Source organism: Sphingobacterium hotanense, from assembly GCF_008274825.1.
Lineage (GTDB): Bacteria > Bacteroidota > Bacteroidia > Sphingobacteriales > Sphingobacteriaceae > Sphingobacterium > Sphingobacterium hotanense.
Genome location: NZ_CP030848.1, coordinates 57,672 through 115,342, shown reverse-complemented (window position 1 = coordinate 115,342; position 57,671 = coordinate 57,672). Strand labels below are relative to the sequence as shown.

The 57,671-nt window shown below is 42.3% G+C and carries 50 protein-coding genes and 1 tRNA gene (2 of these 51 cut by a window edge); 27 read left to right on the top strand and 24 right to left on the bottom strand.

Going from position 1 to position 57,671, the window contains the following annotated elements:
* From DSM08_RS00565 to DSM08_RS00500, 14 genes are all read left to right on the top strand, one after another.
* A protein-coding gene (locus DSM08_RS00565) for a SusC/RagA family TonB-linked outer membrane protein (RefSeq protein ID WP_187773924.1) crosses the window boundary here: on the top strand, positions 1-2,261 show its 3' portion. The gene continues 967 nt to the left of window position 1, outside the view; 2,261 of the gene's 3,228 nt are visible here — the last part of the coding sequence; the start codon falls outside the window, past its left edge; it ends in the stop codon at positions 2,259-2,261.
* A gap of 28 nt (positions 2,262-2,289) precedes the next feature.
* Entirely contained in the window at positions 2,290-3,924 is a 1,635-nt protein-coding gene (locus tag DSM08_RS00560) for a RagB/SusD family nutrient uptake outer membrane protein (protein WP_149524305.1), read from the top strand.
* A gap of 20 nt (positions 3,925-3,944) precedes the next feature.
* Positions 3,945-5,471 carry a hypothetical protein gene (locus DSM08_RS00555; RefSeq protein ID WP_149524304.1) on the top strand — a complete coding sequence of 509 codons (1,527 nt, stop codon included), beginning with the start codon at positions 3,945-3,947 and terminating at the stop codon, positions 5,469-5,471.
* Between the two features lie 178 nt (positions 5,472-5,649).
* Complete coding sequence (locus tag DSM08_RS00550; protein WP_149524303.1) at positions 5,650-7,110, top strand: neutral/alkaline non-lysosomal ceramidase N-terminal domain-containing protein; 1,461 nt, start codon at positions 5,650-5,652, stop codon at positions 7,108-7,110.
* Between the two features lie 35 nt (positions 7,111-7,145).
* The gene (locus DSM08_RS00545; protein WP_149524302.1) at positions 7,146-8,591 is read left to right on the top strand and encodes a neutral/alkaline non-lysosomal ceramidase N-terminal domain-containing protein; all 1,446 of its coding nucleotides are present in this window, start codon (positions 7,146-7,148) and stop codon (positions 8,589-8,591) included.
* Between the two features lie 42 nt (positions 8,592-8,633).
* A complete protein-coding gene (locus DSM08_RS00540) occupies positions 8,634-11,567 on the top strand; it encodes a PVC-type heme-binding CxxCH protein (protein ID WP_149524301.1) in 2,934 nt (977 codons plus the stop codon).
* A 162-nt stretch (positions 11,568-11,729) separates the two neighbouring features.
* On the top strand, positions 11,730-12,557 hold the full coding sequence (locus DSM08_RS00535; protein WP_149524300.1) for a 3-keto-disaccharide hydrolase: 828 nt from the start codon (positions 11,730-11,732) through the stop codon (positions 12,555-12,557).
* Positions 12,558-12,575: 18 nt separating this feature from the next.
* Positions 12,576-13,175 (top strand): 3-keto-disaccharide hydrolase, encoded by a 600-nt coding sequence (locus DSM08_RS00530; protein WP_149524299.1) that lies wholly within the window; start codon positions 12,576-12,578, stop codon positions 13,173-13,175.
* 12 nt (positions 13,176-13,187) lie between these two features.
* A complete protein-coding gene (locus DSM08_RS00525) occupies positions 13,188-14,270 on the top strand; it encodes a Gfo/Idh/MocA family protein (RefSeq protein ID WP_149524298.1) in 1,083 nt (360 codons plus the stop codon).
* A gap of 53 nt (positions 14,271-14,323) precedes the next feature.
* Positions 14,324-15,253: a sugar phosphate isomerase family gene (locus DSM08_RS00520; protein ID WP_149524297.1), complete on the top strand. Its 930-nt coding sequence runs from the start codon at positions 14,324-14,326 to the stop codon at positions 15,251-15,253.
* A gap of 7 nt (positions 15,254-15,260) precedes the next feature.
* Positions 15,261-16,025, top strand: a complete 765-nt coding sequence (locus DSM08_RS00515) for a PIG-L deacetylase family protein (protein ID WP_149524296.1) — start codon at positions 15,261-15,263, stop codon at positions 16,023-16,025.
* Positions 16,026-16,058: 33 nt separating this feature from the next.
* The gene (locus DSM08_RS00510; protein ID WP_149524295.1) at positions 16,059-16,898 is read left to right on the top strand and encodes a class I fructose-bisphosphate aldolase; all 840 of its coding nucleotides are present in this window, start codon (positions 16,059-16,061) and stop codon (positions 16,896-16,898) included.
* Positions 16,895-18,046 carry a Gfo/Idh/MocA family protein gene (locus DSM08_RS00505; RefSeq protein ID WP_149524294.1) on the top strand — a complete coding sequence of 384 codons (1,152 nt, stop codon included), beginning with the start codon at positions 16,895-16,897 and terminating at the stop codon, positions 18,044-18,046. The genes DSM08_RS00510 and DSM08_RS00505 overlap by 4 nt, the downstream gene beginning before the upstream one ends.
* A gap of 24 nt (positions 18,047-18,070) precedes the next feature.
* On the top strand, positions 18,071-19,102 hold the full coding sequence (locus DSM08_RS00500; protein ID WP_149524293.1) for a carbohydrate kinase family protein: 1,032 nt from the start codon (positions 18,071-18,073) through the stop codon (positions 19,100-19,102).
* A gap of 48 nt (positions 19,103-19,150) precedes the next feature.
* Here the strand turns inward: DSM08_RS00500 and DSM08_RS00495 are convergent, their stop codons facing one another.
* From DSM08_RS00495 to DSM08_RS00470, 6 genes are all read right to left on the bottom strand, one after another.
* Entirely contained in the window at positions 19,151-21,733 is a 2,583-nt protein-coding gene (locus DSM08_RS00495) for a BamA/TamA family outer membrane protein (RefSeq protein ID WP_149524292.1), read from the bottom strand.
* Between the two features lie 16 nt (positions 21,734-21,749).
* Positions 21,750-24,071, bottom strand: coding sequence for a hypothetical protein (locus tag DSM08_RS00490; protein ID WP_149524291.1), 2,322 nt, complete (start codon positions 24,069-24,071; stop codon positions 21,750-21,752).
* A gap of 20 nt (positions 24,072-24,091) precedes the next feature.
* Positions 24,092-25,171, bottom strand: coding sequence for a metallophosphoesterase (locus DSM08_RS00485; protein WP_149524290.1), 1,080 nt, complete (start codon positions 25,169-25,171; stop codon positions 24,092-24,094).
* Positions 25,171-26,034 carry an SdiA-regulated domain-containing protein gene (locus tag DSM08_RS00480; protein WP_149524289.1) on the bottom strand — a complete coding sequence of 288 codons (864 nt, stop codon included), beginning with the start codon at positions 26,032-26,034 and terminating at the stop codon, positions 25,171-25,173. Before DSM08_RS00480 ends, DSM08_RS00485 begins: the two co-directional genes overlap by 1 nt.
* Position 26,035: 1 nt before the next feature.
* Positions 26,036-27,196 carry a Pycsar system effector family protein gene (locus DSM08_RS00475; RefSeq protein ID WP_149524288.1) on the bottom strand — a complete coding sequence of 387 codons (1,161 nt, stop codon included), beginning with the start codon at positions 27,194-27,196 and terminating at the stop codon, positions 26,036-26,038.
* Between the two features lie 148 nt (positions 27,197-27,344).
* Positions 27,345-28,079, bottom strand: a complete 735-nt coding sequence (locus tag DSM08_RS00470) for an SGNH/GDSL hydrolase family protein (RefSeq protein WP_149524287.1) — start codon at positions 28,077-28,079, stop codon at positions 27,345-27,347.
* Positions 28,080-28,261: 182 nt separating this feature from the next.
* Between DSM08_RS00470 and DSM08_RS00465 the strand changes: the two genes are divergently transcribed.
* The 6 genes from DSM08_RS00465 to DSM08_RS00440 all read left to right on the top strand — a co-directional run bounded on the left by DSM08_RS00465 (position 28,262) and on the right by DSM08_RS00440 (position 39,205).
* Positions 28,262-29,005 carry a beta propeller repeat protein gene (locus DSM08_RS00465; protein WP_187773923.1) on the top strand — a complete coding sequence of 248 codons (744 nt, stop codon included), beginning with the start codon at positions 28,262-28,264 and terminating at the stop codon, positions 29,003-29,005.
* 56 nt (positions 29,006-29,061) lie between these two features.
* Entirely contained in the window at positions 29,062-30,078 is a 1,017-nt protein-coding gene (locus DSM08_RS00460; protein WP_149524285.1) for an acyltransferase, read from the top strand.
* 1,700 nt (positions 30,079-31,778) lie between these two features.
* Positions 31,779-34,979: a SusC/RagA family TonB-linked outer membrane protein gene (locus tag DSM08_RS00455; protein WP_149524284.1), complete on the top strand. Its 3,201-nt coding sequence runs from the start codon at positions 31,779-31,781 to the stop codon at positions 34,977-34,979.
* Between the two features lie 11 nt (positions 34,980-34,990).
* Entirely contained in the window at positions 34,991-36,895 is a 1,905-nt protein-coding gene (locus tag DSM08_RS00450; protein WP_149524283.1) for a RagB/SusD family nutrient uptake outer membrane protein, read from the top strand.
* Positions 36,896-36,918: 23 nt separating this feature from the next.
* Complete coding sequence (locus DSM08_RS00445) at positions 36,919-38,097, top strand: DUF5000 domain-containing lipoprotein (protein WP_149524282.1); 1,179 nt, start codon at positions 36,919-36,921, stop codon at positions 38,095-38,097.
* Between the two features lie 19 nt (positions 38,098-38,116).
* Complete coding sequence (locus DSM08_RS00440) at positions 38,117-39,205, top strand: DUF4998 domain-containing protein (protein WP_149524281.1); 1,089 nt, start codon at positions 38,117-38,119, stop codon at positions 39,203-39,205.
* A gap of 621 nt (positions 39,206-39,826) precedes the next feature.
* On the opposite strand, the gene DSM08_RS00435 is transcribed toward DSM08_RS00440, so the two are convergent.
* The 5 genes from DSM08_RS00435 to DSM08_RS00410 form a co-directional block, all read right to left on the bottom strand.
* Positions 39,827-40,108 (bottom strand): hypothetical protein, encoded by a 282-nt coding sequence (locus DSM08_RS00435; protein WP_149524280.1) that lies wholly within the window; start codon positions 40,106-40,108, stop codon positions 39,827-39,829.
* A complete protein-coding gene (locus DSM08_RS00430) occupies positions 40,066-40,524 on the bottom strand; it encodes a hypothetical protein (RefSeq protein ID WP_149524279.1) in 459 nt (152 codons plus the stop codon). The genes DSM08_RS00435 and DSM08_RS00430 overlap by 43 nt, the downstream gene beginning before the upstream one ends.
* Positions 40,508-40,975: a hypothetical protein gene (locus tag DSM08_RS00425; RefSeq protein ID WP_149524278.1), complete on the bottom strand. Its 468-nt coding sequence runs from the start codon at positions 40,973-40,975 to the stop codon at positions 40,508-40,510. Before DSM08_RS00425 ends, DSM08_RS00430 begins: the two co-directional genes overlap by 17 nt.
* 350 nt (positions 40,976-41,325) lie before the next feature.
* Complete coding sequence (locus DSM08_RS00420; RefSeq protein WP_149524277.1) at positions 41,326-42,885, bottom strand: Fic family protein; 1,560 nt, start codon at positions 42,883-42,885, stop codon at positions 41,326-41,328.
* Between the two features lie 675 nt (positions 42,886-43,560).
* Positions 43,561-43,752, bottom strand: coding sequence for a hypothetical protein (locus tag DSM08_RS00410; protein ID WP_149524275.1), 192 nt, complete (start codon positions 43,750-43,752; stop codon positions 43,561-43,563).
* Between the two features lie 32 nt (positions 43,753-43,784).
* Between DSM08_RS00410 and DSM08_RS00405 the strand changes: the two genes are divergently transcribed.
* The 5 genes from DSM08_RS00405 (at position 43,785) to DSM08_RS00385 (ending at position 48,104) form a co-directional block, all read left to right on the top strand.
* Positions 43,785-44,585 (top strand): type IV toxin-antitoxin system AbiEi family antitoxin domain-containing protein, encoded by an 801-nt coding sequence (locus tag DSM08_RS00405; protein WP_149524274.1) that lies wholly within the window; start codon positions 43,785-43,787, stop codon positions 44,583-44,585.
* Positions 44,586-44,933 carry a nucleotidyl transferase AbiEii/AbiGii toxin family protein gene (locus tag DSM08_RS00400; RefSeq protein WP_149524273.1) on the top strand — a complete coding sequence of 116 codons (348 nt, stop codon included), beginning with the start codon at positions 44,586-44,588 and terminating at the stop codon, positions 44,931-44,933. It abuts the gene before it with no gap.
* 206 nt (positions 44,934-45,139) lie between these two features.
* Positions 45,140-46,669: an IS21 family transposase gene (gene istA, locus DSM08_RS00395; protein WP_246172268.1), complete on the top strand. Its 1,530-nt coding sequence runs from the start codon at positions 45,140-45,142 to the stop codon at positions 46,667-46,669.
* A 26-nt stretch (positions 46,670-46,695) separates the two neighbouring features.
* Positions 46,696-47,412 (top strand): IS21-like element helper ATPase IstB, encoded by a 717-nt coding sequence (istB, locus tag DSM08_RS00390; RefSeq protein WP_149524271.1) that lies wholly within the window; start codon positions 46,696-46,698, stop codon positions 47,410-47,412.
* 104 nt (positions 47,413-47,516) lie between these two features.
* Positions 47,517-48,104: a nucleotidyl transferase AbiEii/AbiGii toxin family protein gene (locus DSM08_RS00385; protein WP_149524270.1), complete on the top strand. Its 588-nt coding sequence runs from the start codon at positions 47,517-47,519 to the stop codon at positions 48,102-48,104.
* 350 nt (positions 48,105-48,454) lie between these two features.
* Here DSM08_RS00385 and DSM08_RS00380 read toward each other — a convergent pair whose 3' ends face one another.
* From DSM08_RS00380 to DSM08_RS00335, 10 genes are all read right to left on the bottom strand, one after another.
* Entirely contained in the window at positions 48,455-49,183 is a 729-nt protein-coding gene (locus DSM08_RS00380; protein ID WP_149524269.1) for a YggS family pyridoxal phosphate-dependent enzyme, read from the bottom strand.
* A gap of 18 nt (positions 49,184-49,201) precedes the next feature.
* Positions 49,202-49,687, bottom strand: coding sequence for a GNAT family N-acetyltransferase (locus DSM08_RS00375; RefSeq protein WP_149524268.1), 486 nt, complete (start codon positions 49,685-49,687; stop codon positions 49,202-49,204).
* Between the two features lie 38 nt (positions 49,688-49,725).
* Positions 49,726-50,463, bottom strand: coding sequence for an AAA family ATPase (locus DSM08_RS00370; RefSeq protein WP_149524267.1), 738 nt, complete (start codon positions 50,461-50,463; stop codon positions 49,726-49,728).
* Positions 50,460-50,978, bottom strand: coding sequence for a GNAT family N-acetyltransferase (locus tag DSM08_RS00365; RefSeq protein ID WP_246172374.1), 519 nt, complete (start codon positions 50,976-50,978; stop codon positions 50,460-50,462). The genes DSM08_RS00370 and DSM08_RS00365 overlap by 4 nt, the downstream gene beginning before the upstream one ends.
* Before the next feature lie 55 nt (positions 50,979-51,033).
* A tRNA-Cys gene (locus DSM08_RS00360) sits at positions 51,034-51,104 on the bottom strand.
* A gap of 42 nt (positions 51,105-51,146) precedes the next feature.
* Entirely contained in the window at positions 51,147-51,593 is a 447-nt protein-coding gene (locus tag DSM08_RS00355) for a GNAT family N-acetyltransferase (protein ID WP_149524265.1), read from the bottom strand.
* A gap of 134 nt (positions 51,594-51,727) precedes the next feature.
* A complete protein-coding gene (locus tag DSM08_RS00350) occupies positions 51,728-52,060 on the bottom strand; it encodes a 2Fe-2S iron-sulfur cluster-binding protein (protein WP_187773922.1) in 333 nt (110 codons plus the stop codon).
* A gap of 88 nt (positions 52,061-52,148) precedes the next feature.
* Entirely contained in the window at positions 52,149-52,379 is a 231-nt protein-coding gene (locus DSM08_RS00345; RefSeq protein ID WP_149524263.1) for a thioredoxin family protein, read from the bottom strand.
* Between the two features lie 24 nt (positions 52,380-52,403).
* Entirely contained in the window at positions 52,404-53,303 is a 900-nt protein-coding gene (locus DSM08_RS00340) for a dihydrodipicolinate synthase family protein (RefSeq protein WP_149524262.1), read from the bottom strand.
* Positions 53,304-53,324: 21 nt separating this feature from the next.
* Positions 53,325-53,825, bottom strand: coding sequence for a cupin domain-containing protein (locus tag DSM08_RS00335; RefSeq protein WP_149524261.1), 501 nt, complete (start codon positions 53,823-53,825; stop codon positions 53,325-53,327).
* Between the two features lie 100 nt (positions 53,826-53,925).
* Between DSM08_RS00335 and pdxR the strand changes: the two genes are divergently transcribed.
* A complete protein-coding gene (gene pdxR, locus DSM08_RS00330) occupies positions 53,926-55,347 on the top strand; it encodes a MocR-like pyridoxine biosynthesis transcription factor PdxR (RefSeq protein WP_149524260.1) in 1,422 nt (473 codons plus the stop codon).
* 191 nt (positions 55,348-55,538) lie between these two features.
* Here pdxR and mobA read toward each other — a convergent pair whose 3' ends face one another.
* Entirely contained in the window at positions 55,539-55,967 is a 429-nt protein-coding gene (gene mobA, locus DSM08_RS00325; RefSeq protein WP_187773921.1) for a conjugal transfer protein MobA, read from the bottom strand.
* Between the two features lie 499 nt (positions 55,968-56,466).
* Between mobA and DSM08_RS00320 the strand changes: the two genes are divergently transcribed.
* A complete protein-coding gene (locus DSM08_RS00320; protein ID WP_149524259.1) occupies positions 56,467-56,913 on the top strand; it encodes a DUF3408 domain-containing protein in 447 nt (148 codons plus the stop codon).
* Positions 56,914-57,240: 327 nt separating this feature from the next.
* On the opposite strand, the gene DSM08_RS00315 is transcribed toward DSM08_RS00320, so the two are convergent.
* Positions 57,241-57,585, bottom strand: a complete 345-nt coding sequence (locus tag DSM08_RS00315) for a YciI family protein (RefSeq protein WP_149524258.1) — start codon at positions 57,583-57,585, stop codon at positions 57,241-57,243.
* A gap of 72 nt (positions 57,586-57,657) precedes the next feature.
* On the bottom strand, positions 57,658-57,671 hold the 3' end of the coding sequence (locus DSM08_RS00310) for a sigma-70 family RNA polymerase sigma factor (RefSeq protein WP_187773920.1). Its footprint extends 805 nt past the window's final position; 14 of the gene's 819 nt are visible here — the last part of the coding sequence; its start codon lies off the right edge, out of view — the gene reads right to left on this strand; it ends in the stop codon at positions 57,658-57,660.

Genomic DNA, 57,671 nt, shown 5'->3' with positions numbered 1-57,671 from the left:
CACATTATAATGATCCGTCAAAACCCAATTCTTTTGTACACCCTAGCTCGACGGACGAATGGCGAGGAGTCGCTAATACCAACTGGGAAGATGTGCTGATGAATAAAAGCTATCCCATGCAGCAGCATACGGCTAGTATCACTGGCGGTTCAGAAAAGTTTGACTACTACTCATCCTTCTCTTTCATCAAGCAGAACGGCTTAGCGAACAAAGATTTGTTTGATGAGTATTATAAACGCTACAACTTCATGACCAACTTAAATTACCATATCAAAGAGTGGATTACCGTTGGAACAAAGGTAAGCATCAACAACGGCAACAAACATTTTCCGCCCAACGATCCGCAATTCCGGAATTCCTTTCCTGAAGATGGTACCATCTACCAAACCAACGTCTACTCCACTCAGCCTGTAAAGGATCCCAATGGCAACTGGGCGCATGAAGGCTCTATTTTTAACCCGGCGCAAATGTTAAGCGAAGGCGGCTATCAAACCCGTCATATAAACGATATGTGGATGACCGGCCTGGTCAAAGTAACCCCTATAAAAGAGGTGACCATCAATGTGGACTACTCGTTCAATAATAAGGCTACTAAAGAGTTGTCCTATCTAGCAAAACAGCCATTCTATAACGTTGCTGGTGAGGTAATGGGTTATTACGGCGGAAGTAATCCAAATCGAGTAACCCGTTCGAATTACGACGATCGCTATTATGTGTTCAATGCATACGCAGATTATACCAAAACTTTTGCCGAGAAACACTATTTCAAGGCGATGCTCGGATTTAACCAAGAGCATGCACAATATAACTCAGTAAGTGCCGAACGTCGAAATCTGATCATTAACGAAGTTCCGTACATCAATTTAGCATCCGGGGACCGATTTGCCTACGATGGGATCAACGAGTATGCTATCCGCGGAGCATTTTCCCGTATAAATTACAGCTATGCTGATCGCTATTTGGTAGAATTTAACGGCCGATACGATGGTACCTCCAAGTTTGCTCAAAGCGACAGGTTTGCATTTTTCCCTTCCGTATCCCTCGGATGGCGTGTGGATAATGAGCCTTTCTTTGAGCCCTTGAAGAAGAGTATAAATCAACTAAAATTCCGCGCCTCCTATGGTAACTTAGGAAATCAGAATATCGACCTGTATTATCCTTATATAGCGACAATGACCGCTGCCGAGGTAAACTACCTAATCAACGGCGATCGCCCGATGTCGGTAATCGCTCCAGGATTAGTGAGTTCGAGCTTGACCTGGGAAACTGTAACGCAGAAAAACTTCGGTGTAGATTTCGGATTTTTAGAGAACAGATTGAACGGTTCCTTCGACTTCTATACACGCGACACGAAAAACATGCTGACCAAGTCGCAAACACTTCCGGCCGTATTAGCCGTAACAGAACCGCAAGCGAATGCAGCGGATCTAAGAACCACAGGCTTTGACCTCACCCTAAACTGGAATGATCAGGTAGGCGATTTTAGATATGGAATTACAGGAATTTTATCAGACTATCTTGCCAAGATTACCCGCTTCAGTAACCCTTCAGGCCTCATCTCGGACTATTACGAGGGAGCCGACATGGGAAACATCTGGGGACTAACGACCGGAGGTCTTTTCCAAACTGACCAAGAGGCTCTTGCGCTAGACCAAAGCAATATCAATGGTAGAAAAAGACAGGCCGGCGATTTATGGATGGTTGATATCAACGGCGATGGTAAGATAACACGCGGAGCACAAACTTTGAGCGACCCAGGCGACATGAGTATCATCGGAAACAATACTCCTCGCTATAGCTTCGGTTTCAGAACGAATCTAGCCTGGAAGGGATTCGACATGGACATCTTTTTTCAAGGCGTTGGAAAACGTGATTTAGTCATCTCAAACCTCTACTATCTTACACAATACTCCAACGAGTGGGTAGGTATTCCAAAGGTTGCCATGGATTACTGGTCACCGCAAAACCCCAATGCCTTCTTCCCTAGGCCAATTATTGCAGGAGCCGCTGATATTACGACAGTACAAACGCGCTACCTACAAAATGCCGCTTACCTACGCTTGAAGCAATTAACCTTAGGCTATACACTTCCGCAAGAGTTGACACAACGGATCAGCTCGGATAGAATTCGTGTATTCTTTACGGGAAGCAATTTATGGACATTAACCAAAATGATTAAGATTTCTGACCCTGAACTTGCCGGACCTAGCGCTTATCCAATGTTCCGATCGTTTTCGTTCGGTGCAAACTTCAGTTTTTAATCAGCATTCATTACCTAAAGAAACTACAATGAACAAGATATACAAAATAGGTTTGTTGGCTATACTATTAGCAACTTCCTGCAATGACGATTACCTAGAAAAATATCCTTTAGACGAAATCAGCGACGCGACATTTTGGAAAACAGCATCCGATGTGGAGATGTATGCAAACCAGTTCTATGCTACTCTTTTCGATGCACGGCTTGCTTGGTTCAATGTTGATAATGCAAGTGACAACCAAATACCGAGCAGTAGAAATATTTATACTTGGAATGAATACAACGTTCCGGCAACCGACGGGGGCTGGGGAAAGTCTGACTGGCTACAAATACGTCGTTGTAACTATGCCCTTGATCGCATTGCCACGATGACTATCACCGACCCGGCACTGAAGAGAGCGGAGGGAGAAATACGATTTTTTAAATCCTTCCACTACTTAGAGAAGCTGAAGAAATTTGGCGAAGTGCCATGGCTGAATACGAGCCTAACACCGGAGTCACCCGAACTAACGGCACCTAGAGACAGTAGAGAGACCGTGACTAACAATATCCTGGCAGACCTTGACTTCGCCATCGCGAACCTGCCTGAAAGTTCCACTGCCGACCGATTAACGAAGTATGCAGCGCTGGCTTTAAAAACCGAGGTCTGTCTTTTCGAAGGCACTTTCCGCAAATATCATCAAGTAGGGACAGGACACGAAGAACTCCTAAGACTAGCAGCGAGTTCTGCTGAGCAGATTATCAATTCAAACCAATTCTCAGTTTACAAAACGGGGAAAGTGGAAGAAGACTTCTTCGATCTATTCGTTCAATACGAGCTTAAAGGCAATTCGGAAGGCATTTTAGTACAGCGCTTCATTACCGACAAACGGATGCACAACAACGTTCGTCAGCTCGGGGAGCCGCAAACTGGATACAGCAAGGATTTTGTCGAGTCCTATCTATGCGAAGACGGTTTACCAATTGCATTAAGTCCGCTTTATAAAGGCGATGCCAACTTCGCTGATGAGTTTGTTAACCGAGACCCAAGAATGCGACAATCTATTTATCGCGAAGATCGCCCGTATCGCATTTTTGACAATGGGACTGTGAATTATAAGGAAATGCCAGAATTCCTGAACGCCAATTGTCCGACAAGCTATTTTATCATCAAGGGATACAGCCCTTTCGAAAAAGATCGTCTGCCGAGCACTTCTATAATTGATGATTTCATTTATCGTTACGGAAAAGTGCTATTGGATTATGCGGAGGCAAAAGCTGAATTAGGCGAATGCACGCAGGATGTCTTAGACGGAACAATCAACCTGTTACGCGATCGAGTGGGGATGCCCCATCTGACCGTTGCTGTCGGATTTACTGATCCGAACTGGCCGAATTGGGAAGTACCAATCTCACCGCTTCTAAATGAAATACGCAGAGAACGGAGAATAGAAACATCCGCAGAAGGAGACCGTTGGGACGATTTGGTTCGTTGGAAAGCAGGCAAGCTATTAGAAAACCCGAAGACAATACTTGGCGCTAGAGACCCTGCCAATGGAAATTTACGTGTTATCTATCCAGGCTTTGCTGCAAGAAAATGGGATAATAAACTTTATCTCTATCCAATACCGACACAAGAAATTACACTCAATCCGAATTTGACACAGAATCCAGGTTGGCAATAAGGGAGATAAATCAAAAAATTATGAAATATATAATAACATCTATATTCGCTGTTTTTCTAATCGCTCATGTACATGCTAAACCGCATAATGGGATTGCTCCTACTTTTCGAGCAGGCTTTTCGGAAAAGGATATCACGCCTGATATTGGCATGGAGCAGCCGGGCAACTATGGCAAAAGCCATCATAAGAAGTTTCACGACCAGTGTAAAGTCCGCGCCGTCGTATTTGATGATGGAAAGAAGAAAGTGGCGCTCGTAGGGGTCGATCTTCTCTTCATAACACGCCGTGTTGTGGAAATTAGTCGCGCAGAAATAGAGTCGGCTTGCGGTATTTCCGGAAAGGACATCATGATAGGAGCCTCACATTCCCATTCCTCGGGTCCCATCGCCATGTCCGAACCGGGCGATTTTGATGATGCAGACCCTTTGATTAAGCATCTTGCCACGAATATGTCCATCGTTTCGGATCCCGGATTTATACAGTATCTGCAACATCAAATTGTCGCAGCAGTCGTGGATGCAAATGCTAATCTTCAAGATGCTAAGCTTGCGGTTGGCGTTGGCAAAGAAGATAAAGTTGCCTTTAACCGCCGAATGCGAATGAAAAACGGTTTGACCTATACGCATCCGGGCGTAGGAAATCCGGATATCATTGATTATGCAGGTCCAATCGATCCGGATGTAGGAACTATTGGTGTTTGGGATTTAAAAGACAACTTATTAGGCATGGTCGTCAATTTCGCCTGTCATGCGACCACAAATCCTGATGGGATATCCGCCAATTGGATTGGAGCCATGGAAAGAACATTGCGGGGAGTGACGGGTAATGCCGCATTGCCGGTCGTGTTCATGCAGGGAGCCTGCGGTGATATTACGCAGGTAGACAATATGGCAAAGCATGCAAACCCCTCTGCGGAAGAATGGTGGGAATTAGTGGGCGGTCGCGTTGGTGCCGAAGCATACAAAACCATGTTATTAGCGAAACGTGGCGCAGGTTCGGATATTCCTTTAGACTCCAGACAGAAAGTATGGACCGTAAACCGTAGAATTCCTGCCAAGGAAAAGGTCAAAAAATCTTTGGAATTAGTGAAACAAGGGCCGGAAAAATCGGGAAGTGTAGAATGGACGTTCGCAAAGGAAATCCTTCTATTAGACGCCATGATTAAGAAAAGGCCGAAAGCAGAAGTAGAAGTACAGGCAATCCAAGTAGGACCGGTCGCATTCGTTTCGAACCCTGCAGAATACTTCGTCCAATTTGGTTTGGATATCAAGAAAGCTAGTCATTTTCCTTTCACATTCATCGTGGAACTGGCAAATGGATGTGTTGGCTATGTTCCGACGGAGGAAGCAATGGGGTCCAGCGGTGGAGGCTACGAAACACGATTAACGTCTTATTCTAACTTGGAAGTGTCCGCAGGTCGACAGATCGCTAATACAGGAATTGAACTGGCAAATCAAATGACTCCGGGCAAAGTACCCAGCCCCCCACCTCCAGCAGTATTTAAACAGGCCTGGGGATATGGCAATGTACCTCCTGAACATCAATAAAAAACAAAAATTTAAGAAGATAAAAGATGTAAACTATTTGTTCTTGTCTACACAAGTCGTATATTTACAAGAAGAGTCTGTTGAGAACGATTAAGCCTAAGATGACTCCGCATTAAAACTTCATACCTGAACAAATTTCACATCATATCTGTAAGGCTTTTACCCTAACCTTATAATTATGGAAAGAAAAATCAAAATACAGATTGTAGGACAATTCTTACTTTCAATGCTCTTCATCTTATCCGCGACGCTGAGTTTTGGGCAACAACGCACTTTTATGGCTGGTGCTGCTAAAACCGTCATCACGCCTTACTTAGGCGGTGGTATTGTTGGCAATTTTGGCACTCCTCCGGAGGCCAAGAATATCCACGATGAACTCCATGCGCGAAGTTTAGTGCTAGACGATGGCGACAGCAAGCTCGCTTTTATTATCTGTGATAATATCGGATTGGCGCGTAAAGTTTGCGATGCAGCTAAAAAAGAAATCAACGCGCGTACAGGAATCCCCACAGCGAATATCCTGATCGCCGGCACGCATACCCACTCCGCAACCAGTGCGGAAGGGGAAGGACCAAAACGCCGTGGATGGAATCCTCAGGAAGGTCTGGATCGATATCAGGACTTTCTAGCACTAAAAATAGCGGACGCTGTCGATATGGCGATCTACAGAATGGAGCCTGCACAGATAGGTTGGGGTTCAGTAAATATTCCCGAACATGTGTTCAATAGAAGATGGCATATGAAAGATCTTGTCGTAAATCCTTTTGGAGAAAAAGAACCGGTAAGATTTAACCCAGGTATTGGCAATCCCGACATTGTGAAACCGGCAGGACCAACAGATCCTGAAGTATCCTTTCTATCGGTACAGGCAGTTGATGGCCGTGCTATCGCACTTCTGGCAAATTACTCCTTGCATTACATCGGAGGAGTGCCTAAACACGATATCTCTGCGGACTACTTTGCCGTCTTCGCCAACCGGATGCAAGAGCTGCTCACAAAAAATAACCCAGACGCACCATTTGTTGGAATAATGACCAACGGAACTTCTGGAGACATCAACAACGTCAATGTACAAGGTGCCCCACCAAAAGATGCTCCTTATCAGAAAATGAAATTTGTAGCAAACGACGTTGCGCAAAAAGTATACAGCTCATTACAAAACGTAAAATACCAACCTTGGCTGAAACTACAAGCAAAACAAGCGGAACAGACACTCATGGTTCGTAAACCAACGGACAAACAACTTGCACTAGCAAAGCGAGTAATTGCTATGCCTGAAGACGCCAAACCTATCAATCATCCACTGGAAAGAACCTATGCGCAGCGCATTACTCAATTGCAGAACGAATGGCCTACGGAGATATCTGTGTTATTACAAACGTTCCGCATCGGCGATCTTCAAATCGCAGCCATCCCTTTCGAAACCTTCGCCGAGTCTGGCCTAGCGCTAAAATCGCAATATCCAAAAAATAAGACCTTCACCATATCCTTTGCCAATGGCTCTTACGGCTACTTGCCTACTCCAGAGCAGCATAAACTTGGTGGATATGAGACTTGGTTAGGAACGAACCGTGTCGAGATAAATGCCTCTAGAAAAGTCTTCAGCACGATTACCAACTTATTTTCTCAGATGAATTAAACAAGAACAGCATACTAATCAAAACCGAAAACGCTATGAAATCTTCAGTCTGTACCTTCCTATTATCCTTGCTCTTTCTCACTGGCAGCGCCCTTGCGCAGAGCAATTCCGCCAACAAAGTATTTCAGGCGGGCGCAGCAAAAAGCACCATCACTCCCAAAATAGGCTCTTCTATCAATGGGAATATGCAGGACGTGACGGTGAGGCATGTGCATGATGATATCCACGCCAGAGCATTGGTCTTGGATGACGGGCAGACGAAGTTGGGTTTTGTGGTTTTGGATCTATGTATGGTATCCAGAGAAACGCTGGACAAAGCAAAACAGCGCGCTTCCGAGTTTACCGGGATCCCGGTACAAAATATGATGATGTCGGCGACACATACACACTCTGCAGGCACGGCCTGCGGAGTCTTTCAAAGTGACCCCGATCCAGCCTATGTAGACTTTATCGTCGAAAGAACTGCAGACGCACTTATTCGTGCTCATGAAAATCGTGCGCCTGCAGTTATCTCTTGGGGTGTGGGAAAAGAGGAATCGGAAGTCTTTAATCGCCGTTGGTATATGAAGCCTGGAACTGCGATGCCAAATCCATTTGGCGGTCAAGATCAGGTTAAGATGAACCCGGGCGTTGAAAATCCTAACATGGACAAACCTGCTGGACCAATCGACCCGGAGGTCCCTAGCATATTCTTAAAAACTGTGGATGGTAAACCAATTGCGGTACTTGCAAACTACTCCTTACATTATGTCGGTGGAACTGGACCAGGGGAGATATCCGCAGACTATTACGGAGCCTTCGCCGATAGAATCGGAGACCTTGTGCTTAACGAAAAAACATTAAACGACCCACCATTTGTTGGCATCATGAGCAATGGAACTAGTGGCGATATCAACAATATCAATTGGCCCGGAAAGAAAACAGAAGCTCTTCCTCATTATGAAAAGATACGCTCTGTAGCTGATAAAGTTGCTAGCGCATCCTACTCAGCCATTAAAAATGCCCCTCAACAAAACTCAATAAAACTAGCTGCCAAACAAGAAGAGATTCGATTGGGTGTAAGAAAACCAACAGCACAGGACATTAAACGCGCTGAAGGCATTGTTGCAAAAGCCGCCGGTCCCACAATGCAGTCTCTGGAAGAAATTTACGCACGTGAAACCTTATTGCTAAGAGATTATCCTGACCAGGTCGATTTAATTCTGCAAGTGTTCAAAATTGGTGATTTAGCAATTACTGCGATTCCTGCGGAAGTATTCGTCGAGATTGGTTTGGAATTAAAAGCGAAAAGCCCATTTAAGCCGACTTTTAACATCGAGCTGGCAAACGGCTACAACGGTTATCTCCCTACCGCTAAACATCACAAATTAGGAGGATATGAAACCTGGCGTGCGCGTTCGAGCTATTTAGAAGAAACAGCAGCAGATAAAATTCTTGCAGTCTTATTACGCCTATTAAATGATCATAAATCGGGAAAATAATCCCACTAAAAACCTAAAAGTCTATACTCAATTATAAAACCAATGAGACACCCTATTCTAGCCGCATCCCTACTCGTATTGCTCGTCGGCTGTAAACAGAAACATGAGAATGAACGAATCCAACAGGCTTTAGATGCCTTTCAGCTGGAGGAGGGACTTCGTATCGAGCCAGTGGCTTATGAGCCTATGGTCATCGATCCGGTAGCTTTCGCTTTCGACGAAGATCGAAGGATGTATGTTGTCGAGGATCGTGGATATCCAGACCGGGCAGAAGAAGGAGAGCCAACAACACTTGGTAGAATCGTATTACTGGAAGACACCGACGGCGATGGCACTTATGATAAAAGAAACGAATTCGCAACAGGACTCACCTATCCCAATGGAATTCTCCCTTGGAAAGGTGGTGTATTTATCACCTGTGCACCACATATTTACTATTACAAAGATTCCGATGGCGACGGGGTTGCTGATATAAAGAAAACTGTGCTAACCGGATTCAACGACACAAAAACCTCGCAGATACGCATGAGCCATCCGACCTTAGGCTTGGACGGCTGGGTCTATGTTACAGGAGGTCTAAACGGAGGTAATATTACTTCTCCAGAGCATCCTGATCGCCCGGCAGTAACTTACACCGCAGCCGACGGTCGTTTCAATCCAGAGACTTTTGAGTTCCAAGTTACCGGGGGAAAAAGCCAATTCGGCCTAACGATGGATCCCTATGGCCACCGCTTCGGTACATCGAATCGTCACCCGGTCATGCAGATCGTCATGGAGCCATGGAACCTTTCGCGCAATCCACATCTGACATTCAATGAAATGGTACAGAATGTATCGCCAGTGGAAGCCAATGCGGTGGTCTATCCCATCAGTAATGCTGTGACTACCGCGGAGTACATTCCAGACCTCATGGGAAAATCCCACACCGGTACTTTTACGGCGGCAAGCGGTTTGGTGGTATACAATGGAACTGCATTAAGACCAGAACATAAAGGCAATATCTTTATCTGCGAATCGGCACAGAACTTAGTTCAAAGACAGATTGTCAAAGAAAACGGCGCTAGTTTCACATCCGCTATAGCAAATGAGAGAAAAGAATTTTTAGCATCTACTGACGAATGGTTCCGCCCAGTCTATGCGCAGCATGGTCCGGAAGGAGCCCTGTATATTGTCGACATGCATCGGAAGGTTATTGATCATCCGGCCTATGTCCCTGAAGAGATGCGTGGGCAACTGGATTTTGAAGCCGGAAAAACGGATGGCAGAATCTATAGAGTTGTGCGCGAGGACTTCGACCAAGAGGATGAGGATAAAACCGGAAAAGTGGCCACTGGATCTACAAACAAAGACTTGGTAGATGCCCTGAGCTCAAATGATGAATGGAAAAGAGCGACCGCTTTTCGCTTACTTTTAGAATCCAAGCCTGCTGATATCGCTGACTTACTAAAAGAAACCATTGCTAAGAGTTCCAATAACGAGGGGAAAGCCCGAGCACTTTGGTTAGCTCATAATTTGGGAATGCTTAGCTTGGAAAGTCTCCATCAAGCATTAGCGAGCGAGGAAGCTTCCATTCGTGAGCAGGCGGTACAAATCCTTGCCAGCAATACAAAATACGATCAGGCAAAATCAGCGTTGAACCAGCTCGCTGAAGATCCATCGGCACGCGTAAGATATTATTCGGCGATCGCTTTAGGCAATATCAACACAAACGAAGCCGTTCAAGCTTTAGCTAAAATTGCAGCTAAAGATGGTGCAGACAAGTGGAGCCGAGCAGCGGTATTAAGTGGGCTGTCGGGTCGTTCTAAAGATTTTATCAGCGCTTTTGCTGGCATGAAATCGGCCGAACCGAAAGCTTACGCCGCTGTGATGCAAGACCTAGGAAGACTGCTAGGCCATGGTGGAACGATTGCTGAGGCTTCCGATTTCTTCCATCGCTTGGTGACTCCGGATGCTGTAGACGAGTGGAAAATATCAGCCATGCTAGGGCTATCAGAAGCATTGCATGGTAGAAAGCAAGAACTTAAACCAAATAATAAAGGGCTATTATACGCCATCAACAGCACTTCAAACGAGAGCTTGGATAGCTTTGTTGGTAAAATTAAGGAGATAGCCTTAAAAGATACGGCGGATAAGCAAAGCCGCGCTATCTCACTATTAGGCTACACGAGTTATGAACAATCTAATGATGCACTGCGTCAGCTATTGAGCGCTCATTATTCACCGCAGGTGCAGATTCAAGCCATAAATTCCATTGCGAAACTGCAAGATCCAAAAGGTGCCGAATTGTTAACAGACAAAGCGAAATGGAAGGCATACTCCCCGAAAGTAAAACCTACTGTGATCTCTGCGCTTATTTCCAATACTAAATTTCTGCCGGTCCTGTTTAAAGCTATTGAAAGCGGTCAGATTGCAGCAGCTGAAATATCCTCGATCGATAGAACTCGCCTTATGAAAAGTAAGGACAAAGCTATCGCTGATCGAGCAACGGTTTTATTCAAAGAGCTTGAAGGCGGTGATCGTATGGCGGTATATGAAGAATATAAAAACGTGCTGAAAAATGCGAAACCTGTGGCTTCCGCAGGAGCGGCCATTTTTCAGGCCCAGTGTGCTGTCTGCCATACCTATGGTGGCAAAGGGGGGCAAGTAGGTCCCGACCTTTCCGGCATCAAGAATCAGCCGGCAGATGCGCTGCTCTTACATATTCTGGTACCGAACTATGAGGTCTATCCGCAATACCAATCGGTGATCGTTAAAACGAAAGATGGCAGTACCAAGTCAGGTTGGGTGGTATCCGAAACAGACAATGGGCTTACCCTTCGGACAGCAACAGGCGCTGATGAAGCTGTGCTACGCAGTAATATTGAGACTTTGACCAATTCAGGACTGTCATTAATGCCGGATGGAATGGAAAAAGCAATGTCCAAGGAAGACATGGCAAATCTTATCGAATACCTTAAAAAAGGAGATTCGAACTAATTTTTCAATTTAACTTGTATATACAACTAGAATTTATATATTTGTGTAATCAACCTAAAAATCAAAAGTAAAATAACCTTTTTTTTACATCTTGGAGCGTCAAACGTTCCAAGATGTAATACTTAAACTGAAAATACTAATTATACATAAGGAGGCTAAATTATGAGAAAATTATTCGGAATAGCATGTCTATTCATCATGCTCAGTTCAACGGCATTAGCCCACACAGATCCCAAGAAAGAAACCGACGGCGAAAAGCCTAAACCGAAAACCATTCAATTGTTCAACAAGAAGAATCTTGACGGTTGGTATATCTTTATTCAAGATCGGGGCAGAAACCAAGATCCAAAGGGTGTATTCACCATCAATGATGGAATTCTACGCATCTCCGGCGAAGAATGGGGATGTATTACCACCGATGAGGAATACGAAAATTATAAACTCATTATGGAGTTCAAATGGGGCGAAATGACATTTGGTTCCCGTAAAAATGCAGCACGCGATAATGGATTACTTTTTCATTCCGTGGGTGAAGATGGCGGCTATTCAGGTATCTGGATGCGCTCTATCGAATGTAATATCATCGAAGGCGGCGTCGGCGACTTTATTGTCGTGGGGGATGGCACAGATGCTTTCTCCATCACCAGTCCGGTTGCCAAAGAACGTCACGGCACGACTCCTGTTTACCAGAAAGGCGGTGAACTCGTGACAGTCAATAAAGGGCGTATCAATTGGTGGGGAAGAGACCCGAACTGGAAAGACGTTTTAGGCTTCCGTGGCGCGAAGGATGTAGACAAACCTGTAGGTGAGTGGAACAAATTAGAATGTGTGGTTAAAGGCGATAAAATCGACATCTACGTTAATGGCAAACTCGTAAACCAAGCCATCAACGTTCGACCTTCAAAAGGAAAGATTCAAGTGCAGTCGGAAGGCGCAGAAATGTTTGTTCGCCGACTGGATATGATCCCATTGAAAGCTGGTAAAATATAAACCTAAAAAAGCAATTATATGAAAACGATACTTTCCGTGCTCAGCCTAGCGTTGCTACTTGTGAGCAACCAAGCGATGGCACAGTGCGAGCAACTTTTTAATGGCAAAGACCTTAGCGGTTGGACTATTCATGGAACCGAGAAATGGTATGTGGAAAATAAAGAACTTGTTTGCGAAAGCGGACCAGACAAAGGCTACGGTTATTTATCGACCAATAGCCCATACAAAGACTTTGAACTATCGGTTCAATTCAAATTAGAAGCCAATGGAAACTCGGGGGTATTCATCCGCTCCGACATCGAAGGTGTCAAGATCAAAGGTTGGCAAGTGGAAGTAGCCCCGCCGGGACTACATACCGGCGGTATCTATGAATCCTATGGTCGAGGCTGGTTAATCAAGCCTACGGAAGAAGCGCAAAAAGCATTAAGCCCCGACGGCTGGAATACCATGAAAATCTTGGCCAAGGGAAATAAGATTACTACTTGGCTGAACGACAAGCAAATGGTACAATTAGATGATGAGAAGATCGGTCAAGCGAAGGGTTTTATTGCACTTCAGATCCACGACGGAGGAGGTATTAAAGTAAGATGGAGAGACATCTGTATTAAAGAACTATAAAAAGATCAAGCTATGGAAAAGGAAAACAATAAAGTGCGTGTGCTGGTCGTAGGATGTGGCAACATGGGCGCCTCACATGCTTGGGCATACCATAAAATGGATGGCTTTGAAATATGCGGCATTGTATCCCGAGGGAAAAGCAAAGAAGTGCTGAACGAGAAAATGGGCAATATTTATCCACTATTTGACGATTTTGAAACTGCTTTAGCGGCAACCAAACCCGATGCGGTCTGTATATCGACTTATCCAGACACGCATGAAGAATATGCAGTGAAATCTATGGAGGCCGGAGCACATGTCTTTGTCGAAAAACCAATTGCAAGTTCGGTTAAAGGGGCAGAGCATGTACAGGAAGTAGCATTAAAGACCGGAAAGAAACTCGTCGTCGGTTATATTCTAAGACACCATCCTTCCTGGATCAAATTTGTAGAGATGTCGTCTGACCTCGGCAAGCCATTGGTAATGCGCATGAACCTGAACCAACAGAGCGATACAGCGATGTGGACCTTGCACCGAAACCTCATGGCAAGCTTAAGTCCGATTGTAGACTGTGGTGTGCATTATATTGATGTGATGTGTCAAATGACCCGTTCTAAACCTACGCAAGTATATGCAATTGGGGCTAGACTGACGGATGAAATACCGGCAGACAACTATAACTACGGCAACCTCCAAATTCGTTTCGAAGATGGTTCGGTAGGTTGGTACGAGGCGGGTTGGGGACCAATGGTATCCGAAACAGCCTTCTTTGTGAAAGATGTGGTAGGTCCGAAAGGTTCTGTATCCATCGTTGCAAAAGAAGCCGGCGGAACGGGCAAGTCAGGATCCATCGAAGCACATACGAAGACGGAATCCATATTACGCCATCATTCGGCACTCGATGAGAACGAAAAATTCGCCCTAGAAGACGAATGGCTCGACTTGACCGATGAGCCGGATCATCAAGGCTTATGCGATCGCGAGCAGGCTTATTTCTTAAAAGCGATAAAAGAAGACATCGACCTGAGCGATCACATGGAAGATGCTGTAAATAGCTTAAGAATCGCTTTTGCCGCGGATGAGTCGGTGAAGACAGGGCAAGTGGTTCGCTTATAATAATAAGAGTTCGAGTTCAATCAAACATAATTTCCTAAATCAATAGAAGAGAAATGAGAAAAAACAGCATGTTGGCCGAAGGCTGGTGGGATTATACGACCATCGATGAACAGATTATGCGCGATGCTGCACAATTGACGGCAGAAGATATTTTACAGCTTTCCAGACCAGGATTCCAAGTGATTTTCCACGATACATTAGAGTCTTTTTACCTGGCGGAGGCACTGCAATACATTGAGGCCTGGCAACAAGCCACAGCCTCCTCTCCTGCTGGAATTTGCGGACCCATTGGGCCGACCGAACAGCTACCTTTAGTTGCTCAACTGGTAAACAGCTTGAATATCTCCCTAAAGAACTGTCATTTCTGGGGAATGGATGAGTGGTATGAAAACGGCACGGAAGTTCCAGCTACGCATCCCTTATCCTTCGTGAAAGCAAATAACGATATGCTGTTCAACCATATCAAGCCGGAACTGCGCATGCCAGATGAAAATATTCATTATCCTTTGGCGTCGAGTTTGGCGGAATACACCAAAAGCTTTGATGAATTTCGCTGCGTGACGATGCAAGGTGGACAGGGCGATGCCAAACATTGGGCATTCAACGATCCACTACAGCGCAGTGGAAAATATGCTGATAATCCTCCAACCGTAGAAGAGTATAGAAGCCTGAGTGCGAGAATTGTCGACCTCCATCCAATTACGTTGATGCAGAATGCCAGAACTTCCGGAGGTGGTTATGTTGTCGGTGTACCGCAACAAGCGACGACCGTAGGACCTGTTGAAACATGGAAAGCCGAGCGTGTATCCATCTGGCAAGCCGGAAATCATGATAATGCTTTCGGCATGCGCCTGACACCATTTATGATATCCAAAAGCATTGTCGACACCGCCGTTCCTATGTCCCTATTAGCCGATCACCCGAACGTAGAATTTCATTACTACCGTCCGGCAATTAAATCTGTAACAACCGAAATGCACTAAGCTGAATATGACGAACACAAATAAAACGGTATTAGCCATCGTAGCACATCCTGATGATGCAGAAATCAGCTGCGCAGGAACTTTAGCGCTCTTGAAAGACAAGGGTTGGAATGTTGTGATGGCGACTATGACGCCAGGAGACTGTGGTACGACAGTACATTCAAGAGCAGAAATAAGCAAGATCCGAAAGCAAGAAGCCGCAGATGCCGCTGCGATGCTGGATGCAGACTATCATTGCTTGGAATGCAACGATGTATTCGTCATGTACGACAGAGAAACCATCGTCAAGGCCATCGCTTTAATTCGTAAAACGAAGCCGAGCGTCGTTATTACCATGAGTCCATCTTGTTACATGGTCGACCATGAAATGACCAGTAAGATTATTCAAACAGCCTGCTTTAGTGCCGGAATAATGAATATTGAAACAGAAGGCCTAGAGCCCTATTTCTATACACCACATCTTTATTATGTGGATGCTATGGAAGGAAAAGACCGCTTTGGAAAACCCGTAGAGCCGGGATTGATCGTCGACATCTCTTCCAAAATCCAACTGAAAGAAGATATGCTGGCTTGCCATGCCTCCCAAAGAAATTGGCTCCGCGATCATCATGGAATGGATGAATACATTATCGCCATGAAAAGCTTTGGAGAGAAAAGAGGAAAAGAAATTAACGCAAGTTACGGCGAAGGATATCGACAGCATTTGGGCCATGCCTATCCGCAGAACAATATCTTAAAAGAGGAGCTCGGCGACTTAGTCCATGAGCGTTAATAAACAAATTGGATAAAATACTAACCTAGACACATGAAATTATATCGCTTAAATCGACTATTTAACAACGAGTCGGGCAACTGCTTTGACGTCGCTATTGATCATGGCTTTTTTAACGAATATGCTTTCCTGAATGGAATCGAAGACGTAGAAAAAGCCGTTGAAGTGCTCGTTGATGCCGCTCCAGATGCTATTCAACTGACCGTCGGACAAGCAAATTACCTGCAAAGAATCCCTGGTCGTCATAAACCTTCGCTGGTGCTGAGAACGGACGTTGCAAATGTTTATGGAAAACAACTTCCACGCAGCCTGTTCAGTAGAATGATTGAAAACCCGGTAGAGCAAGCCCTTCGCTTAGATGCTACCTGTGTAGTGGTCAATTTATTTAGTATCCCTGATGAACCAGAAGTGACCGACCAATGTATACAGAATATATTGAAGATTAAACCCGAAGCCGAACGCTACGGGATGCCATTAATGGTCGAGCCGTTGGTCTTTCGTCCGAATAACGAAGCAGGCGGTTATATGGTCAATGGCGATCCAGAGAAAATAATCCCTTTAGTTCGTCAAGGCGTAGAATTAGGTGCTGACATTATCAAAGCCGATCCTACGGACGATGTGTCGATCTACCATAAGGTTGTCGAAGTAGCGGGCGATATCCCGGTGCTTGTGCGCGGCGGAGGGAAAGCCAGCGATCAGGAAATATTAGATCGCACCTATCAATTGATGCAACAAGGCGTTTGCGGAATTGTATATGGAAGGAATGTGATTCAACATGCTAACCCCGCAGGCATGACGCGCGCTTTAATGGAAATTGTACACCGTGGCGCAAAACCAGAAGATGTTATTAGCTTATTAAAAGACGGAATATGAAAACGGTAAATGTCGGTATTATCGGCGGAGGCTTAATGGGCAAAGAGGCCGCCAGTGCATTTGGAAGATGGTTTGCTTTAAAAGACTTTCCTGTTCAGGTTCAATTGACCGCAGTATGCGATATTGATCAACAGGCTTTAAGCTGGTATAAGCAGATAAGTAGCGTCTCGCTATTGACGACGGACTACAAGGAGCTAATTCATAGCGACCTGGTCGACGTGGTCTACATTGCTGTGCCCCATCATATGCACGAATCGCTGTACATCGACATCCTGCAGGCAGGAAAAGATCTATTGGGTGAAAAGCCCTTTGGGATCGATCTTGCTGCAGCGAGAAGAATTGCCAACGTCGCAAACCAAGAGGGTCGGTTTGCACGATGCAGCTCTGAAATGCCGTTTTTTCCTGGACCACAACGCGTCGTATCGGAAGTAAAATCCGGACGACTAGGAAGAATTATAGAAATTAAAGCTGGCTTTCTGCATGCCAGCGACATGAACCCCAACAAGCCCATCAATTGGAAGCGACAGTCTGCCTATTGTGGCGAAATTGGTGTAATGGGCGACTTGGGCATACATGCACTCCATATCCCCCTTAGATTGGGTTGGAAACCACAATCGCTATATGCACATTTACAAAAAATCATCACCGAAAGACCAGATGGCAAGGGCGGTATAGCAAGTGCCGACACCTGGAACAACGCCACATTGAGCACGCGCGTGCAGATGGAAAATGGCGAAACAGTGCCAATGTTATTAGAGATGAAACGCCTCGCTCCCGGCGAAACAAATACTTGGTTTATTGAAGTATTAGGTACGGAAGGTGGTATTCGTTATAGCACAAAAGATGTCAAAGCGCTGTGGACCTATAATTGGAACGAAGGCAAAGAGCAATCCTGGCAGCGTGTAGACTTAGGATTTGAAGTGCCCTTTCCAACTGTAACCGGCGGCATCTTTGAACCCGGATTTCCGGACGTCTTCCAACAGATGCTTGCAGCTTACTTCGCCGAACGCGAGGGGCAATTAGCTGGGCGATTTGGCTGTGTAACCTTAGAGGAAGCCATTGCAAGCCATGAGGTTTTCGCCGCAGCCTTAGCATCACATGCAAACAATAAGACAGTCGTATTAGAACAGGAAGTCGCGGTAAATTAAAACCGCACAATTCAAAAAAATATAATGGAAAAAAAGACACGATCGGGTATTCTTGCAGCAGGAAGTTGGATTCTGGACGAGGTGAAAGTAATCGATAAGTTTCCGGAAGAACAATCGCTTGTTAACATCCTGGATGAATATATCAGCAATGGAGGTTCTGCCTACAATATTCTTACCGACCTGACACAGCTCGGTGCGAGTTTTCCACTAGAAGGATTAGGACTCGTAGGCATTGATTTCCACGGCATCCGCATTGTCGATCATTGTAAACAGATTGGCATTGATACCCAACAAATTGCCATGATACCCAATGTGTCCACCTCCTATACCACCGTCGTATCTGTAAAACCAACAGGTAAGCGCACTTTCTTTCATCATCGAGGTGCAAGCGCGCAACTCTGTCCACGACATTTTGATTTTCAGAAGTCAAATGCTCGCATTTTTCATCTAGGCTATTTACTACTCTTGGACAAATTGGATGAGATCAAAGAAGATGGCCGTACCGATGCATCACATCTATTAGAAAAAGCGAAAAATGCTGGTCTCAATACCTCGATAGATTTAGTTAGTGAAGATTCCGACAGATTTCAATCGGTCGTTCCAAGCTCGTTACCCTATGTTGACTACCTTTTCCTAAACGAATTCGAAGCCAGCAAGCTCTCCGGGATCAACTTGATGAATATCGAAGAACCGCAGCAGATGCAAGATCGTTGTCAGGAGGTTTGCGATTATTTGTTTAATCTCGGCGTAAATCAATGGATCGTTATTCATTATCCAGCGGGCGTATATGCTGCACAACGAAACGGCGCGAGCCTATTTCAGCCCAGCGTTAGATTAAAGCCTGAGCAGATTATCGGAAGCAATGGCGCAGGTGATGCGCTAGCAGCAGCCATCCTTTATGGCATCCACGAAGAGTGGTCAATGGAAGACAGTCTTAAGCTCGGTGTTTGTGCAGCAGCAGCCAGTCTGACCCATGTAACCTGTTCCGATGGCATATTAGACCTACAGGGCTGTCTCGAGCTAGGCGAACAGTACGGTTACCGCGCTGTAGAATAAATCTCCTTATCCACTTCAAAAGCCTTCAGAAGGTTGTAGCGTTTTAGTTTAGAATGACAGTCCAATACGGATATAAGGCAATACCGCTTCTTTACTAGCACCTACAACCGCTTGAATAATCATGAGGTCGCCAGGCATAAAGTAGAACCCACCGCCGGCACCCATATGCCAGCTGTCGGACTTCTCGTTCGGCATCCAAACTCTACCGATATCATAAAAACCAATCAGACCAACCGTTCCTGGAAGTAAGTAGGAACTAAAGTTTGCCAACTTTAATCGAGCATCCAAATTGTTATACAGCGCTGTTTTCCCGGTGAAACGTTGAGAGTTGAATCCGCGTAGACTCATCTCTCCTCCTATCTGCGCATGCTGATAAAAATAAGGATCGCCGAATACGGTTTGCATGCCTGTGCGGTTTGCTAGTGTCAGATAATCATTGAAGACCGTTTTATAAAGGCTTAAGGAGCTCTCTAAAGCAGTATATCGTCTTTGTTGACCAGCAAGCTCGGCTTTCCAATCCAAACGCGTGAATAAGCGCAAACCTTTCTTCGCATTGGCTTTATTATCGCGTGTATCAAAATCGAATCCCGCAGCCAGCCCGGTAAAGAATTTTGTTCCGAAGATATCTTCTCCCGGATGGGTCTGATTAAAACCATGAAAGAACCGTTCTTCATTTTTATCAGCTTTACTGTGATACAGCTCCGATGAAGAACCATAAAATAAGCGTGCATTTTTGAACGCTTCGTATCCTAGGAATATATCTGCATTCACGTAATCATATCGGTTCCTGTAGAAAGAAATCTCATGCTCTTCATCTTTTAGATATTCGGTGTTATTACCATACCCAAAGAAGTTACTTTGATTGAATGGCCCTAAAGCACGCATATGAATTTGCAAGTCCTGCTCCCCTACGAGTTTTTTAATATCTCCCTTGTATTCTAATATGAACGATTGGCGGCCTGTTAGGTAATTTGCCAAAAACTCATACCGATAAGCGTAGGGGCTTTTACGAAAGCCTTGATTTTCGATCAGGTATCCAAGACCAAAAATGAGACCTCTATCCACGCCATAATTGAGATTGACTAAGACCCCCTGGCGGTCATACACAAAATTGTCATACTGATATGCATGTACGGCCGTATCCTTTTTCAAACGAAACTTCGCCATGCTCATATTGTCATAGCTATTCGCTGTATCGGCTTTATTATCGTAGATATAGAGTTGGTTCCCTTTGCCAAAGCTATTGCTAGCAGCAAATAAGTCGTGTGACTTCCCTCCGATCAGGCGTATCTTAATAGGCGATTGTCCGCTCCCATGGACTTTATATTCATCTTCACCGGCAATACCGTAAATTCTTACCTCTTTCGTTTCCGAAGGCAAGAAACGTCTTTTCATGATTCTGGCACCCTCGGTGCCATCTTTCTTCTTGTTGTGCACATCCAGCGTGATACTGCCATCGCTGTTATAGTCGATATCGACAAATTCACGCTTCGCTGATAGCGGAATGTCCACAACCTTCGCAAGCGTCATATAATATTCATCGACGGTTGCCGCAAGCTCGTCGCGACGCGAGCGGATATTCGTCTCTAACTCGGCAGCACTGAGCTTCACAATCGTATCCGGCATCTGCAACATTGCTTGATGAATCAATGAATCCGACATTACCTGTTGAATCTGCTTCACCTGCTCTTGCCATCCCTCCCTATCTAGGTGATTAATAAAGAATCGGTCGAAATGTCGGGCATTAAAATTCCAATGCGCAACATTGCGGATATGCGGACTAAAGGGCTGCACATTAGCCTTCAACCATTGATAAGACAACAGAATGGGGAATATACCAGAAGTTTTATAGTAAACCTTATCCCGATCGCGCGGAACCGGGCTATAGGTTTTCTTACCCTTTTTCTTCTCAGGATCCCAGCGCCAGTTATCCTCGTGTCTGTCCCAATCGCCCAGCACAAAATCTAAGAGCCTCGCTCTTGCAGTCAGTTTCTGGTCAACTTTAGTATCATTATCTTCCAACAGCTTTTCAATTACCTTCGCCGTATTGTCTGTCTTTTCATTTTCGAAAGGCATTCTCGCCTCGAACATGTAAGGTCTGTTCTTAAAGATCGGCCGGTATTCACCAAGTGCGGGGTCATCCGCTACATAAACTAATTCAGGGGCAGAATGTGGAATCTTCAGCGCCCGATTGAACGTAGGGACGGTCAATGCTCCGAACGGATGCGCGATGGCTATCTGATCTTGTACAATGTCTTTAGCGATGGTTTTTCGAAGACTCTCGGGAAGGCTTCGTTCAGGATATTTCTGAATAGAGCGGAGCACCCATTCTACACCCTTAGGATCAGCAAGTCGTAAGGATTGTGTTTGCATCCCTCCGCCAAGCTTCACGATTTGCAGGCCTCCTTTTTCCTTCGACAGATCCATAACACGCATCCTCACTGGCGTATTGTAGAGCTTTCGATAACTATCGCCTAACCAAAAACGATGTACCGCGCCGACCTGGTCATATTCTGATGCGATAACCGTCGTTATGCTGTCTGTCTGCTGGGCATTACTTTTCAACATGCCTAACAATAGGCATATAACCAATAGATTCTTGATAGATACGAGCCTGAATGCTGCCATCATCCTATATTCTTATAATTTACTTTAACACTATTTTTACGCGCATCGCTTTCAGATCGCTTACGCCCTGAAGATTCTCTAATTGAACCTCCTCTATTTTTGGTTCTATTAAGCCCATTTGAGCAACTTCCTGAAGACACACCCGCAGATCGCGCGCTATTTGACTTCTGCTGTAGACAACAGCAATATGCCCCGGCTGCACCAAACGCTCGTCGGTATCTAGGATCAAAGCTTTGTCGATTCGTTTCTTGATAATTTGATATCTGATGTTGTAAGAGCCCTCCACATCAAATCTGCGTTCATCCTCCCGAAAACTAATATCAATAGGATTAGGGTGTATAAAGACCAGTTGCGTCGTTTCTAAGGGAATGCTAAGGGATGATTTTAGTTGATGTGTTGCCTGTCCAATCTTAGCAATGCTGATAATCTGCTCCTTACGGATTTGATTCAGCATACCCATTTTGAATGTATTTCTTGGGGAAATAGATTGCCCTACGTATAGGTCGTATTCTACTCCATCCGTCCGGAACGTTTCAAAATAGGAAGGGAAAATCTCCTGAACCTGCGCATTGAATAGGTTCATTTCAGCTTTCACCACCTGGTTTATTTTTTGCAATGATCGCTCAAAAGACTCATTGCTAGAATTCATGTCTTCGTAGCTGTATTGCAATTTACTGCGACATTGTGCTAAGGAAGCTTTTATCGTTGGTTCTGCTTTTTCAAGTTTATCCAGAAAGGCTGGAACAACCTCTTGAAAGAAGGATAGAATATCGAGTATATAATGCTCCAAGTTTGGCCCCGTTGCCCAGTTGTTGACTTCATCAAATCGATCGACGAATGTTTTATCAACGGATAAAACACCTCTGTCTTTCATCCGGTCGATGAGGCTTGCAACAAAATTGACGCGTTTTAGGATGTCTTCTCTGTAGGATTTATTGCGCAGAAGACTCGAATCCTTAACATCCACCGCCGCATAGAACGGATAAACCCGATTGAAGACAATCTTTTCCAGTTCCGGCTCCGGACTTAGATGAATAACCTCGCCCAGGTATTCCGCCGCTACCTGATTGAACTTCCACTCCACAGCAGATTGCAGAGAGGTGTACTTATGAAGAATAACGTTGTTTAATTCGCTTTTAAAGGATAGAACAATATCATACGCCAATTGGGCCAAGAGCGCGTAAAACGATCGTACCTGAATGAGCATATTGCGGTTTAAGCGGGCTTCATCTTTTGTGTAGAGTTCGAAAATTCCAACCAATCCTTGATTATGAATTAATGGAAAGCAGATGTAGGACGTCAATCCCGTCTTTTGCAAACTCCTTTTCAACTCTGATGCTCGAGATTCGACTCCTTCTTCTACGCCAAAGGATAAGATATAAGGATTGTCTAAGTATTTCATCAATCCGCCTTGTATGATCTCTTTGTCGTAAAACACCGAATCACCTAAAAGCATGCTATCTTTTGCCATGTCTGAAGAAAGCACAGGAATTCCATTAAGTTTCAGGATCGGGTAAAATGAAGATTTAACGCCTTCAAAATTGACGATATTTGCGAGAATATCGTTCAATAGATTGAGCCCATCCACACCGGTATATATACTGATATTATTGATAAGCCCCTGCAACTGCTCAGTCACATGAGCTTCATGGCAATCTACAAATGAGCAGATGGTAAAACCGGTAAACGAGAATTGTGAGATATCAAAGCCCCGAAGTATGGGCTCAATATCCTTGTAACGTAGCGAATCTTTGTTCTTTATGGACGTTAGATTTAGCTTCGGCAGTTCCGATTTAGGCTGGATCTCCACATATGAATAGTCGATTTCCAATTCATAATAGCGGTTAAATTTACCGGTCCTTTTAACATAACGTAATCTACTATGTATAGCGGGGATACCATAAAATCGCTCTAATATCAATAGATAGAGTTGCTTATTGACAAATTCAACATCCAAGAAACTATTGCTCTTTGTAGACTCAACACGCTGGAAGTCCGTATCGATCAAATCGTAAAAAGCCTGAGTACCGAAAAAAACCTTATCCGGAACCGGAAAACCCAATGCCCATTGCTGATTCTTTTTCTTAGAAACGCCCTTCGCAAGATGGTATAAGCTTTCCAAAAGTTCTTTATAGGAAGTAAGGTTCTCTTCCGTAATATCCCCTGATTGTTTTATCTTTTCCAAAAGAAGCTCACTTGCAATCTTAGGCACCAGCATCCCTTCGTCTTGCTCGGCCAGTGTTTTTTGCAAGTGATTAAGGAAAGGCCACAGTGACAGCGATTCCTCTAGTCCTTCGGCAGGAAGCACATTGCTATCAATGCGCCTAGTTTTGATTAACATGTTGCTTTATCGTGGTGCTATTAATGTGTTAATTGAAATGGTATTTCGGCCTCAAATGCTTTCGTCAGGGAGTCTTGCGGTTCGTCAATATAGAACTGTATCCGCAACTCGCCGTTATCATGGCAATCTATCACGCTAAATCCATGCTTATTATATCTGAATTTCAAGCTCTCATCCTTTCGTATTTCTGAAGTTTTAGCACCCGATCCGCTCACGATCTGATGCATCCCCTCTTTATCGATGTACTGTAAACCATGGTCATGCCCGGAGACAAAAATCAGGTTTGGGTGGAACTTGCTAACCTCCGTAACACGCGCAATTAAGTCGCTGTAAAACGGATGTTTAATATCCTCCGGGGAAGCAAAGGCTGTTGACCGGAGCAGAGGATACAATGATCCCAGGCCGGGCAAAGGTAGATAAGCACCCTTCCAAAGGCGCGTCAAAGGAAAGAGATGGTCACGCCAAGTGTACTTTAGGGCATGTTCGCCAAATGTAAGCATAGGATGATGCGATATGAGAATAACGCGTTTGTCTTGATGCTCTTCAAGCAATTTCCCTAGCTCTGCGATGAACTCGTCCTTATCTTGCTCAATGCTACGTCCATGGTGTGGAAATAACCAGTATTCGCTATCATAGGTAATAACCGTTAATCGCTCACTCATATGGATAGCCTCAGGGCCAATTGTACCAGCCTTAGGAATAAACTTTAATCCAGGATCCTTTTGGTCTAGAATAAATTGCTCCTGCGCTTTCAGTTTCGCTAGGCCGTCTTTTTTTGACTTATCCCAATCGTGATTTCCCGCCAGAAAATAAACAGGTACATCGAGCTTCCTAAACCCCTCGTATTGAGATTGCAGGATTTTCGCCGTTTCCATGTTTTCAGGTGCAGACAAAGCCATCCCAAACTCATAGATATTATCTCCAACAAAGAAAGCCGTCGTCTTCTTGTCTACCTTTAATGCATGCGATTTTTCGATCAAAAAAGTTTGCTTATTGTTAATCTCTCCGGCATCACCAAAGACAATAAGTCGGTGTTCCAGCTCTTGCGCAAAGCTGTAAAAACTGAGAAATGTGAAAAATAAAAAAAGTGTCCTACGCATTAGGGTTGCTTATTGTATTGAAAAAGCAAAGCGTTCTTTGCCTTATTTTTTTCACTGCTGATATACATGCGATCTTCCGTATCGAACGTAATTCCTTCCGGCTGCTCAAATTGTTTCTTTTCAAATCTGATTACTATTTTCGGCTGAAAGGTGTCGTCGGTAATCAATAAAAGTTTATCAACGGATGAAAGCACGTACCACTCATTACGAGAACTTCTTTTACTTAAGGAAGATGGTTTTAGTGATTTAACAGACTTACCGTCTACCGCGGCAACCGCATCCAAATTGATCTGAAAGTTCTCTTTCAGGCTAAGTTTTCCCGCAGCATCAACATTAACGATATAGCCAGAAACAGAGGGGTTGCCCTTGTCCAGGTTACACGACTTGCATAAGACATATAATGCTTTACGCTGTGGATCATACGACATCGACTCGTATTCGCCTTTCCCCAACGCTCCCTCGAAAACTTGAACTTCCGATTTTGCCGCCTGAAGATCAACAGGGAAGCTGTAGATCGCTCCATCACTGCGAAGCACAAAGAAATATTGACCATCGGTCGTGATCTCTTCATAGTCTCCCGCGTCTGCAAATGCATATTCTGAGACAATCTTCTCTTCATTTAGATTGTAAGAATAAACCGTCCCGCTTTCATCCTGAACAGCATAAAGCAGCTGGTTATCATTTGACAAGAAAGTGATGCCCGATATTTCATTCAGCTTCTTTGGAAGAACGAAGGTTTTGTCGGCTTGTAAGCCTGCGGACTCCTCCTGTGCTGGCTTTTCTTGCTCACTCTTTGTTGTGGGAGATTGACAAGCCGCTAGTCCGGAGAATAGCATCATGCTGAAGATTAACTCTATATTCATACTATTTCGCAATTAGGATTGCCACACAAAAAGCGGCAACAGAAAAGATAAGCCCAAGCATAAAAACAGCATAAGCGTATCGTAATAATTTATATTTGCGCCCCAAAACGACGCCTTGAGAATACACATCCTTGGTCAACATCCCATATAGAAAGTCTTTATCGTCCATTGCTTTATTCATGGCACCTTGGTACTCATCGTAACGGGTTTTATAGAAATTGCCGAAGAACAACAAGTTGACCGTTTTATTTGTTACATCTTCCTGTGTAAAATATCCGTTAGGAATTTTAGGGATGGTTGCTAAGATGGCAAGGACCATCGTTGTCACAGAGCAGGCCATCAGTGATACGGTCGGCACGATTAGATGTGGGTTGCTATCTAAAGCTTTCAACAACACCGCAACGATAATCGAGAGGATAATTGAATTTACTGTTAGCAGAATATTGGACTTATTATCTGCCATATCGCTTAGGCGTTGACTGTTCGCAGAGGTAATTCGAAACATAGTCTCTATACCACGCTCTGGTTTTTTGAGCTTGTCGCCCTCCGCTTCGATCTTCGCTTGGTTTTTCTTCTGCTTTTTCAGCTGAGCTTCTAGATTTATGCGTTTGCCTTCATTCAACTTGTGCTGTGCATAGTCCGTATGATATTGATGCTGCTGCATCAATCGAATAGTTTTCTCTCGCCAGTCATTCTTATCAATTTTCGCCTGATTGTATTGTTCGGCTTCCTGATGCATCAGTTTATTGCGCTCTTCAAAAGTAGCACCGCCAAGATGAAAAAGATCGGCATCGCAAAGTATCTGCTCGAGCAGATTTCTTGGTGATTGCGGCATCTTCGTCGCAACGATACATCCCTTCACTTGATCGATGATGTTTTCCGGCACACCCTCTGCTTCTAAAAAGGCTTCAGCACATGCTGCACCTCGGGCTTCATGATCCATAGCACCACCAAAAAGATAGCCGATATCATGAAAATAAGCTGCACATATAACAATAAAACGATCCTGATTATTTAGTTGATAATGTGTTGCCATCTCCTCCGTGGCTTCTACAACATCATTCGTATGAAGGGCATTATGAAAGCAATAATCACCGCGTTGCTCGCTGGTTAATTTGCTTATATGGTCCCGTGTTTTGAGTAATAAAGACTCGTAATCCATATCAATACTTTTATCGCTTGACTATTAGCCAACTAAAATACTGACATTATTTGTTTAAACTGTATAGAACGCCAAAAATGACCTATAATAAGCAATTGTAATTGTTGGTTTTTTCTTTAAAACTAAGGGATAGTTTCCCAAAAGAAAATTATCTTGTATTTCGCCCAGTCAAACTACGCAGTAAAACGGCGGGATATGTATTTCCCTCGGCGGTACCTTTTCCTTCCATAAACGCACCATAGGTAATACTATCTCCAAAACACAAAATGAGCATCTTTCTCTTCAACAGTTTCTTTTCCTTCAATTGCTGAGCAAAGTACTTTCCGATAAGCTCGTAGCCCTGCGCCGTCGGATGCACACCATCGTCAACCGTATAATTCTTACTGTTTACCAACAAGGATTCTTTTATCGTATAATCAGAGCCGTACTTTTTGAACTCTTCATTTAAGGGAATGAAGTCAAGCTTTTGGTCCAGGGCAAACTTCTTCAGCTCGGCGTTCAGCGCATCGATTTTATCATTAGGTCTTATTGGAAATTTGCTGGGGTCGTGTCGCTTAAATAGATAAGCCTCTTCCACAGGTAGGATGCTCGAAACAACTATATGGACCTTCGGGTTTCCCGCTTTGATCTTCTGGATAATATTACGGAGGTTATCAAAATATTTCTGCGTGCTCATGAACTTTCCGGAATTGACCATGTCGTTGGTCCCGACCATCATCAACACTAAATCTGGCTTATTGGCTACCACGTCTTTATCCACACGAGCTAGTAAATCGGATGAATTATTACCAGCGACACCTTTGTTCAGCACCTGATAATTGCTGCGACAAGAGTTAAATAGGCAGACGAATAGAATTGCAAACGAATATAGTAAATGTCTCATTTTGGTAAAGGTCAAAAAGGGTGGTTAGCTGACCCAAAGCAGCAAATACTCCCAACGGAAGGTATAAATAATTCCTCGCTTATGGAATATCACGCTCGCATTTTCAACTGTTTTTATTTATTTTCGTCAAAGTATTGCTAACAGTGTCGCTCTAACTTAAAAGGAATTTCCGAACTATGACCATGAATTTGAACTTAATGTCCTCTCGAAATTTACTTGTATTCCTCACCTTGCTCGTCGCCCCATTCTATTGCGCATGCGAAAAAGAAAAAACAACAACCACAAATCCACAGGATCCAGAAATGAATCACCCGGATTGGAACAAGCTGATCCTCACAGGTCAACAACGCGGTATAACGGCAATCTATGGTAATTATGAAGACTCTCTCTTGGTTGCTACACAGGGAAATATCTATTTGACAACCAACCAAGGGAAAGATTGGCGTCGCGTTTTTAGTGGCAGCATAGGTATCTCGGGGATTGTGAAACATAAGGATCAGCTGGTGGCCTTAAGCAGTTTTAGCGATATTGCTGGGGGCCCTTTTCTTTATTCGCAAGATGAAGGAACAACTTGGACCCACCAATCAAAATATCTCTATTTGGAAGAAGAACCCAGGCTCAATCGAACAAAGGTGGATGTATCAGCGGATGTCGCTTATAAACTGGAATTTGAGTCGGCAGGTACAGATCCAATTAGCAAGCTTCCTCTCCCTGATCAGATTTATCGGGTTGAGAATGGAAGGAAAGAAAAAGTGTATCTTCCAAGACAGGCACGTATCAATTGTATTGTAAAAGATCAGAAAGGGCGACTTTATGTCGGAGCAGAGGGTACTCGTTTTGAACATACGCCCAAAGGAAATACAACCATTTATCCAACATCGACAGACACCGCAATCGTCTACATATCGAGAAAACCGCTACGATAATTCAAAAAATTGTTCGGATGACATAGAAAGTTGGCGATGATACCTACTTTTACATCATGGCAGAAAAAAGCTCCTATGTCGTTTATCTACGTGTCATTGCCACGATATTTGTCGTATTGATACATGCGTCTACCGGATTCTTGTACCACATCGACACGAAGGCCTTTGATTGGAACTATGCCAATTGGATAAATGCTGCCACGCGCTGTTCTGTCCCCATTTTTGTTATGTTGTCGGGCGCTTTACTAATCCCAAAAGATGAGAACACGTGGATTTTCTACAAAAAGCGAATCCCCAAACTACTCTATCCCTTTGCATTTTGGACTGTAATCTACCTCGTGTATTACTTTTGCCGATATACAAAGTTTGAATTATTATCAACAGAGAAAATCCTATCCATAAGCGTAGATAAGATACTACATGGTGCAAATGCCCATTTATGGTATCTCTACATGATTATCGGACTTTACCTGGCCATACCTTTCATTCGAAAAATTATCATACAGTCTACGCAAAGAGAAATCGAAGTCTTTCTCGCACTATGGATGTTGTCCATGTGTTTTATGAGCAAGCCTTTGAACGCAGCAATGCCCAAGTTTGACCTCACGTTCTTCTCCGGATATGTTGGGTACCTGATATTCGGCTACTACTTGAGCGTTCGTGCAACAGAATTCAAAAAAGACCAACTCATATTCGCTGCGGCATTTATACTGATGGTGGTTATCGGTGCAATAGGCACAAATATACTCAACCAGCATGCGAAGAAGCTTGATGCATTTTTCTACAATTATGTCTTCGTAACGACGGCTATCGCCGCTGGCGCATTGTTCTTATTGATAAAAGAGTCAACAAAACAGGGCGAAGTTCCTCGCGGGGTATCCCTTGTCGATAAGTATAGTTTCGGTATCTACCTAAGCCATATTATACCTTTGAATTACCTTCATCCGCTTATATCAAAATATCTGAGTACAGCATGGGTAATTCCTTTAGCTACCATTGCTACGATTATGGCGTCTATTGTAATTACGTTTGCCATTAGAAAGCTCCCTTTTGGGAAATATGTAAGTGGGTAGGGGGGTATAACTCCTCCCTTTCATTCGAAAAGTACAGTTAATGCATGACTGGATTAAGCAAATGATCCCAACTTATAGGCTTCCTCAACTGTCGCCAACTATTAGATTGCGATAGAAGCTAAGGTAAAAACCACATAAGCAAAACCATTCAAAACAACAGTTTACAAAACGAATTTAGCGGTTCCTTGAATACTATTTTCTCTTTTTGCAACATACGCTTAAGGCTCGTTTTCCTCCCGCTTGCGCAGAAGCATAGGGATATTCATCCTCGACCCATTATGTTACTTAGCTTCGAGCATCTGGGGGGTTGCAACCGAGATCTAAGAAGGCTCTTTGACCCCTAGCGGCAATGTGCTGGCGGATAGCGCTGTGGAATGTTCCCGCCACCACGGTGCATAAGGGTCAGACGATCGGTGGGATTATTTATTTCAAAGAATGATGCTTGTTCAAAGCTTCCCGGAGATCTTCGAAGCTGGTCGTCAGGTAGCTTTCGGTGGCACTTACATAACGGTGGCCGGCCATTTACTGTACCTACCGAAGTCCCTTTTCCTTCAGCCATTCGATTATCATGTTCTGGCGTAGCTGTGTGACGTGCCTTACCTTGGGGATTGGTCCTTCTAAGTGCGTGGCATAGATGTAATAACGTATTCTTTAGGTCCTCAACGTTGTTCTACCGGTAAACAGACGTTCGGTCTTTTCTATCCTCCAGACAGATTATCAAGATATATTCCTGCAGGTCAAGTATCTGAAAGGGTCTCAGTTCCAATGTACGTAAAGTACTGGTGGTGGTTTCAGGTATGGTGATCTTACCCGCTCGTAGTTGGGGGGGCGGCCGTAGGGTTTCCAGTTCCTCCAAAGTTAGTGCCTGATAGAGCAATAGTCTCAGTATTATTCTATTTCGGCGGGTACGGTCATCTTTCACGGCATATCTTACAAAGAAATTATCCAGTTCGCCCCTTCCCAATAAGCCCGTCGGTACACTCCTTGTCAATCCTTTCAACTGTGGGCCAGTTGCTGGATAACCCATACTGAGCCCCTTTTGTTCAAATAGGCAAACCAATAGCGCAGCGACAGCAGTGCACGGTTGATCTGAACGCCCTTCGCCCCAAAGCTTGTCGTTATAGCGGAGACGATAATGCTTTCTATTGATGGAAATTATTTAGAACAGATGTTCATTTATCGCAAGACCTCTAAAGACTGAAAAACGTGAAATTATTCTGTTATACAAAATAATAATATTGTAAAATGCTGTTATACAGCCAAATACATACATAAACATGTTGCTATTCAACTGATTAAGAATATCAATTTCTTAAAAAACCGTCCTTTATTCAACGGATTTCAAACTTAAATTAGTGTAAGTAAAACCAATTGACAAGCAGCTTTTACTTAACGACCAATTAAGCTTCATCACTAATTATTTTTTAGACTTCAAAAGAAAGGAGATTATGAAATAGAAAAACATGACGGCTCTACAACGACTTAACCTAGAGAATAACTAATTTAAATTTTAAGAGAAATAAAATGTAAGCACACCAAAACTTTGTGTTATTGTGCACATTATGGCCTTAGTCAGCAAAGCACGGTCTTAGTGTTTCCTTAAAATTTTATTATTTAACTAATTAAACAATGATGATTCGATTAATTGTTAAAAGCCTCGTCATTTCGGCATTTGACGATAATCAACTAAATCCTTAATTATGAAAAACAAATTCATGCTCCTCACATACATGTTGATGTATAGTGCTACATGCAGCTATGCGGATGATGGCCATAGTCGGGTGCCAATAAAAACAAAAAATAGCGCTAATGATATGGTTTTAATGGCTAGCCAACGGATTGTGACTGGAACTATTTTCGATGAATCCGGAAAACCTGTCGTGGGAGTTAGCGTCCGAGTTAAAGAGTCTACACGAGGGGCAGTAACGGATAAAGATGGAAACTTTGAAATCCAGATCAATGATGACTCTGAAGTACTAGTTATTTCTTCAGTTGGTTATGTGACACAGGAAGTGGTTGTGGGAAAGGAAAGTGTACTTCAAATCAAATTAGTTGAAAATGCGCAGAATTCATTAGAAGAAGTCGCAGTTGTGGCATTCGGAACGCAGAAAAAGGAGAGTGTTATCGGGTCAATAACGACCGTAAGTCCGAAGGATCTAAAGATTCCTTCCAGCAATCTAACACAATCGCTTGCCGGCCGTGTTGCGGGCGTGATAGCCTACCAGCGAAGCGGGGAACCTGGTGCTGATAATGCCGATTTCTTCGTACGTGGTATTACAACTTTTGGAAATAATACTAGACCATTAATTCTTATTGATGGTATCGAACTAACGGCCACAGACTTGGCAAGGCTACAGCCGGATGATATCGAATCCTTTTCCGTTATGAAAGACGCTACGGCTACAGCACTTTACGGCGCTCGCGGAGCCAATGGCGTTATCCTTGTTATCACCAAGCAGGGAAAAGAAGGCAGGGCAAAAATATCTATCAGGGCAGAGAACTCGACATCAGCACCGACCATGAATGTTGATCTGGCAGACCCAATTACTTATATGGAAATGGCCAATGAAGCCACGGCGACCCGTAACGCATTGGCGCCATTGCCATATCTAGAGGAAAAGATAGAGAACACACGTAATAACGTCAATCCTTTAGTTTATCCAGCAAACGATTGGAGAAAAATGCTTTTTAAAGACTTTACAAACAACCAACGGTATAACTTGAATGTTAGTGGAGGAGGTGGTGTCGCTCGCTATTATGTTGCTGGTGCTTTTACACAAGATAATGGAATGCTGAATGTTGATAAACGCAATAATTTCAATAGTAATATCGACTTAAAAAGTTACTCCCTGCGCGCAAATGTTAATATCAATCTAACTAAAAGTACCGAATTGGTTGTTCGGCTTAGCGGAAACTTCGACGATTATAAGGGACCAATTGATGGAGGAGAAGACCTATACCGAAAGGTAATGCGTTCTAACCCCGTTTTGTTTCCAGCATATTATCCGTTGGATGAAGAACATCAACACGTCGGGCATATCATGTTCGGTAATTACGATTTGAACAACCGATATGTTAATCCATATGCGGATTTGGTAAAAGGCTACAAAGACCAAAGTAGATCGCAGATGCTTGCTCAATTGGAACTAAAGCAAGACTTGAGTAGCATCACCGAAGGCCTATCGATTAGAGGGTTATTAAACCTCACCCGTCTCTCTAATTTTTACTACACGCGTGCCTACAACCCTTTTTATTACGAAGTCGGATCCTATGATTTTATAGCAAATACTTATAAAATCAATCAAATGAACCTAAATGGAACAGAGTATTTAGGGTTCAATGAAGGACCGAAGACATTAAATTCAATGTTTTATTTTGAATCAGCTTTAAACTACAACCGCACCTTTGGCGAGAAACATAACATAGGGGCATTGCTGGTGGCAACAGCTAGAGAAAGTTTAAATGCCAATGCTGGAGATCTTCTTCAATCCTTGCCCTCAAGGAACATGGGGTTGTCGGGAAGAGCTACCTACGCCTATGACCGTCGCTATTTCGCCGAGTTCAACTTTGGATACAACGGTTCCGAGCGCTTTGATACAAGAAATCGATTTGGATTCTTCCCTTCAGCAGGGTTAGCATGGAGCGTTTCGAATGAAAAGTTCTTTGAGCCTTATCAAAATGTCGTTAGTAAACTCAGATTTAGATATACTTATGGATTCGTGGGAAATGATCAAATCGGAGATGTGAGCGATCGATTCTTTTATTTGTCTAATGTCGCTATGAATGACGCGTCTCGTTCTGCAAGATTTGGACAAGATCTTTCTGAAACAAAAAATGGAGTGTTGGTCACTCGCTATGCCAATCCTAATATTACTTGGGAAAGAGCTACTAAACAGAACGCTGCGATGGAACTTAGTTTATTTAACAAGGCTAACCTAATTGTAGAGTATTTTACAGAGAAAAGAGATAATATACTGATGAACCGCGCGAGTATTCCAAATACAATGGGATTATCCAGTATCTCCAAGTCAAATGTTGGCAAGGCCAGTGGTAAGGGTATGGATGTATCGTTTGACTATCAACAAGCTTGGTCAAAAGACCTATGGGCATCAGTGAGGGCGAATTTTACCTATGCCACAAGTAAATATGAGGTCTATGAAGAACCCCTATATGCTGAGACATGGCGCTCGCGCGTCGGGACATCATTGAACCAAACTTATGGCTACATCGCGGAACGCCTATTCGTAGATGATGAAGAGGCTGCTAATGCACCTAGACAAGAGTTTGGAATATACGGTGGTGGCGATATAAAGTATACTGACGTCAATAGGGATGGTAAAATCAATGAAGCAGACCGCGTTCCTATCGGCAACCCGACTGTACCGGAGATTATCTATGGATTCGGGTTCTCACTTAGTTATAAGAAAGTCGACGTATCGGCCTTTTTTCAAGGCTCAGCAAACGAGTCGTTCTGGATTGACCCGAGATCAACTTCGCCATTCGTGGCTTACCACTATAATACAATGGAAGCTAGCTCAGGCAGAATATTCATGAATCAACTATTAAAGGCGTACGCTGATAGTTATTGGTCGGAAGATAATCGAGATATTTATGCCACATTGCCTCGCCTGAGCAATACGCTCAACATCAACAATAGCCAAACAAGCACTTGGTATATGCGCAATGGAAATTTCATTAGACTTAAGCAAGTCGAGTTGGGCTATACATTCCCCCAAAAATTCATCGACCGCATAAAAGCTTCTAATTTCCGCATGTATGTCAATGGATCGAACCTATTGCTATTCAGCAACTTCAAGCTATGGGATGTGGAAATGGCCGGAAACGGTTTAGGCTATCCGCTGCAAAGAGTATTAAATGTTGGACTTAATTTAACCTTTTAAATCGAACGACCATGAAATTCTTTAATTTTTATAAAAAGTATCTGACCGTCATGTTGTTGGTTTTGACGCTGACATTCGGTGCTTGTAATCGATATCTTGATATTATTCCTGATAACATACCAACCCTAGACCACGCTTTCGCGATGCGATCGGAAGCAGAAAAATACTTGTACACCTGTTATTCATATATGCCCAAAGATGGAGGCATGGCAAGCGATCCGGCTATGTTAGCTGGCGATGAAATCTGGACGAATGACCTTTCAGGCAGCTATCGATTTAGCCATATCATGTTCGATATTGCCAATGGGCGCCAAACAACAATAAATCCGGCGGGAGAAGCGATATGGGTCGACTTGTATAAAGGTCTGCGCGATTGTAATATTTTTTTAGAAAATATCAATAGAGTTAAAGATATGACCGAAGAAGAGCGCAAAGAATGGATTGCTGAGGTCAAATTTCTAAAAGCATATTACCATTTCTATTTAGTGCGTATGTATGGTCCGATACCACTTGTAAAAGAAAATTTACCGGTGGATATTAATGTCGCAGATGTTCAGATATCAAGAGCGCCAGTGGACAGCTGTTTTCAATATATTGCTCAACTGTTAGATGAGGTGAAGGATGATTTGCAACCTACAATTACTGATCCGATTAGGATGATGGGGCGTATTACAAAACCCATTGTATATGCTTTAAAAGCAAAGGTCTTACTGACCGCTGCAAGTCCGCTTTTTAATGGAAATAAAGATCAAGCAGCATTAAGAAATCGCGATGGTTTGCAGTTATTTAATCAAGTCTATGATGCACAGAAATGGAAGCTTGCTGCCGATGCATGCAAACAAGCCATCGATCAATGTCATGACGCAGGAATCAAGTTATATGAATTTATACCAGGGGGCGCAACGACGAATATATCTGAGCAATTAAAACTACAATTAAAACTACGCAATGCGTTTAATGAACGTTGGAACTCGGAAATTATTTGGGCAAATACGCAGAGCATTGCAAGTAACTTACAGCTCTGGGCAACGCCCAATTTGACAACCTATTTGGATAATCCAAACGTCACTTACGAACTAGCAGTGCCATTGAAAATAGTTGATATGTTCTATACGAAAAATGGTGTACCTATCGATGAAGATAAAACGTGGCAAACGAATGTCACTACTCGAGTAGGGGGTGTTGAAGATCAGCGCCTAATTCGCTTGAACTATGAAACTGCGGAAAGCAACTTCGATCGTGAACCGCGTTTCTATGCCTCATTGGGTTTTGATGGAGGAGTCTGGTACGGACATGGTTATTATAATGATGAAGTTCCTTCCGGAATTTACTTTGTAGAAGGGAAACTAGGTCAAAAAAATGGAAAAAAAGGAAGCTTTGGCTCGATTACAGGGTATTTTGTGAAAAAACTTGTCCATTACCAAAGTACACAAGCCAATAATGGAGGATACTCGACAGTTAATTATCCCTGGCCTTTAATTAGACTTCCGCATTTATATCTGATGTACGCCGAAGCTTTGAATGAAAATGCAGGGCCTACTGAAGAGGTCCACCAATATATCAATATCGTGCGAAAACGTGCCGGCTTGCCGACCATTCGTGATGCATGGGACAATTTCGCAACGAATACCAAGTACAGCTCTCAGGCGGGGATGCGTGATATCATTCATCGGGAAACATTGATTGAAACAGCGTTTGAAGGTATGCGGTTTTGGGATATAAAGCGTTGGAAGACTGCCCCGGATGAATTATCTAGACCAATAGAAGGATGGAATGTCTTTGGACAAACCGTTGAGGCATACTATAAAAAACAATTGATTTATGCCCAGAAATTCTCGATGAAGGACTACTTCTTTCCTATCAGAGACGCTAACTTGTTAAGTAATAAAAATCTAGTACAGAACCTAGGTTGGTAATTGTATACCATAATCATTACGTTATGAAAAATACTTTTAAAATATTTACTCTATTGATTATCATTTTCGTCGTTCAGAGCTGTAAAGAGGAGCCACGAATGGACTATATAGAGAGCGATGGCGGAGCCCCAGCTCAAGTGTCCAATGTTATTGTTGAAAATACCCCTGGAGGGGCAACTTTGAAATATAAGCTGAATAAAGATGTTAATTTAGCTTACGTCAAGGCCGTTTACGAAATTACTCCGGGCGTTCTTAAAGAAAGTAAATCGTCAATTTATTCAGACACATTAAGGCTTGAAGGTTTCGGCACTACCGAAGAACAGGAAGTCAAGATTTTCAGTGTGGGGCGGAATGAAAAAGTTTCCGACCCTGTCTTAGTGAAAGTTAAGCCCTTGAAACCACCAGTCTCAATCGCTTTTGAAGATCTAAGCATCGAAACTGCATTTGGTGGTGTGCGTGTCAGAATTAAAAATGAATTGAAGGCACCCCTTGCTATCGTTATCGATGCGGACACTGCAGGGAAAGGAGTATTGAGACCATTGCAAACATTCTACACAGCTGTTGACTCTGGAGTGTTCACTGTGCGCGGACTGTCGAGTAAAGCAATGAAATTTTCGGTTTACCTAAGAGATCGCTGGGGCAATAAATCACTCGCTGTCGTAAGGGACTTGACACCGCTGTTCGAAAAATTTGTTCCAAAACCATTTGCTACATATGAATTGCCTACCGATCAACCTGCGCTATCCGGTAGCTACGCACTAAGCAATATGTGGGATGGAGTGGCAAGCGCAAGCATATACGCCTCCAGAAACAATACGCCGATGCCACAATGGTTTACGGTCGATTTAAAAGTTCCCGTCGTTTTGAGCCGAATGAAAGCACACCAGCGTGTTCAGAATTTTACCTACAATTATTCCTGTGTGAAGGCCTTTGAATTATGGGGCAGCAATAATCCGTCGAGAGACGGAAGTTGGGAAGGATGGACAAAGATTGGCGCTTTCAATTCCTTCAAGCCTTCAGGAACTCCTGTTGGTACTTTGACGGCTGAAGATATTGCTTATGGATACACAAACGGCGAAGATTTTGAAATGCCTTTCACGCCACCCGCTTACCGATACATTCGTTTTAAAACAACGGAGACTTGGGCGGTAGGAGCTAATCAGGTCACCATTTCGGAATTATCATTTTGGGGAGAGTTTTAATGTTTTAAATCAAGAAAATATGAAGACTATTAAATATTTAATATTGGGATTCATTGGATTGTTGTCATTTATGGCATGCAAAAAAATGGATAGCACCTATAAAGAATACGTTGTTCCTAGCGGCATTATTTATCCAGGGAAGGTACTTGACGCGGAAGTAAAATCGGGCTTAAATGAAGCTAAATTAACATGGAAGCGAGGTTCAGATCCAAAGGTGACAAAGGCGAGAGTCTATTGGAATTATTATTCTGACTCGATGGATGTCGTAATGCCAGTAGATCAAACACAGGTCTCATGCCACATCAAGAACTTGGAAGAGAATTACTATACGTTCGTGATCAAAACCTTTGATGAGGACGGGCATGTATCGGTGCCGGTAGAAGTATCAGGATCCATTCACGGCGAGCGATATCAAGCATCATTGCTCAATCGAACAGCGAAACCTCGGGTAAATGTGGACAACACAATTTACATCCTTTTTGACCAGCTAAATTCATCGAGTGACATTGTGAAGTCAGAAGTGACTTATACCACTACGTCAAATCAAGAGAAGACTGTTAGCGTAAAGGCGGAAGAGCATTCGGTGATTTTATCCGATTATAAGCTAGGAACTTCCTATAGTATGCGTACCTTTTATATGCCGGAAACTGCATATCAAACTATGGTGAGCGATAATGAATTCTTTGAGATCACTAAGTTAAATAAACAACAATGGGAAATTGTCGGCTATTCCAGCTATTACAATACGGATACACCCGCAAAGATGATTGATGGAAACCCAGCAACTCGTTGGGGAACTCTTTCACCTCATACCTATCCTCATTTTTTTACTGTTGATTTCGGTGTTCCACGCATCATCACCTCGGCAAGCCTGTGGCGCCAAACACCAACGAATGAAGAGGGGCCTGATGAAGTCCAGTTTTTGGGAAGCAATGACAATGTCAACTTTGTTGTCCTCGGGAACTATCCTTTCAACCGCTTAAGCAACGCTGAACAGGTTTATAAACTTACAGCAGCCAATGCATTTCGTTATTTCCAGGTGAAGCAAATTCGTGGACCTAAGAACTATGTTGTAATGGGTGAATTTGATGTGACCGTTAAATTTTAAAATAACCTAAAAAAGATATCGCTGGAAGCTAATGCGATTCTCTCAGCACTTTTCTGGGGATTAGAATGCCAACTTTTGAAATAAGAGTTGGCATTCTTGTTTGTTGTTTAATAAGGAGTTTTTAAAATGCTTCCTTACCAATTGGATAGCACATCTACGATTCCAACTTATGTCCGTTCTCAAAAAAAATGGTAAAAGCTCCGAAGCATCACGTATCAGTGACAATACTGTGCGTGCATCAATAGCATTCGGGGTATAGATACTGAACTGTATATTAATGCCGATTGTAAATTGTGCGTCCGGATACCGTTTGGAATTATCGTAAGCTGATCTGCAGATGGCAGCCGATCTTTTATATCCTGTCTCCGTAAAAAATGAATAACATAGTCCGAGATATCTGTACCTTTAGTTCGCATTGTTCGTTTCTAGTTCTGATTTGTCACCAATAGCTATTTAGAATGAACCGGTGATCATTAAATCTTAATTTGATCAATTTCAAACTTAAGCCAATCACACGTGAGCAATACTTTATGATTCGTTTCCGTATGTAGATAATTCAACAGTACATTCTCAATCCTATTCATTTAATTTTCGTTTGCTCTAATCAGATAATACCTTTCCTTAGCTATCCATAGATTTGTTTAGCCAATTTTTTATATTCTCAATAATTGTTGAATTTTGTGGGCGGATATTTCCACGCTCCACATGGCTATTTATCCATTCGTAGATATGAGGATGGTCCATGAGTGCTGAAAATTCAGCGACCAGATATGCTTTTACTCCATCATCACTAGTTTCCAGCTCCTCCCACAGTTTTTCTCTGTTTTCCAATACAAAGACAATGTCTTCAAAATCATGGCTCAGCCGGCCGTCGCCACCTCCCCACCCTTTAAAGGCTTCCAACTTTGTTGCGAGAAAATAGGGGCTGTCAGTATCCGAATTGTCTGCCCGTCATCAAGCGTATAATTTTCAGCATGCTCATAACCCTTTGGGTGCCATTTATTGTTGAATCCTATAGATGGATCATCTGTGGGCATGATATCCACGGTAATACCCTTGATCTTGAACCGACAGATTACACCCGATTCGACATCATTTGAAAAACCGATCTCTCTCAGCCATTCTTCCAATTGTTGGCGCTGTTTGTAATTAAGTATCTCGAAAATCACATCAATATCATCAGTCGGCCTCACCTCAAGGACAGGCCGGTCGGCATATAAAGATATGGTGGCTCCTCCTACGAATACAACATGGTTGCGTAACTCTTGTAGGGCATTATTTACGGCCTTGATCCGTACGATACTAGTATGATTTGACATGGGTTAATAGTTCTTTTAATTCTTTCTCTGCAATAGTCTTTTCCCGAAGTTTGCCTACTCTGATCACGTCCAAGAGGGCGAGCAATCGGTATAGTTCTTCATCTTCCGCTATGGCTTTGACCTGATTGGCGTAGAAAGGTTCTATGGCCTGCCCCAAGACGGAGCCGGAAGAAGACGGCCAGACATAAGCCTGTTCGCTACTGATAAAAGACTCCATAAAGGGATGTGAATGTGCTGTAGGAACACCTCTTGTCAATATTCCTGCTTGTGCCGGAAACACATATTTCACTCCGTGGATAAGAAAATCAAGCAAGTTCCCGCGATGGACGTTGCGCTTCTCCAAATCAATCAGATTGGCATATACACTTCTTTGCAATGATTCAGAAACCTCTGAATTGCTGATATATAGCGAATTCGCTAAATCTTTTAAATGCCAATCATCGCTATACATTGGGAATTTAATACGGATTTCGTGAAGGAATCGATTCAGAGCCAAATTGCCTATCTGGACAAGCTGGGCAAATACGCTGAGGATATCAAAGCCAAATTGCGCGCTGAACTAAAATAGAACGTAAATAAATGGTTTAGATAGTCGCAGAATTAACCTAATATGGGATTGACGAGAGGGGGCAACGGGAGGAAAGGGATATAGCTCACGCCAGGCAATTTTTCTATCAGTCAATCTTACAGGAAACTAATGGATTTACAGCTTTGGTACAGAGTTAGAAAGCAAAAAGGATTGACAATACTGCCAATCCTTTTTGCTTTCAACATGATTATTTAACTTCTATGGATTAAAGGTTATGCCGGTAATTCAGCTACAGCTTTTCCTTTCATTCCCTCATTAACCAGATAACCAACAAAAGCAGCAAAAGGAGCAATATCCTGATCTACGCTTGCTTTTTCAAGCGCTTGCATATATTCATCTCTTCTTTCAACAGGTATCACTGTCCAAGGATAGCCTCCAGAAGCCAACATGGCATTCATTAAGAACCTTCCTATACGTCCGTTACCATCCATGTAAGGGTGAATGAATACAAATATAAAATGTCCTAAAACAGCCCTAACAGAAGCTTCTGGTTCTTCTTCGAGCATTTCAAACAATATAGGTATAACATCTCTCATAGCGTCTACGCTAAGTGGAACATGCTTTGAATTACCTATATATACCTGATGGTTACGATAACCGGCAAGATCTGATGCTTTCAGTATTCCAGCAGTTACACTTGGTTCAAACAGCTCTCTATACCATTTTGAATGATCCATATCTGCTTGTATACCAGCATTTTTTTCTTGTAAAACAGCTCTTATACTTTCTTTTACAGACAGGAAAGCTTGATAATAGCCTCTGGCAGCCATCGCATCACGTTGCTTACGGTCTTCCTCATTTTCCTTGGCATTCCATTCGCCTGAACTTACCTTGGCAATAAGCTCGGGCGTTACTCGGTAACGCTCAATGGATAGTGAGTGGTAAGCATCTGTCACATATATATCGTCTATATTTTTAACATACAAATCATGATTGGCTGGAATACCAGGTGCAGCAGGAAAGTTTTTGATCACAACCTCCCGCAATTGTGTCCACATCAGGCGTATACGGTTAGCGTAGGGTGAACGTTCACGGGTGGACAACTTTAGGTCCAGTTTGCTTTCAAAAGGGTCTTCTTCACGGATATCATAGTCTGCCTGTTTAAAAGTGTCTATAATTTGATCGGCTATCTTGTCCCTGTCAATATTACGGAAAGCGCCAGCAAGGCGTCCGGCTAAAGTAGTATGTCCGTTCTCTAGAAGTACTGGTAAAAGCTCCGAAGCATCACGTATCAGTGACAATACTGTGCGTGCATCAATAGCATTACGGGTATAGGTGCTGGCAGAACTGTATATTAATGCCGATTGTAGATTGTACATCCGGATACCGTTTGGGGTTACGATAAGCTGATCTGCAGATGGTAGTTCTCCACGGATATTGAACAATGAGGTATTATGTGGCAATGGTGTAGGATTGTTGTTTCCTTGTGGTGACCGAACAAGCAATTGCTGTGGTACCGATTGATTGGCCGCGTGTAGCAATAATGACTGATCGGCAGACAGGCACCAATTATCACCATACTTTCTTTCCAGAAATATAGCAACAAAATCCCAATAGGAGCTATACCAGGCTGTTGTCTCACCATCCTTTTCCTCTGGACTGGTGGTGATATACCATCCCTTAGCTACCTCTCGTATAAAACCATTCTTGGAAAGTATTTCACGGTATTTCCTGTTCGGCATATCATCTGTATGAATGCCTACAATCCCTTTTTCCTGTAGCTCTTGCAAGAATTTTAGGGCCTCTACAAATCTTTCACGTGGTGTTGCCATGTCCTTATAAATTTATTATACACTGCTGTGCTATTTTTATTAAAAACAGATGTGGCAAATTTAGTAAATATTGTTGTGATATTTGTATTAAAACAAGTCGTGTTTATTTTATTGTATTGTGACGTGGCAATTATATTAAACCGTGTTTTTTAAGCAAAAATAATACAGAGCTTTCGTAAATTTTACAATTCTGTAAAACTCACACTAAAATTAGGCATTTGAGCGACACCCTGACAAGTTATGAAAGCTAGAACACCGCCTTCACGGAACATGTCCTTCCCTTTAAAAAAAATAGTTGTGAGCACTGAGGACAGCTTGCTCTTGCCCTTAGAAATCAGCTTTCCCAAGGGATCAGCCGTATCCTGTCCTTTATCAAGCAGCAGGAGAAAGACCTGTTATTACCCAATTTCAATCTTTCCAGCGAAATGCTGAAATTGCTGCAAGCTCAAGCTTGCGAAACATCGCAGTATAACCAAGCACTCAATGGCCTGACCATCCTTTTGAAGGATATGAACCGAAATATGAATTCCCTAATTAGACAATTGGATTCCGAAAAAATAAAGAAATCATTATTGATTACAAATGCTGTTAATTTAGTTGACGGCTTTTTGAAGGAAAGGGATGCTATTGGTTGGAGCCTGAATTCAGCTTAGAAAGATGAGCTCTATAAAAAGCTTATAGGAAGATATTTCCCTTTTTGATCTTATCTCTAGCCTGAAAAGCGACAAAGCATTTGATCAGATAGTTTTCATATTCTTTTATGCTGTTCATTATCTTTGGCGTAATTTCTCCGATGATATTGACATATTTATTCGATACCAAAAGGATAAGTTCCATCTTTACCAATCGAGGAACGATAAGACCCATTTTTTAGGTCTTATCGTTCCACAAAAGGTAACATGGCAGACAGCGTTTATATATCAGAACATTTAACTAAACCACAGCTCGAATTCTTAAAGTTGCTGGACGACTATGAAATACAGTTGTTCAAATTCTCCGAAATTGAGCAGTTGTTAGAACAAAAGTTTGACAACCTAAGTGAAATCCTAGAGAATCTAGTCGACAAGGAACTACTTGTGCGAATGGAAAAAGGTAAATTTTGCAAACAAGGTTTTCGGGACGAATATGTCATAGGTACTTTCGTTGTTGAAAATAGTGCTGTCGCGTATTGGTCTGCATTGAATTTACATGGATTGACCGAACAGTTCTCCAATACGGTTTTTATTCAAACGACACATAAAAAGTACGATAAATCAATTCTCGGTACTTCTTATAAATTCGTTAGGATTGCAGCTAATAAAAAAACAGGGATCATACACAATGGTTACGGCAACCTTCAGTATCCGATCACTGATGTAGAGAAAACAATAGTCGATTGCTTTGATCTACCTCAACATTCTGGTGGCTATGCGGAATTGATTAGAGCAGTTGGTCAAGCGCAAATGCAAGCCTCTAAATTAGTCGAGTACTGCCAGGCTGTGAATAATATAGCGGTTACCAAACGAATTGGCTATTTGGTTGAGCTTCTCCAAATTCCAAGCATGGAATCTTTTATAGATTTTGCCAAGAAGCAGGTAAAGAATAAATATAACTTGTTTGATCCTCAGGGATTGGAAGAAGGCGAATTTATCGCAGAATGGCGATTGCGACTGAATATCAGCCGGAAGGAATTGTTAGACATAACCAATAAACAATACTAAATGATACTGAAAAAAGAAATAGAGAAAAAAGCTTTGGAACACGAAGTGTCCAGAAATACTATTGACAAGGATTGGGTATTGGGACATTTTGTTGATGCTATATTTTCGATAGATTCTTGCAGAGAAGCGCTAATCTTCAAAGGGGAAACATGTTTACGAAAATGTTATATCGCGGATTACCGTTTTTCAGAAGATTTAGATTTTACATCCATTAATCCAGATTTTCAATTGGATATAGATTTACTGCAGCAAATCATGTCATTAGTTCAAGAATGGATATTCTGGAGTAAGCTGACCCCAGCAATCTGGACAAAAAAGAAATCACCATCTGCATTTAGAGGCTGTTAAAGCATGGCATTCTGGCGGATATTGACCCCTCAAATAAGGGTTTGAACAATTTATTCTGGAGCAAGCTGACCCCTCTTTCGAGATATGGTCATTTTATTCTGGACGATGTTGACCCCTTTTGCACTCATTTTTCATGGGTTTCTGTTTTTTGGTTTATTTGGGCTAGACCTAATCGATATATTCCAATGGCCGGTAAATCAAGACCCATGAGTCAGATCAAACAGTTAATACGATTGCACAGGGAGAATTATCCCATTAAAACAATAGCCCGTCATCTATCCATCAGCAAGAATACGGTAAAGTCCTATCTAAAGAAGGTAACGGACCTGAATCTATCTCTGGAAAGGATACTGGAGTTGGAAGATCCAGTTCTTGAGCGGATGCTCAGATCAGGGAACCCCGCCTATCGGGACGAGCGTTTCGAGTATCTAAAAGAAAGGCTTCCTTATTTTGAAAAAGAACTATCACGAATAGGTGTAAACCGGAGACTTTTGTGGGAAGAGTATTTAGTAGCTCATCCACAGGGATATAGCTATGCCCAGTTCTGTTTCCATCTAAAGCAATTACTGGTCTCACGTCGCGATGGAAGCATGATACTGGACCACGAACCCGGTGACAAGCTTTTCATCGATTTCTCCGGCAAGAAGCTGGGTTACATCGACCATGAGACTGGTGAAATCATTTTATGCGAGATATTTGTTGCGTGCCTACCATATTCCAACTATTGTTTTGCCATGGCCGTTCCCAGTCAGCGATCCCCCGATTTTCTCTATGCACTGGACTGCTGCCTGCAGTTTCTTGGAGGGGTCCCTAGAGCGATTGTCCCGGACAACCTCAAGTCAGCCGTCATACGAACCGATCGGTATGAACCAGAGATCAACAGGTCCATGGAAGATCTGGCAAACCATTATGATACGGTCGTAGTGCCTGCAAGACCTGCCAGGCCCCGGGATAAAAGTGCCGTAGAGAACCATGTGAAGATCATCTATACCCAGGTATTTGCCCGGTTACGCAACAGGCAGTTCTTTGATCTCCCCTCACTCAACCTTGCTATCGGAGAGTGTATCGAGAGATTGAACCAGACCAGAATGCAGGACAGGAACTATTGCCGTCAGGAACGGTTTCTCAGCAACGAGCTGTCCAGTCTCAGACCACTTCCTCGGGACCGCTTTTCGATGAAATATTATACGACCCTCAAAGTGGGAACCAATGGACATGTACATCTCAAAAGGGACAGGCATTCCTATAGCGTTCCTTATGTCCATATTGGCAAACAGGCCCTAGTGGTCTATACTGAGCGTTTAGTCCACATCTATATTGAGAACGTACAGGTAGCCCTGCACAGCAGGAGTTTTGTTGCCAACAAATACTCGACGCATCCCGAACATCTTGCTTCCAAGCACCAGCAGTATGGCACCCGTTCGCCAGATTATTATATCAAGCGCGCTCTGGATATCCATTCGGACTTTCACTTACTGGTCGTTCGGGTCTTTGGACAAAGTGACCGATATCCGGAACAACTCTACAGAACGTGCGAAGGACTCTTTAGGCTGCACCGTAGCTATGGGGAAACATTCTTCAAAGCATGTGAAATTGCCTTAAGGAACGACATGCTGTCCTATAAGTTCCTACAAAGAATATTGGAAAACGGAATGGTGGAGCAACAGCAAGAGCGGGCGGATAACAAGCAATTGCCACAACATGAAAATATCAGGGGAGCATCCTATTACTCATAAAAATGAACTATAAAACTTAGAAACAGATGAATGTAGAACAACAATTGAACACGCTCCGCTTCCATGGAATGGAGCGTCAATGGAAAGCGATGAAAGAAACACGGCAGATCGGAAAACTGGCTCTGGAAGAAGGCCTTACCCTGTTGCTGCAGGCCGAATCTGACAGTCGCTTCGAACTGCGGTTCGAGAGGTTAAAGAAGAATGCAGCCTTCCGTTACCAGGCCTCTATTGAAGAGATCAATATGGATCCATCCAGGGGGATCGACAAGATCCAATTGATGGACTTGGCCACAGGCCAATATATCGAAAGGGCCGAGCCGATCATTATCGTTGGTGCAACAGGCTGCGGAAAATCTTTCATGGCGTCTGCTCTGGGGCTCAGGGCTTGTGCCCAAGGTAAGAGAGTCGCTTACTTCAGTATGCAAAAATTGCTTTTGAGAACAAAAATGGCCAGGTTGGATGGATCGATCCACAAGCTTCTTATGAAACTCTCCAAGGTAGAACTGCTTATAATGGATGACTTCGGCCTGGTAAACCTCGACCAACAGCAAAGGATTGACCTGATGGAAATCATAGAGGACAGACATGCCAAATGTTCAACAATCATTGCAAGCCAATTACCTGTGGCCAGTTGGCATGCTGTGATTGGGGATGATACATTATCGGATGCTATTCTGGATAGGATAGTTCACACATCCCACCGGATCGAACTTAAAGGTGAAAGTCTAAGAAAAAAGAAGTAATATTGTCAGGCCATTTGTAGGCAATCCTGTAAACCAAAAATCAGGGGGTCAATATTGCCAGAAAGGGGTCAACATGACCAGAATATCCACAAGAACGTACCGGAATGCAATTACATTTGGAAAAGCTGACCAATCTTCGTCACAATGATATGCCTACTGGATATGCTGCCGTTGTCAAGTTTTGGGGAGCCGATCATTCCAAGGATCAAATTCCGCCAGACCCAGTCCGATGGAATACGTCTATTAAGATTGAAATTATTCTATACGAGAAGATGTTGTTCGAACCGACTTTGAAAACGGTCTATCATGATTATTCAGATAGGTTGAGTTCTGCAGTAGACGCAATTGCTTGTTACGATATGAGAGAAGTGCTGTCTGAAAAGTTAAGAGCTTTGATCCAACGTTCCTATACAGCACCTCGTGACTATTACGATATATGGTATTTATCCAAATATGTAAGCGATCTCAATTGGGCGGAGATTAAGGAGGCTTTCTTAGCGAAAATGGCATTTAAAGGACTTGAATTTACAGGAGTAGAACAGTTGCTTAACGCTCGAAGTGAAAACACGGTGAAACGAGCATGGAAAACAAGCTTGGGGCATCAAATCTCTACGAAAAAACTACCTCCTTTTGACGAGGTACATAAGAACTTGAAATTATTGTTTTATCCCCTCCACAACTTTTGTACATGATCCGGAATTACGGATCAGGGATCACATCAAAAATACATACATACAAAAAATGCTCAGCTTTCGCTGAGCATTTTTCCGTAGCCGAAACCGAACAAATCTCGAAACATTTTTTGGAAGATTTGGAGCGGTTAACCTCGTTAAGTGCAGAAGCTATTGTTATGGAATATTAAATACTAAAATTCATTCCAAAAGAAAAAAACAGAAAAAAAAGAAAGCCATTTTATCAACGGATACAAGATAACGAAGCACTATAAGTCCCGAAGGGTGGCGAATCCAAATAAGCACTTGGGGCTTCAAAGGTTTCGTGCTGAATAAAATGTACGTTCATTTCTTTGTTATTTTTTGAGTTTTTATTTTTCGTTCCAATAATAGCTGTCGGGGTAAATCCTTTGTCCGAAAATAGCCGTACCCACTCTTATAATGGTTGCTCCCTCTGCAATGGCTGTTTCCATATCGCCACTCATACCCATAGATAACTCCTGCATTTCTACGTTGGGAATGTTTAAAGTAATAATTTGCTGTTGAATATCTTTGAGCAATCGGAAACATTTACGCACTTTTTCCGTTTCGGCACTGAACAGACCTATTGTCATTAAACCTTTTATTTTAAGGGTTTCCAACTGTGCAACCTGCTTTACCAATTCAATGGCATTATCGGGGTTTACGCCAAATTTGCTTTCCTCAAACGAAGTATTTACCTGTATCAATACTGCTATGGTTTTGTTTTCAAACTGTAAGCGTTGGTGTAATTTTTCTGCCAAATCCAAACGGTCAAGCGACTGAATACAAGCAACATTATATTTCAACAGATCTTTGATTTTGTTGGTCTGCAAATGCCCTATAAAATGGTTGATGTGCGGAACTTCTTTTAAGACTTCGTATTTTTCTCTGAGTTCCTGTATCTTGTTTTCTGCTATCAATGTATGCCCTGCCTGTAATGCGATTTTTATACGCTCGGCAGGTACGGTTTTGGTTGCCAATAGTAATTTTACTTCATCGGGATTTCTGTTACTGTTTATACAGGCATTGTTTATCCGTTCTTGTATAACAGCAATGTTTTGTAAAATTTCTTCGTTCATACTTTCAATAATTAAAGGTTATTGGTCTGCCAATACAGCCATTTTTTCAGGTGTAATTGTCCAACGTATCCATTTATCATCGGGCTTTGCTCCTATACTGCTATAAAATTTTTGGGCATCAACATTATTGCCAAGTACAAACCAATTGAATTTTTTATATCCGTTATTTAAGGCATATTGAGCAAGACCTTTCAGCAATCTTTTACCGATGTTTTTACCTCTCTGATTGGCATCAACATACAGCCATTTGAGCATTAGCGAGGGTTTTAGATTGTGCATAAAAGGAATGATGTAGTGAACGGCTATACCTACAAGTTTGTTATTACCTGCATCTGCAACGATAGCACCAAATTGGGGATTTTTACCAAAACCCCTGCTTAACAGGTCGCTTTCCGAAAGGCTAAAATCTGTATCGCCCTCAAACAAAACAATAGCTTCCATTAACCGCAAGAGTTCGGGAATATCCTGCTTTTTCATTTCTCTGATTATTATTTCGTTTTCCATTTCTCTGTTTTAAGTCCTTACTGTTTTATTGCTCTTTATTACAGGTTGGGTACTGTGTTTGCATTACAGGTTGATTTTTCTTCCAATTCTTTTATCAATACCGATTTTACCAATGTAAACGTATGGTCTTTGGCTTCGGCAAATGAGATGTTGTATTTGCGTTCTATGCTTTGTAATTCTGTTGGAAATCGGGATAACAGTTTGCTGTAATACTCGTCTAAAACCAGTTGAGTAGGCATTTCAAAGTTTATCCGCAACTGAAACCGCCTTAACAAAGCTGTATCAATAATTTCGGGGTGGTTGGTAGCACATAGCAACAATGCTTTTTCGGGATAGTAGTCTATCAACTGAATAAGCGTGTTTACCAATCTTCGCATTTCGCCTACGTCTTTATCATCGTTTCCCCTTGCTTTTCCGATTTGGTCAAACTCATCTAAAAACAAAACGGCTTTTTCCCTGCCTGCTTTGTCAAATACCTGTTTGATGTTCTGCGATGTTTCGCCAATGCGTGAACAGACTACATTGCTCAAATTGAGTATAAGAATGTTTTTACCCAATGCGTTTGCAATGGCTTTGGCGGTCATTGTTTTGCCACAACCCGAACTGCCGTGAAGCAATATCTTGTTGTTTACAGGCAGTCCGTATTGGCTTAATTCCTCAATATATTTATGTTCTTTTATAAGCAGTTCAAACTTATGCCTGTTAGCTTCATCAAGGAATATATCGTTTAGTGATACCTGTTCTTTGTCGTTTATGATATGGTCAAATACATTCATTCCTGTTTAGTTTTCTGCCATTTTTCTTTACTGATTTCGTACACAAAATTCAATCGTGGTGCTTCGCCAAAATAGGTTACTTCCTGTTCTGCGATTTTTTCCGCACCAATCCGCACAATGGCAACCTGCGAACGGATATTGTTTGCCCCGATATGGAAATACACTTTTGAAACGAACTGAAAAATATAATCTAACATCATGGCTTTTACCAATTTGTTAATGCCTTTGCTCCAATATTCAACTGCATAGAAAGTATAACCGATAAATATACTGTTTTCCTGCTCGTTGTAATCGTAAATGCGTGTACTTCCTATTGTGTTTCCTGTGGCTTTTTCTACGATTTTAAATGCACCTTTACTTTGCATTGCTCCGTCAAAAAATGTTCTGAATACTTCTTTTTTCCAACGGTCTTTATTGGGGTGCTGTTTCCATATTTCGGGGTCTGATGCTACGGTATATAAAAGCTCAAAATCCTTTTCCTGTAAAGGATAAAGGATTGCTTTTTCGTTTTCCAATATGGACTGAACGTTTATGCTTTTGGGTCTTGGTATATTCATTTAATAAAAATTGAGGTCGGGAATGGATTTGAACCACTGTAAAAGGTATTGCGTACCCTCGTCTAACCACTCGACCACCCGACCATTTTTTATAAAAAGGCAAACCGATTTAGCCCGCCTTGTCCGTTATTTCCACCAATAGTAATAATTGTGATTGCCGTCATACTCAAATCCGCAACGTGGATATAATTTGTTACCTATATCGTTTGTTTTTTCGGTTTCAAGCATCAATCCGCAAGCTCCTGTTTCATCGCACCATTGTTTTGCTCGGTCTATCAATGCTACTGAAAGTCCTTTACCTCTGTAATCGGGGTGAACAAACAAATCGCTTAATAACCATTGCTTTGCCAATTTGATGTAATGATAGAGTTTGTACAACTGCACAAATCCAACTGCTTTGCCGTCTGCATACACGACAAAAATGTTTGATTGGTCGTTGTCTAATCGTTCTTTAATGAACTGTTTGCACTTTTCGTAATCGTCTGCCTGACGGTAAAAAACCCGATAAAGGTTAAATAATTCTGCTGTTGTGTCTAAATCGTTTAGACCTACTTTTTTGATGTTGAACTCCATTTTGATAAATTTTAATAATGGCACAAAAGTATCAGATTACAGGATTAGTTTGGTGGTACAGTTTAGGGATAAGTAGATAGTCCAGACCCGCAATTAGTGCTAATCAATAAAAGTATTCTTGTTATCGTACTTTTTTAAAACTCGTCATAATTTATTTTAACGCTTGCACTTATGGGAACTGCTACACAAGCCAAAATCAAACCTTGCTGTATGTGAACTTCAGATAGAACAAAATTCCTCCTTAAACGTACTTCGCCCTCCTCCAATTTACATACACAAGTGCCACACGTACCTCTGCAACACGAATGTGGTGCATCAATTCCTGCATTGAGCATCGCATCGAGCAAAGGTATCTGTTTGTTCCATTGGATATGTTTTGTATTGCCGTTCAATGTCAATATTACTTCCACGTTTTCCGATTGCTCGTCCTGGACTTCGGCAAGTTTAATTTCTTCTTTCGGGTTCATATTATAATTTACTTGTTTTAACTTATCACTGAAACAATAATGTATAAAGCCCGAAAGCATTAAAGACTTTCGGACTTTTAGATTGGGATTACTTTAAATCTTCTATTGAAGCACCAAAGTTGATGTGTAACACATTGCCGTTAGACAAAACCAATGCAGGAACAGATTTTACACCTGCACTTTCTGCATCTTTTACTTTTATTTTGTCTGTACCCAAATGGATTACTTCAACCTGATTTTCAGGTATGAGATTTAAAATGTCCTTTTCTGCACTTACGCATACAGGACAACCTGCGTGATAAAAAATTGCTCTTGCCATTTTTACTTTGTTTTAGAATTATGGTTAATACTGATAAACTTCACTTTCAATAGCCGAAAGTATGCTGTCCAGTTCTGCTACTTCAGCTTCATTAAGCGGTTGCAAAGGGCTTTTGAAACCGCCACCACCTACACCCAACAAATCTAAACCTGCCTTTATAGAGCGTGGTAAACCTTTAGCTACAATGAATTTCAACAAATCAAACTGTTTGTAGAATACTCGTTGGGCTTTTTCCAAATCGTTTTCCTGTACAGCATCGTAAAGGGCAATGTTAAGTTCGGGTATTAAATTGGGGGAAGCCGTACACCAACCTCTTGCACCTGCCGAAAAAGCGGACAATGCCAATGGATTAGAACCGTTGAAAAAAGCGACTTCTTCGCCCAATTCTTTTCTCAAATAATGCATACGCTGAATGTCGCCCGAACTTTCCTTTATCATCGTAACATTTGGGATTTCCAATAAACGTTTCAATAATACAGGCGACATATCCACACCACCCGTTGCAGGGTTGTTGTATGCCATTATCGGAATGGAAATTTTTGAAGCGACAGCATCGTAGTGTTTCACAATTTCATCATCGGTCAATTTCCAATAACTCATCGGAATAATCATTACAGCCGTTGCTCCTGCTTTCTCGGCAAATTGTGCGTGGTAAACGGTTTTCTCTGTGGTAAGGTTAGAAACACCGACCAATGTAGGCACTCTGCCCGCTACCTGCTGTATGCAGGTTTCGGTCAAGGCTTCTTTTTCGGCATCGTTGAGGTAAGGCATTACACCTGTGCTTCCCAATGGGGCAATGCCGTGAGAACCTCCCGTAACCAAGCGTTCAACTTGTTTTTTGAATAACGGAATATCAATATTCTCGTTGCTGTCAAATGGTGTAACAGGATAAGCAATTACACCTTTAAATGGTACTTTGTTCATTTATTATCTTGTTTTTAAAAGTTAAAAATCTCTGCCCTCTTCTTCACGCAACGCAACGCCCAAGTTTTGCAGTTGAGGTGCATTTTCGCAAGCGATATATTTGGCAGGTTCGCTATCACTTAAATTTTGGTGCTGATGCCACGCCCAAGACGGAATATAAACGGCATCGCCTGCTTGCCATTGTACGATTTCATCTTCTACAAGCGTTGAACCTTTGCCCTCAAGCACATACAATATTGTTTCGTACGTGTGACGATGTTTGTGTGTTTTTTGTCCGGGCAATAAACCGCCGATAGTCATACTTACGTTTTTGCTCGGTAAGTCCACAAAGAAAACAGGGTGCTTTCTTTCTTCCGAAAACTGATTGTGTACACCTGCATTTTCAACATTTTTGTGAATAACGTGTGATGTTCTCACAAATGTCGGTCTTGCAAATGTCTGGTGGAAATCCTTTGAGCTGAATTGTTTTTGCTCTGCGTGGATTGATTTTTTTACTTCTGTCGCTGTTTCTAATTTTGACATAATTGAAAATTTTTATTGTTTTTTGCACTATTGCGATACAAAAGTATTGTACCTTTGGACTATTGTAATGATACAGTTTTTATAAAAATAAATAGTCCAGATGTTACGAGGTTGGAAATTTGAAATACAGTTAGACGAAAAATCGGATAAAGCCGTTTATCTGCAAATAGCCGATGCCATTATAAAAGATATTCATTCGGGCAGGTTAAAGGCAGGCGATGCGTTGCCGGGCAGTAGAAACCTTGCACAACTTCTAAAGGTCAATCGAAATACCGTTGTGGAAGCTCTGAACGTACTGATTATTGAGGGGTGGCTAATTCCCAAAGAAAGGCAGGGTACTTTTGTTGCCGATACATTGCCCGATTTTAAGGAAGTACAAAAAAGTAATCGTGTAACTGCTACCGCAAAAAGTACAATAAGCAAGCATTATCATTTACAGTTTGATGATGGAAGTCCTGATAGCAAAATTGCACCCATTACAGAATTGGCAAGGGCGTACCGCCAAATCTTCAATCAAAAAGCAAGGTGGCAGATGATGGGCTACGGCAACGAATTAGGCGATTTGGAATTTAGAAAATCCGTTGTTCAAATGCTCAATCATCAAAGAGGTATGCAGGTAAACGAACACAATATCTGTATCACTCGTGGCAGTCAAATGGCAATGTATCTGACGGCTCAATACCTGTTTACAAAAAATGATTATGTAATCGTTGAAAACCCTGGCTATAAACCTGCTTGGTCTGCGTTTGAGAATGCAGATGCAAAGTTGTTACCCGCAAGTGTAGATAAAGATGGTCTGCTGATTGATGATGTTATTGCCTATCTGAAATCGGGCAAAAAGATAAAGGCAATTTACGTTACACCGCACCGCCAATATCCGACTACTGTAACATTGAGTTTGAAAAGAAGATTGGAATTGATACGGCTTTCTAACGAATACGGTTTTACAATTATCGAAGATGATTATGATAATGAGTTTCATTTTGGTTACCGTCCTGTATTGCCGTTGTCAAGTTTTACGGAACTGAAAAATTATGTTTATATCGGCACAATGAGCAAAGTTGTTGCACCTGCTCTGCGTATCGGTTATTTGGCAAGCAATGATGATGCTTTGATTGAAAAGGTAGGCAGTTTGCGAAAAATTATTGATGTGCAAGGCGACAGCATAATGGAACAGGCTGTTCTACAACTTATCAAAGACGGTACAATAAAACGGCATATCAAAAAGGCAACCAACCACTACAAAGCCAAAAGGGATTTTATGGCAACTGTACTGAATAAACATATTAAGAACAAAGCAACTTATACAATTCCTGAAGGTGGTTTGGCTTTCTGGATTGTACCAAATAAACAAATGGATTGGTTGCAGGTTTCCAAAAAACTAAAAAGCAAAGGTATCAAAATCATGACTCCCGATACTTATAGCTTCGATGAAACCATAAACGGCATAAGATTAGGATACGGCTCGCTTTCTGGAAAAGAGCTGGAAGAGGGCATAATTGCTTTGGGTAAATTGTTATGATATGCTGATTGAGTAAGCTAAAAACTAATTGATGTATTTGTCTACCGCATTATCTAATTCCTCTGAAACAGACTTTTCTTCTTCATTTGCTTGGCAAACTGTTCTTCTTCGTAATCCACGCTCTATGCTTTGGGTAACAGGCTGAACAATCCCAAATCGAAACTATGAGAATGCCTAACTAAAAACTTTTACTATTTCTTTAGATAATTTCTGTCAAATTCTTCAGTTATCTCAACAATTTTTTTGAATAACATTGCCATTTCAATAGTTTGTTTTTCCAATTTGTAGAGGTATGCCAATGCTTTTTTCTCTGAAAAATTGGCGTTCAACAGCTTTACAATTTGGTTATAATTTACGCCTACGGAACGATATTGGCTGTGAAAAGATGTCAATCGCATATAAAAATCATCTGTTCCTTTGTCGATTCTAACCGTTTTCATTTCCTTTCCGAACAATAACGAAACAATAAATTTAGCCTTATTGTCCATTCCCGATTGGTCAAAAAGTGATAAAAATTTTGCATTTTCTTCATCGGTAAGCCTGAACATATACCTGTTTTGTGCAGGGTTCAGCTTTGGTTTCCTACCGCTTTTGTTCTGTTTTCTGTTCTTGTTTTCCATAATAAAATCCATTTTAATTTTTTTCAACCATTCGACTTCGGAGAAATGGTTTAGCTCCCTGCGTAAGGGCAAGTGGTTTTGAGCAGCGGAATTTATTTCAAGCAGCTCAAAACACAACTTGCCGTGTTCTGATGAACACAATAATCCGCTCTTCGAGACCGATTGTAGTTAGCAAGGGAAATGCCCATTTCCTGTATCAAATTTCGGAAAGAATAACAGATACACCGCAAGCCAATGAACGCCAAATAGTGCCACAAAGTGCCACGTTTATACGGGTTGGGATTGCTTTTATTTCCTTTGTATGGTTAGTTGGCTGATTGGCTACGGAGTTAGTCAACGGGCTAAATAAATTGCTTGTAATCCGTTGGCTTTTTAGCTAACCAAACAGCTAATTGGAAATATACAGGTGCATAGATGCTTAAATAGATACAATAGTATATACAACTGACTGTTCAGCTAATCCGACAGCTAATCTGATATAATATTAAAAACGATAGATATGATACACGAAGAAAACAAAAAACAGCAAACCGAAGAACAGGATTTTACGGAAATGATTGTCGGTAACAACAAGAAAAATACCCAACAGGAACAGCAAGCCGTAACACATTGGGACGACTTTACCGCAGACGAAAGATCCGTAGAAACGGAAGATACAAAACCGACTGCAAGTAATACCAAAAGAACGACCTCAAAGTCAAAGAAGCTGACCAAGGAGGATTACTGTGGGCAGTTCTTTAAAATACCGAACACTACGGCAAGCAAAGGTAAATCCGTCTATGTACGGCAGGAACATCACGATACGTTCAACAGGCTTACAAATATTATGGGCATCGACAAACTGACTATTTATGCATATCTGGACAACATTATCGAATACCATTTTCAGGAGTTCGGGGAATTGATTAGGGAAATCTATAACGAGAAACACAAACCGTTGTTTTGATAGCGGTGTATTGTTGTTGGGCAGTGCGTTTCTCCCTCTTAAAATTATTTTCCAAAACAAAAAAACAGAAAAAAAAGAAAGCCATTCAATCAAGACGGACAGGCGGAAAACCAAAAGGAAACGGAATAAGTCCCGAAGGGTGGCAGGGCAACACAACAACTCGGCGAAGCCACCTTTTTTGCCCTGCCATTATGCCGTAGTCTTTTGGTTGGGTGGTGCGGTGGCTGTCCGCCTTACTTTTGCCATCTTTTTGTTCTTTTTTGGTACAAAAATACAAAATAAAAGCCCCGTTTTTTTTCGGGGCTTGATTTGTTGTTTTGTTAAATGCTAATCTCTTTTCAAAACTTCCCTCACTTCAATATTTCCACCTACTTGGTCAAAAATCGGATTAGCTTTTGCAATTTCTACCGCTTCATCAATGGTTTTGGATTTTACCACAACATAACCGCTAACAAATTCATTGTTTTCGGTGTAAACTCCGTCAGTTACTTCCTTGTTGGACTTTATCGTTTTTGCACTTCCTGCAAATGGCAAAAGCGTGTTGCCTTTGTCCAGCAATTTGCTTTGTGAAGAAATTCCTGCTAACCAATTCATACGTTCCTGCATTTGTTCAGGTGTTGGCCTGAAATCGGAAATGTCTTTTAATCTAAAAATCAATACAAATTCTTTCATTGTCAATAAAATTTAATTATTTCTTGTAAGACAATTTCAAATTGCGGAACGTGACAGAAAGTAGAGAAATCTTTAAATTTTCATCA

Excerpts from the sequence above, each read along its gene's own strand:
- DSM08_RS00560 (WP_149524305.1), top strand. The coding sequence starts at position 2,290 with ATGAACAAGATATACAAAATAGGTTTGTTGGCTATACTATTAGCAACT.
- DSM08_RS00555 (WP_149524304.1), top strand. The coding sequence starts at position 3,945 with ATGAAATATATAATAACATCTATATTCGCTGTTTTTCTAATCGCTCAT.
- DSM08_RS00550 (WP_149524303.1), top strand. The coding sequence starts at position 5,650 with ATGGAAAGAAAAATCAAAATACAGATTGTAGGACAATTCTTACTTTCA.
- DSM08_RS00545 (WP_149524302.1), top strand. The coding sequence starts at position 7,146 with ATGAAATCTTCAGTCTGTACCTTCCTATTATCCTTGCTCTTTCTCACT.
- DSM08_RS00540 (WP_149524301.1), top strand. The coding sequence starts at position 8,634 with ATGAGACACCCTATTCTAGCCGCATCCCTACTCGTATTGCTCGTCGGC.
- DSM08_RS00535 (WP_149524300.1), top strand. The coding sequence starts at position 11,730 with ATGAGAAAATTATTCGGAATAGCATGTCTATTCATCATGCTCAGTTCA.
- DSM08_RS00530 (WP_149524299.1), top strand. The coding sequence starts at position 12,576 with ATGAAAACGATACTTTCCGTGCTCAGCCTAGCGTTGCTACTTGTGAGC.
- DSM08_RS00525 (WP_149524298.1), top strand. The coding sequence starts at position 13,188 with ATGGAAAAGGAAAACAATAAAGTGCGTGTGCTGGTCGTAGGATGTGGC.
- DSM08_RS00520 (WP_149524297.1), top strand. The coding sequence starts at position 14,324 with ATGAGAAAAAACAGCATGTTGGCCGAAGGCTGGTGGGATTATACGACC.
- DSM08_RS00515 (WP_149524296.1), top strand. The coding sequence starts at position 15,261 with ATGACGAACACAAATAAAACGGTATTAGCCATCGTAGCACATCCTGAT.
- DSM08_RS00510 (WP_149524295.1), top strand. The coding sequence starts at position 16,059 with ATGAAATTATATCGCTTAAATCGACTATTTAACAACGAGTCGGGCAAC.
- DSM08_RS00505 (WP_149524294.1), top strand. The coding sequence starts at position 16,895 with ATGAAAACGGTAAATGTCGGTATTATCGGCGGAGGCTTAATGGGCAAA.
- DSM08_RS00500 (WP_149524293.1), top strand. The coding sequence starts at position 18,071 with ATGGAAAAAAAGACACGATCGGGTATTCTTGCAGCAGGAAGTTGGATT.
- DSM08_RS00495 (WP_149524292.1), bottom strand. The coding sequence starts at position 21,733 with ATGATGGCAGCATTCAGGCTCGTATCTATCAAGAATCTATTGGTTATA.
- DSM08_RS00490 (WP_149524291.1), bottom strand. The coding sequence starts at position 24,071 with ATGTTAATCAAAACTAGGCGCATTGATAGCAATGTGCTTCCTGCCGAA.
- DSM08_RS00485 (WP_149524290.1), bottom strand. The coding sequence starts at position 25,171 with ATGCGTAGGACACTTTTTTTATTTTTCACATTTCTCAGTTTTTACAGC.
- DSM08_RS00480 (WP_149524289.1), bottom strand. The coding sequence starts at position 26,034 with ATGAATATAGAGTTAATCTTCAGCATGATGCTATTCTCCGGACTAGCG.
- DSM08_RS00475 (WP_149524288.1), bottom strand. The coding sequence starts at position 27,196 with ATGGATTACGAGTCTTTATTACTCAAAACACGGGACCATATAAGCAAA.
- DSM08_RS00470 (WP_149524287.1), bottom strand. The coding sequence starts at position 28,079 with ATGAGACATTTACTATATTCGTTTGCAATTCTATTCGTCTGCCTATTT.
- DSM08_RS00465 (WP_187773923.1), top strand. The coding sequence starts at position 28,262 with ATGAATTTGAACTTAATGTCCTCTCGAAATTTACTTGTATTCCTCACC.
- DSM08_RS00460 (WP_149524285.1), top strand. The coding sequence starts at position 29,062 with ATGGCAGAAAAAAGCTCCTATGTCGTTTATCTACGTGTCATTGCCACG.
- DSM08_RS00455 (WP_149524284.1), top strand. The coding sequence starts at position 31,779 with ATGAAAAACAAATTCATGCTCCTCACATACATGTTGATGTATAGTGCT.
- DSM08_RS00450 (WP_149524283.1), top strand. The coding sequence starts at position 34,991 with ATGAAATTCTTTAATTTTTATAAAAAGTATCTGACCGTCATGTTGTTG.
- DSM08_RS00445 (WP_149524282.1), top strand. The coding sequence starts at position 36,919 with ATGAAAAATACTTTTAAAATATTTACTCTATTGATTATCATTTTCGTC.
- DSM08_RS00440 (WP_149524281.1), top strand. The coding sequence starts at position 38,117 with ATGAAGACTATTAAATATTTAATATTGGGATTCATTGGATTGTTGTCA.
- DSM08_RS00430 (WP_149524279.1), bottom strand. The coding sequence starts at position 40,524 with ATGTCAAATCATACTAGTATCGTACGGATCAAGGCCGTAAATAATGCC.
- DSM08_RS00425 (WP_149524278.1), bottom strand. The coding sequence starts at position 40,975 with ATGTATAGCGATGATTGGCATTTAAAAGATTTAGCGAATTCGCTATAT.
- DSM08_RS00420 (WP_149524277.1), bottom strand. The coding sequence starts at position 42,885 with ATGGCAACACCACGTGAAAGATTTGTAGAGGCCCTAAAATTCTTGCAA.
- DSM08_RS00410 (WP_149524275.1), bottom strand. The coding sequence starts at position 43,752 with ATGGGTCTTATCGTTCCTCGATTGGTAAAGATGGAACTTATCCTTTTG.
- DSM08_RS00405 (WP_149524274.1), top strand. The coding sequence starts at position 43,785 with ATGGCAGACAGCGTTTATATATCAGAACATTTAACTAAACCACAGCTC.
- DSM08_RS00400 (WP_149524273.1), top strand. The coding sequence starts at position 44,586 with ATGATACTGAAAAAAGAAATAGAGAAAAAAGCTTTGGAACACGAAGTG.
- istA (WP_246172268.1), top strand. The coding sequence starts at position 45,140 with ATGAGTCAGATCAAACAGTTAATACGATTGCACAGGGAGAATTATCCC.
- istB (WP_149524271.1), top strand. The coding sequence starts at position 46,696 with ATGAATGTAGAACAACAATTGAACACGCTCCGCTTCCATGGAATGGAG.
- DSM08_RS00385 (WP_149524270.1), top strand. The coding sequence starts at position 47,517 with ATGCAATTACATTTGGAAAAGCTGACCAATCTTCGTCACAATGATATG.
- DSM08_RS00380 (WP_149524269.1), bottom strand. The coding sequence starts at position 49,183 with ATGAACGAAGAAATTTTACAAAACATTGCTGTTATACAAGAACGGATA.
- DSM08_RS00375 (WP_149524268.1), bottom strand. The coding sequence starts at position 49,687 with ATGGAAAACGAAATAATAATCAGAGAAATGAAAAAGCAGGATATTCCC.
- DSM08_RS00370 (WP_149524267.1), bottom strand. The coding sequence starts at position 50,463 with ATGAATGTATTTGACCATATCATAAACGACAAAGAACAGGTATCACTA.
- DSM08_RS00355 (WP_149524265.1), bottom strand. The coding sequence starts at position 51,593 with ATGGAGTTCAACATCAAAAAAGTAGGTCTAAACGATTTAGACACAACA.
- DSM08_RS00350 (WP_187773922.1), bottom strand. The coding sequence starts at position 52,060 with ATGAACCCGAAAGAAGAAATTAAACTTGCCGAAGTCCAGGACGAGCAA.
- DSM08_RS00345 (WP_149524263.1), bottom strand. The coding sequence starts at position 52,379 with ATGGCAAGAGCAATTTTTTATCACGCAGGTTGTCCTGTATGCGTAAGT.
- DSM08_RS00340 (WP_149524262.1), bottom strand. The coding sequence starts at position 53,303 with ATGAACAAAGTACCATTTAAAGGTGTAATTGCTTATCCTGTTACACCA.
- DSM08_RS00335 (WP_149524261.1), bottom strand. The coding sequence starts at position 53,825 with ATGTCAAAATTAGAAACAGCGACAGAAGTAAAAAAATCAATCCACGCA.
- pdxR (WP_149524260.1), top strand. The coding sequence starts at position 53,926 with ATGTTACGAGGTTGGAAATTTGAAATACAGTTAGACGAAAAATCGGAT.
- mobA (WP_187773921.1), bottom strand. The coding sequence starts at position 55,967 with ATGGAAAACAAGAACAGAAAACAGAACAAAAGCGGTAGGAAACCAAAG.
- DSM08_RS00320 (WP_149524259.1), top strand. The coding sequence starts at position 56,467 with ATGATACACGAAGAAAACAAAAAACAGCAAACCGAAGAACAGGATTTT.
- DSM08_RS00315 (WP_149524258.1), bottom strand. The coding sequence starts at position 57,585 with ATGAAAGAATTTGTATTGATTTTTAGATTAAAAGACATTTCCGATTTC.